Below are 57,671 nucleotides of genomic sequence, written 5' to 3'. Positions count from 1 at the left end.
AAGCATTGCAGGTAAAAGATGCAATAGGTGCACGCCATGCTATGTGGCAACATTTAGAAAATGTTAAACAAACATTAATGACCGTTTCTGATAGTGAAGATCCAAATTTTGATGGTTATTTATTTGATTCTATTCCAGTTAATATTGTTAACCAATAGACAATAAAAAATCAGCATTGTTTATAGATCTTTTCGTTTAGAAAATTAAGTAAATAAAAATCATTGAGGAGATTTATATGGAACAAACGATGCGTTGGTTTGGACCAAATGACCCAGTATCACTAGATGATATCAAACAGGCTGGAGCAACTGGAATTGTTACAGCTTTGCACCATATTCCAAATGGCGAAATATGGACAGTTGAAGAAATACAAAAACGAAAAGCAATTATTGAAGAAAAAGGATTAACATGGTCTGTTGTTGAAAGTATTCCTGTTCATGAAGAGATCAAAACGCATTCAGGAAAGGTTAAACAGCATATTGCAAATTACCAGCAATCAATTCGTAATCTAGCAGCTTGTGGCATTGATACTGTTTGTTACAATTTTATGCCTGTGTTAGATTGGACTCGCACCGATCTTGCTTATGAGCTACCAGATGGTTCAAAAGCTTTACGTTTCGATCAAACTGCATTTGCTGCATTTGACCTTTATATTTTAGAAAGAATTAATGCCGAAAAAGATTACTCAAAAGAAGATATCGATTTAGCAAAAGCTTATTTTGAGAAAATGACTCAAGCAGATAAAGACAAACTAATTGCTAATATCATTGCAGGTTTACCTGGGGCAGAAGAAGGCTATTCTTTGGAACAATTTAGAGCACATTTGGCGACGTATGATGGCATCGATAAGGCCAAATTACGCGAAAATTATGCCTACTTTTTAAAAGCTATCGTCCCCGTTGCTGAAGAAGTAGGTGTGGTATTAACGGTGCATCCAGATGATCCTCCTCGACCAATTTTAGGTTTACCGCGTATTGTGTCAACCATCGAAGATATGCAATGGATCAAAGATACGGTAGATAGTATTCACAATGGATTTTGCTTTTGCACCGGTTCTTACGGTGTGCGAGATGATAATGATTTAGCTATAATGGCTGAAAAATTTGCTGACCGCGTTCATTTTATTCACTTACGTGCAACGGTTCGCGAACAAAACCCACTTTCTTTCCACGAAGGTGACCACTTGGGTGGTGATGTGGATATGTATGCAGTAATCAAAGCACTCGTTACTGAAGAACAGCGCCGTAAACAAGCAGGAATTAAACGTTCTATTCCCGTTCGTCCAGATCATGGACACCAAATGTTAGATGATCTTAAAAAGAAAACCAATCCAGGTTATTCGTGTATAGGTCGCTTACGCGGTTTAGCAGAAATTCGTGGTATTGAATATGCCATTAAGCGTGCATTTTTTGAATAATATCTATTTCTCTATATAAAAAACACCCATTTTAAATGGGTGTTTTTTTTCATAATAATGAATAAAGTCTAGATATGTATTGCATCTAGATAAATATAATTAAGAATCCTCTATACTGCATACAAATGCTGTATTAATCCACGTAATGATCCTGCGACATTTAACACGTCGCAATAATAATTTACAGCAGTAATTTAATTTTTCAAATTTAATCAGTTAGTCAATAAACAATTTTAATCAGTCAAATAATCAAATCAATCTTATGATATTTTAAATTTGCCTATTTTTATAATATGGTTAAAAAACTAATATAACCAATTTAATAGAAATACTATTTAAAAAAGTTAAATTGAATGTATAAAAGCAAAATAATTATTAAAAACGCTAAGTAATATTTAAAATAATCTTATTATTAAAGATGATTAGAGAAAATCATGAACCTAACTTTTAAATTATAAAATGCTATCAAAATTTTACTGTTTTGACTTTTCCTCCCATTCCGCGTTATATTAATAACGATATTATCTACATCTATATCGTTAAGCAGTCTTTTCAAAAGCAGTTTAAACATAAGAGGTGTAATATGGGTATCTTAAATAGTATTTTTTCTAAAATATTTCCAAGTGCACAAGCAGCAGTAGGTAATGTTACTGATGCTGTAAAGAATCAAGTCAATAATATTACTGGTAATAACAAAGATACAGCATCAACTAGTCAAGATCAAAATCAACAGAACCAGCAGAATCAACAAAACCAAACCAATCAACAAAGTACAGGAAATCAAACATCTGTATCAAATGTTGATGTTATGGCAATTCTTGAAGACTTAGCTAAAAAATTCCCTGAAAAACTAAACTGGAAGACATCAATTGTTGATCTTTTAAAACTTTTAGGCTTAGATAACAGTTTAGATGCGCGTAAAAAATTAGCTAAAGAGCTTGATTATACAGGGAGTACCGATGATACAGCAGCTATGAATACATGGTTAATTAAAGCGGTAATGAAAAAAATTGCAGAAAAAGGCGGGAATGTAGCTCACCTTTTCTCTTAAAACTGAAGACAAAAGTACACTAAATCCACCTGCTATTATAGGTGGATTTTTTATTAAAAATGCTATGTTATCGGTCAGATAATCATCAAGTCTATTCACTAGGCTTTAAAAGCATGCAATCGATTCATCGCAGCTTCAATACCACCAGATAATAAAATTTCAGTACAACGTACTGACTCATCAATCGCTTTATCAATCAACTCTTGTTCAGATTTAGAAGGCTTGTTTAAAACATAGCTGACCACTTTATTTTTATCGCCAGGATGACCGATACCGATTCTTAAGCGATAAAAATTCAAATTATTACCTAATTTACTGGCAATATCTTTCAAACCATTATGCCCGCCATGGCTGCCACCAAATTTGAATTTGGCGATACCTGGATTAATATCAAGTTCATCATGTGCAACAAGAATTTCTTCTGGTTTAATCTGATAAAATGTAGCCATAGCCTGCACCGCTTTACCGCTTAAATTCATAAAGGTTGTTGGCACTAATAAACGTACATCATGACCAGAAAGAGTTATCCTTGAACTGTAACCAAAATATTTGGGGTCATTTTTTAATGATTGATGATATCGTTCTGCCAATTGATCAACAAACCACGCACCCGCGTTATGGCGAGTTGCAGCATATTCATTGCCTGGATTAGCAAGTCCTACAATAAGTTTAATAGTTGTCATGATAATTCGATAATATGTGTTGCTATAAGTAAAAAAGCCCCAAAAAGGGGCTAGTAACCATAATGCTAAAATCAATTAGTAATGAAACATTGCTGAAATTGATTCTTCATTGCTGATGCGACGAATTGCCTCAGCAAGCATACCTGATAAAGTTAATTGGCGCACATTTTTCAATGCTTTAACTTCAGCAGTTAATGGAATTGTGTCACAAACAACAATTTCATCAATAGCACTGTTTTTAATGTTACTGACGGCTTTGCCTGAAAAAATTGGATGCGTTGCATAAGCATACACTCTTTTAGCTCCGCGCGCTTTCAAAGCATCGGCCGCTTTACAAAGTGTACCTGCGGTATCAATCATATCATCAACTAAGATACAATCTCTATCAGCAACATCACCAATAATATTCATCACTTCTGCTTCATTAGCACGCTGACGACGTTTGTCAATGATGGCCATGTCTGTATCATTTAAAAGTTTTGCAATCGCACGCGCACGAACAACACCGCCAATATCAGGTGATACCACAATTGGGCGTTCAAAATCACGTTGCAACATGTCTTCTAAAATAACTGGACTACCAAATACGTTATCAACAGGCACATCAAAGAAGCCTTGAATCTGTTCAGCATGAAGATCGACTGTCAATACTCTATCAACACCAACGGTTGATAAAAAGTCAGCAACCACTTTAGCGGTAATAGGCACACGAGCTGAACGAACTCGACGATCTTGCCTCGCATAACCAAAATATGGAATAACAGCAGTAATACGACCCGCAGATGCACGACGCATTGCATCAATCATTACTAGTAATTCCATTAAATTGTCATTGGTTGGCGCGCAAGTTGATTGAATAATAAAAACGTCTTCACCACGGACATTTTCATTAATTTGGACATTTACTTCACCATCACTAAAACGGCCTACGACAATGTCACCAAGAGAAGTATAAAGACGATTAGCTATACGTTTTGCTAGTTCGGGTGTGGCATTACCAGCAAAAAGCTTCATATCAGGCACGAGAAATCCTCAAGCATGTTATTATGATTACTTTATTCGTAATCGGTTAAATCGGAGCCATAATTATATAATTATTTATCTATTATGCTCAACCATAATATAAAAATTTAACAAAAATATTTGATATATATATCAAAATTGCGAATTAAAAAAATTTGCCTTTAAGATACTTTGGCTGAGAACCTAAAATCGAGTAAACTAACACACAAATCCATTAATAAATTTTACCAAATTCCACAATCTAAGTAGATAACGTGATGAACGAAAAATTAAATAGCAATAACCCAGAAATCAAATCCAAAAGAACTATCCGAAGTTTTGTATTACGACAAGGTCGTTTAACTAAAGGTCAAGAACAAGCATTAAACAATTTATGGCCACTATTTGGCATTGAATATCATTCAAACTCACCTATATGCTTTGATGAAAATAAACCTGTCGTTTTAGAAATAGGATTCGGCATGGGGGCATCATTAGTTGAAATGGCTCGAAATGCGCCGGATAAAAACTTTCTGGGGATTGAAGTTCATAAGCCAGGTGTTGGCGCTTGTTTAATGGCTATTGAAGAAAACCAATTATCTAATTTAAAAGTCATGTGTCATGATGCGGTTGAGGTTTTAGAAAACATGATCCCTAATCATTCATTAGATAAAGTGCAAATCTTTTTTCCCGATCCATGGCATAAAGCAAGACACAACAAACGTCGCATTATTCAGCCACAATTTGTACAATTAATTCGGCAAAAATTAAAAGTAGGCGGTATTTTACATTTAGCGACCGACTGGCAAAATTATGCTGAACATATGTTAGAGGTTTTAACCGAAGCTGAAGGTTTTGAAAATTTATCAGCAACAGGCGACTACATTCCGAGACCCGAAGATCGCCCTATTACCAAATTTGAAAAACGTGGCCAAAATTTAGGTCATGGTGTTTGGGATTTACAATTCAGAAAAAAATAGCGTAATAAGGAGCCATTATGCAAAATAAAACAATTAATTTAATTTGTCATCGTCGTTCAATTCGGTCTTACCAATCAACGGCGTTAACCAACGATCAGATAGAATCACTTGTTCAAGCTGCACAATCGGCTCCAAGCTCCAATTTTTTACAATGCGCTACAATAATTAGAATCACTGATAGCGAGAATCGCTCAAAACTAGCACATTATTCAGGGGATCAAAGCTATATAAATCAAGCTCCTGAATTTTGGGTGTTCTGTGCCGATTTTAATCGGCATTTTCAAATTGATCCAACTATTCCTCTTGAAAAAGCAGAACAACTTTTAGTGGGTTGCATTGATACGGCTTTTATGGCACAAAATACCGTTATTGCAGCAGAATCATTAGGTTTAGGTACGGTTTATATTGGTGGATTACGCAACAATATTGAGAAAGTAACACAATTACTTGCTTTACCTAAATATGTTCTTCCGCTTTTTGGGCTTTGTATTGGTTATCCAGACCAAAATCCAGATATAAAACCAAGATTACCGAAAGAATTAGTTTTCTTTGAAAATCACTATCAACCAATCAATCATCAATTATTAGCACAATATGATACTCAGATGCGTCAATACTATGGTCATCGACTGACTAATCAAAAAACGAATGGTTGGAGTGATAAAATTGCAGAAACAATTATCAAAGGGCAACGAGATTTCATTTTAAATTATTTGCATAAACAAGGATGGATAACTAAATGAACAACAATCAATACCAATTAGACAAAGTCGTTATATTAAGTCGTCACGGTATCCGCACTCCGTTACAAAACACACTAGCATTTTTAGAAAAGTCCAGTCCATTAAAATGGCCTAGCTGGGATCATGCTTATGGTTATTTAACGACACGGGGGGGTGTATTAGAAGCTTTCTTTGGACACTATCTATCACAATGGCTTGAACAAAAAAATATTAATATTGAACCAGAAAATCCAGATATCTATGTTTATGCTAACAGCCTTCAAAGAACGGTAGCAACAGCCCAATTTTTGGTTAATGGCGCTTTTGCGGGTTATGATATTCCTATCCATCACAAATATACCATTGAAAAAATGGATCCGATTTTTGATCCAAGTGTGCAAGATGATTCTCCAGAAATAAAACAAGCTGTATTAAACGATATTGAAGAGGCTGATAAAGCTGGGGCAATTTTTAAAAATTTAGCGCCTGCTTATCAAATGGTTTCAGATATATTGGAGTATCCGCATTCACAACTATATGCTCAATATCAATGTGATTTTGCTGATATCCCTTATGAACTCTATTTTAAGAAAAATGAAGAACCTGAATTACATGGCCCATTAGCTATCGGAATTTGTGCTGTTGATGCTTTCTTATTACAATATTATTCTGCATTTCCAAAAGATCAGATTGCGTGGGGCAAAATCACCAGCCAAGAACAATGGCAACAAATAATACAAATTCGTAACCACTATATTGATTTAGTATTTCATACCAAAACCATTGCTCAACATATTAGTAAACTATTAATCAATAAAATCGATGATTTACTGCATAATAAACAGCATAAGGTAAATTTACTTGTTGGTCACGATAGTACCATTGCAGCATTACTTGGTGCTTTAGATTTTGCACCATACCAACTACCAAACCAATGTGAAAATACCCCAATCGGAGGAATGGTTATCTTCCAACGTTATCGCCATATATCATCTGGCAAATACTTTTTTAAAGCCGAATACGTATATCAAAGTTTTGAACAACTTTATACCGGACAGGCAATCGATATCAATAATCCACCACAACATTATCAATTACAGTTGGAAAATGCTTCTGTCAATAGTGATGGTTATTATGATTGGGCAGATTTTGCAAATCGTTTGGACAATAATGAGTAGTCTATTAGTTTTTCTATAAGAAATAGTTTCCACCGACACTCATCGGTGGAAAACTTGCTCTTTTTTCTGAGTGAATACCCGCAGATATAATCACCTACTCTTCTAACTTTTTTTTCAATAATTAAGTTAAAATACCCAACCAATTACCCCAATAAAAGATTTCTAACAATAAGCCAATCCCAAAAACATACTTGGACAGAATATGCACAGCATATTTACTGAAAACTGTTTATTTTTCAAATTGAGATAAAATAAACACAAATTTAAAATTAGCTTTTACTATGATTCAATACAATACTAAGAAAAAACTTATTGGTTATTAGGATGAAAAAGTCCATCTATTTAGTTGAATCAGATCATTAACTATCACAAGTACAACAGTAAATTGGGTATAGCCATATCACAACGATTTTAATTCGATTTTTAATCTTAACCTGAAAAAGTTTGCAATCAATCTAATAAATGATAATCCATTAAATACCTTTGCTGCCAAGCAGCTGTAATCGGTTTCATAAATTACTTTTCTATAGTGTGAATCCAAATGCGAAAGAATTAAAAAATTTATTCGATTCGCGCAATTATTGATCAAACCCCTACGGTCTTGATTATTATTATCATAAACAATAATAAAAATAAAATAAAAATATACTGAAACGTTAGCATAACCTGAAATTTTTTGACAAATAATAGAAAACATTAAATGTAATCGATTTCATAAAATGTTAACCAGATCACTTTTTTGGGATATCTAAAGTGATAATATTAATTTAAACCAATAAATTTTTAGATAAATAAAAGTGTAAACGATTTCTAAATGATGCTAAATCATTTAAAGCTCAACAAAGGAAGTTCATCATGAATCAAAACATTACGTCATCACTGCATAATAAGAATTATTGGGTGTTTAGCCTCTACTTTTTCCTTTACTTTTTTATTATGGGAGCCTATGTCCCATTTTTTCCAGTTTGGTTGAAAATGATTGGACTAGACCAAGCAAGTACAGGATACGTTTTTTCATTTATTTCATTATTTGCGTTAGTTTTCCAACCTATTTTTGGCTTGATTTCAGATAAATTGGGATTAAAAAAGCATCTTCTTTGGATTATTACCCTGCTATTAGTATTGTTTGGACCATTTTTTATTTTTGTATTTGGACCTCTACTCAAATTTAATGTCACATTAGGCGCAATTGTGGGTGGATTTTATCTAGGCATGGTATTTAGTGGAGGAGCACCATCTATAGAAGCTTTAGTTGAAAAAATCAGTCGTCGTAGCGGTTTTGAATTTGGTCGCAGTCGTATGTTTGGTTGTTTTGGATGGGCAATTTGTGCTTCATTTGTTGGGATTATGATATCAAAAAACGTCAATGCTGTTTATTGGTTATGCTCTGGATTTGCACTGATTCTTCTATTTTTAGTCAAGATCGCTGATCCCGCAAGAACTTCAACAACGGATGTTGTCGAGCAAATGGGATTAAATAAACCTGAACCTTTTAATATAAAACAGGCTTTAGATTTACTCTGCATGCGTAAAACGTGGTTCTTTATGCTTTATATCGTTGGTGTGGCATGTACTTATGATGTGTTTGACCAACAGTTTGCTAACTTTTTTACTTCATTCTTTTCTAGTGAACAAGTTGGTCGCGAAGCATTTGGTTATGTCACAACGCTTGGTGAATTTTTAAATGCTACAGTAATGTTTTTTGCACCAATAATTGTAATGAAAATCGGCAGTAAAAATACCTTATTGATTGCGGGTATAATCATGTCAATTCGCATAACTGGCTCAGCGTTTGCTAGCACCGCAGTTGAAGTAGTAATATTAAAAACATTACACATGTTTGAAGCACCATTATTACTTGTTGGCGCCTTTAAATATATCACTAAGCACTTCCCTATCCGTTTATCAGCAACCGTTTACTTGATTGCATTTTGTTTTGCAAAACAATTATCTATCATGTTTATGTCTACATTTGCTGGTTTGATGTATGTTAAAATTGGTTTTGAAGGAGCTTATTTAGTCCTTGGCTCCATCGCATTTAGTTTTACAATGATTTCATCTTTCACGTTATCAGGACGTGGACCATGGGATGTTTTTAAATATACAAAAAAAACAGTAATCAGGTAATTAATCTAGATTCATTAAACATAATTAGCTTAAATTAAGGTACTTAGATGAAAATATTAGTGACTGGTGGTTGTGGATATATAGGTAGCCATACTTGTGTCCAACTAATTCAATCAGGCTTTACACCAATTATTATTGACAATTTATTCAATAGTAAAGCCTCAGTATTAGAGAGAATACAAACTATCACAGGGAAACCTGTTGTCTTTTACCAAGGGGATGTATGTGATGCAAAATTATTAGCAACAATTTTTAAAGAACATGACATCAAAGCCGTTATTCATTTTGCTGGTTTAAAAGCTGTTGGTGAATCGGTATACAAACCACTTGAATATTATGAAAATAACGTGTATGGCAGCATTGTTTTAATGAAAGCGATGCGTGATGCTGGCGTTAAACAATTGGTATTCAGTTCTTCAGCTACCGTCTACGGTGAATTAGCACCTGTTCCTTATGTTGAAACGTTACCGCAAGGATTACCTACTAGTCCATATGGTAAAAGTAAACTTATGGTAGAACAATGTATGATGGATTTAGCCGTTGCCGAACCTGATTGGTCACTAACACTGCTACGCTATTTTAACCCTGTTGGTGCTCATCCTAGTGGTTTAATGGGTGAAGATCCTTTAGGCATTCCAAATAATCTGATGCCCTATATTACTCAAGTTGCAGTGGGTAAACGAGAGTCACTCGCTGTATTTGGTAATGATTATCCAACAGAAGATGGCACTTGTGTACGTGATTTTATTCACGTTGTGGATTTGGCTGACGGGCACATTGCCGCTCTAAAAGCTGATCAAAATAAAGCTGGAATTCATATTTATAATTTAGGTTCCGGTGTTGGCTACAGTGTTTTACAAGTTATTAAAGCTTTTGAAAAAGCTTCTGGTAAGCCACTTAATTGGCATTTTGCACCACGCCGAGCAGGTGATTTACCCGCTTTCTGGGCCGATGCTAACAAAGCCGAGCAAATATTAGGCTGGAAAACCAAACTTACGCTTGATGATATGGTAAAAGACTCATGGAATTGGCAATCTAATAATCCACAAGGTTATCCTGATTGAATTATAGTTTGAAACTAATAGCAGCAAAATCATAATTGAAGAGGCAAAAAATGGATATTTTTAACCCAGTTGATCATCCTCATCGTCGTTATAATCCATTGACCAATCAATGGGTACTTGTTTCACCACATAGAGCAAAACGCCCTTGGCAAGGACAACAAGAAGAGATAAACGAGGAGCAAAAACCAAGTCACGATCCAACTTGTTTTTTGTGTGCAGGTAACAAGCGAGTCACGGGGGATATCAATCCCGATTATAAAGGGACATTTGTATTTACCAATGATTTTGCTGCGCTAATGGAAGATACGCCAAATTCACCAGTTAACGATGATCCACTGTTTCAAATGCAAAGCGCTAAAGGCACCAGCCGTGTTATCTGCTTTTCACCAGATCACAGTAAAACTTTGCCAGAACTGGATTTATCTGCCATTGAAGGCGTAATCAAAATCTGGATCGCTCAACAACAAGAATTAAGTAAAAAATATCCTTGGGTACAAGTGTTCGAAAATAAAGGTTCAGTAATGGGGTGTTCTAACCCTCACCCGCATGGACAAATTTGGGCAAATAGTTTTTTACCCAACGAAATTGTGCGCGAAGATCTCAATATGCGCAATTATTATGAAAAATATCAACGTAATCTATTAATTGATTATGTTGAAAAAGAACTCATAAATCTTGAGCGAATTGTCGTTGAAACTCAATATTGGTTGGCGGTGGTTCCTTTTTGGGCAATCTGGCCATTTGAAACACTTCTGTTACCCAAAACACATATTCCACAATTAACCCTGTTAACAAGCGATCAACAAAGTGATTTAGCGATTGCACTCAAAAAATTAACCAGTCGTTACGATAATTTATTTCGCTGCTCTTTTCCTTATTCAATGGGTTGGCATGGCGCACCATTTATGGAAAATAAAAATGACTATTGGCAAGTACATGCTCACTTTTATCCCCCTTTGTTACGTTCAGCGACAGTCAAAAAATTTATGGTCGGTTACGAAATGCTAGCCGAAGTACAACGAGATTTAACGCCAGAACAGGCAGCCGAAAGACTGCGTAATGAAAGTGATGTTCATTATAAAGATATAAAGGATAAATAGATGAAAGAATTAATTAATAAAACTTCGCAAGCATTTGAAACTAAATTTGGCTATAAACCAGATACGTTGATACAAGCGCCTGGCCGCGTAAATTTAATCGGGGAACATACAGATTATAATGACGGATTTGTGCTACCTTGCGCTATTAATTATCAAACAATAATCAGCTGTCATAAACGTTCAGATAATCTGATTCGGGTCATTGCGGTTGACTATAATAATGAGCAAGATGAATTTTCATTGGATTTTCCCATTGAAAAACATCCAAAATACCAATGGGCCAACTATGTACGCGGCGTAGTCAAACATCTAAAAAAACATACTGATAATATTCATGGCGTTGATCTCGCCATTAGTGGTGATGTACCACAAGGTGCGGGATTAAGCTCATCAGCATCTCTTGAAGTTGCCGTAGCCAAAATGTTCCAAGTTTTATATGATTTGCCATTAGATGGCACCCAATTAGCTTTGATTGGTCAAGAAGCCGAAAATCAATTTGTTGGTTGTAATTGCGGTATTATGGATCAACTTATCTCTGCACTTGGACAAACACAACATGCCTTATTGATTGACTGCCGATCGTTAGAAGCATTCCCTGTTTCAATACCCGAAGAGTTTGCAGTAGTAATTATTAACTCAAATATCAAACGTGGTTTAGTCGATAGCGAATACAATAGTCGTCGCCAACAATGCGAAGCAGCAGCTAAAGCTCTTGGGGTAAAAGCGTTACGCGATGTAACGTTAGATGAATTGAAACAAATTGAAAGTAAGCTTGATCCTATTGTTTTTAAACGCGCTCGTCACATAATCACTGAAAATGAACGTACCTTAAAAGCCGCTTCAGCGTTGGCAAACAGCGACTATACATCTTTATCAAATCTTATGGCGCAAAGCCATAACTCTATGCGTGATGATTTTGAAATCACTGTGCCTGCCATTGATTATCTGGTTGAGATAATTCACAATAAACTTGGCGATCAAGGTGGCGTACGCATGACAGGTGGTGGTTTTGGCGGTTGTGTTGTCGCACTCGTACCCAAAAATAAAGTTGATGATATCAAAGCAGTGGTTAATGATAATTATTTTAAAAAATTTGGTATCAAAGAAGATTTTTATATCTGCAAACCAAGCAAAGGAGTGCACGCTTTATGCCTATAAAACAGATTATTACACTTTCAAATAAACAGGGTATGAGCATTAAACTCTCAAACTGGGGAGCAACTTGGCTTTCATGTGAACTACCCGTTGCAGGACAAAATCGAGAAGTCTTACTTGGTTGTAAAACTTTTGAACAATATGCACAGCAAGATGCCTATCTAGGCGCGACCATTGGGCGATATGCTAACCGAATTGCAAACGCGACCATCAAGGTCAACGAAAAAAGCTACTCACTGACTGCAAATCAAGGAGTAAACCAACTGCATGGTGGTAAATTAGGGTTTGATAAACAACTGTGGCATATCCAATCTCAATCTGACAAGCAGGTCACATTTACATTGATTTCGCCTGATAGAGACCAAGGGTTCCCTGGTGAGCTCAAGGTCGAAGTAACCTATAAACTCACTGATGACAATCAAGTTATTATCTCTTTTAATGCTATCACGACCAAAACAACCCCAGTCAATCTAACCAATCATGCTTATTTTAATTTGGACGGAGAAACTATCAAAGATATCCTTAATCATACCTTGCAAGTGAATGCTGATTTTTATTTACCCGTCGATCGCGACGGTATCCCATACAGTGATTTAGTTAGCGTTAGCCATAACGATATGGATTTACGCATACCAAGGCTAATCTCTGATAAATTACTCCAAAGCCCAGATAGGCAAATCACCGGTGGTTATGATCATGCTTATTTATTAGATAAATCACAACCCATTGCCGCTCATCTACTATCCGCCGATAAAAAAGTGAAGATGAATGTGACCACGACCCTACCTGCACTACAAATCTATACGGGTAATTTTTTACAACATACGCCGAATAGACATAATGGTGAATATCATAATTTTGCGGGTATCGCATTAGAAGCGCAGTTTCTACCAGATAGTCCAAATCATCCCGATTGGCCACAACCTAGCTGTTTTTTAGAACCGAATCAAACTTATCATCATCAAATTTGTTATCAATTTATGATAGATAAGTTATGATAGATAAGTTATGAGATAACTAATTATGGATGAACAATTATTGTGTTCATCCATCATAAAAGATAGAGTAAAGGCTTTTTATCCTTATAAACAATATATATTGGTGGATTGTTATTGAATTTTTTTAATTAAAACAAAATAACAAACTCTTTAAATTGATTTATCTGAATTAAGAAAATCAATTACAGAAGAAACAAATAGACTTCGCCCTTTTTCAGCACGATCTAAATGTACAAAATGTGTGCCATCGGGTATTTCTACCAAATGTGCTTGCTTAGCTTCATTAACAATAGCTAAAGCATCCGCTTTACGGCTCCAAAAGTCATTTTGCGAGAAAATAACTAATATCGGCATCAATAAATGTTTGGCTTGCCACTGCTTTTGGCCAATAGCTAATTCAAAACTATCTGCCATTGCCCCTGTTGGTGAGCGAAATTGAGGAGGTGTATGAGAAAAAGATTCAGGATCAGAATTCATCGCCTCTTGAGCATAAGCATTAGCAACTAAAGGATCCCGCCATAAATCTTTTTCAACCATAGGGATACTTAAATCCCAAGCCTGAAACAAACTTTCTTTAGTATTTAATTGATAACCACCAATACTGTGATTGAATTGTTTTGGATTTAATTTGTCTTCAAATACTGAGCCTTTACCTAATAATTTATGATCGTCAACAGCACCATATAATGAATTATAAATAATTAACTTATTAACACTATCACTATGTTGCTCAGCATAGGCGGCAGCCCAATGACCACCTGTAGCCCAACCCAAAATATTTATTTTTTTGGAATCTGTCCATTTTAATATTTGATTCACAGCGCACTTTAAATCATCAATTGCGGCGGGCGTACGGACTAATGGTTTAGATTCACTTGCAGGTCGAGACATCTCTTTAGGACGACTAGATTTACCATATCCTCGTAAATCAATAATATAGACATCAAACCCAGCTTGAGCTAAATCTTCTGCTAACGATCCCCCTTGAACAGGTAAATCAAACGAACCAATACCTGCAACTCGAGCACCATGAACTAATAACAATGGTTCTTGTTTATGTTTATTATTCTTTAATTTAACTTCTCTGATAAAAATATTTTCATCTAAATAGCAAGAACCGATCAAATGGTCTCTTTTTTCGATCATACTAGCACTACCTGTATAGGGTAAAATTAACAAAAGAATTATCATACTCCTTTTAATTAGTCTAATCACTTCAATATCCTTTATTTCAATCAATAACTTCTAAAGTTAACAATATTCAATTACTTTATTTTAGATTACCGCTAAATTTAAACAAGATTTTTGGCTAGTTTACTAACAATCCAAGCTAAAATTAGGTATGATATTCATATCTTTGCTAATGGATAAACTAATAAATGAAAAGCAAAACTTTAACCGCTATCTTTCCTGGAACTTTTGATCCAATTACTAATGGGCATATTGATCTCATTACTCGAGCATCATTACTTTTTCCTCGTTTAATTGTTGCAGTTGCAGAAAACCCTAATAAAAATACCCTTTTCACCTTAGAAGAACGGGTTAATTTAGCTTCAACTGCGGTTGAACATCTATTAAATGTTGAAGTGATTGGTTTCGATAATTTAATGGCTAATTTTGCTCAAACACATAATGCGACCGTAATTGTTCGCGGTGTACGTACAACGCATGATTTTGAATATGAAAGGCAATTAGCTGAAATGAATCGCGCATTAAAGCCAGATTTAGATACTATATTTTTGATGCCATCAATTGCAATGGGCTTTATTTCATCAACTATTGTTAAAGATGTGGCTTACCATGGTGGCAATATTACCAATTTAGTGCCTGTCCATGTTAAAAAAGAATTGTTACAAAGACTTACTTAGATTTTAAACTTACGATTATGGTTAAATTTTACACCCCACCTAAAAAAAAGCTCACCTCACAAAAATTGACCGTTACCGTTTCTTCGCTTGATGCCTTTGGACAAGGCGTTGCTAGCCATAACGGAAAAACAATTTTTATCAAGTCAGCCTTGCCTGATGAAACCGTTGATATTAAGTTGACCGAAGATAAAAAAAATTACGCAAAAGCGACCGTCATAAAATATTACAATCAAAGTAACGAACGGGTTAAACCTCAATGTGAATATTATCAAAAATGTGGAGGTTGTGAACTACAACATATCTCATCACATTTACAACAGCAAGCCAAATACTCGGCGCTTATTAACTTATTACAAAAAGAAAGTGGACAAAATTTAGCTAGTGTTATTAAAGATTCACCCCAAATTATTGCAGATCAACCTTACCATTATCGCAGGCGAGCAAGATTAGCAATCAATCTAGTTAAAGGTGAATTATTTATTGGATTTCGTCAAGCAGAATCAAGTCAAATAATCAATATTGAGCATTGTCCGATATTAGTTGAACAATTAGATTTATTACTTGCCCCGTTACAAAATTGCTTACGCCAAATTACCCAAAAAAAAGCACTCGGCCACATTGAATTAATCGCCGTTGATAGTGGTGTGATTATTGTATTAAGGCATACCTTGCCAATGACATCTCAAGATACCGAGTTATTGAAACAGTTTGCCCAAGAACAGAACATTTCACTCTATTTTTATGGTGAAGAGTTAGTCCATATTACTGGAAACAAAGAACACTATTATTTAATTAATCATTTAAAGTTAACCTTTAGCCCACTTGATTTTATTCAAGTAAACAGCAAAATTAATCAAAAAATGATTAATCAAGCTTTGGAATGGTTAACATTAAAACCAACAGATAATGTATTAGATCTATTTTGTGGAATGGGTAATTTTTCATTGCCAATGGCAACATTAAGTAAATCGGTTACTGGGATTGAAGGCATCGGTGCACTGGTTGAAAAAGCCAAATTCAATGCTCAATTAAATAACAAAGAAATTTGTGCCAAAACACATTTTTTAATCAATAATTTAGATGATAAACAGCAATTTAACACATGGAATCATGCTACATTTGAAAAAGTATTATTAGATCCTGCAAGAGCAGGCGCTTATAATGCTGCAGCAGAAATTGTGAAGATAGCACCCGAAAAGATTGTTTACATCTCGTGCAACCCTGCTACTCTAGCAAGAGACTGTAAGCAATTTATCGATAAAGGATATAAAATTGCTCAAGTTGCTATTTTGGATATGTTTCCACAAACTAAGCACATTGAATCAATGTTGCTGCTAACGAAGTAGGATAGTAATTATGGTATCAGTTAGAGGAGCCCATCAACACAGTGAAGAGCATTATTCTCTTGCACAATTTGATATTGAAAGATGGACCAGTCAAGAATTATTATTAACCAATCCGACCTCTTATAAAAAGTTCAAAGAAGTTTGGGATTTTTGTTTTGAAAACAGTGCTGGAGCGCCAGAACAGATCCACTGCTTCCAAAATGCGATTGAAATGGTCGAAATTTTATCAACGCTCAATATGGATATTAATAGTCTATGTGCTGCGTTATTACTTCCTTTTGTTGATACCAAAATTATTCGTCGAGAAGATATTCCTGAAGATTTCGATCGCGAAATTTCAAATATTATTTCCAGCATCGTAAGAATGAAAGAAATTCGCCATTTACGAGCAATTCGTAATGGCAGTGCGACGACTGAACAAATTGATAGTATTCGTCGCATGTTATTAGCTATGGTCAATGATTTTCGTAGTGTCGTCATTAAATTAGCTGAACGCATTACTTATTTACGAGATTTAATCTCAGCCCCACAAGAAGAGCAGGTTTTAGCGGCTAAAGAGTGCTTTAATATCTATGCACCACTTGCAAATCGTCTAGGTATTGGTCAACTCAAATGGGAACTTGAAGATTTTTGTTTCCGTTACTTATATCCTGATGAATATCGCCTTATCGCTAAAAAGCTACATGAAAAACGCTTAGATCGTGAGCTGTATATTGATCAATTTGTTGAACATCTACAAGATTTAATGAATAAAGATCATATTCGTGCAGAAGTCTATGGTCGCCCTAAACACATTTATAGTATCTGGCGCAAAATGGAGCGTAAGCATCTGCAATTTGAAGATCTTTATGATATTCGCGCAGTAAGGATTATTTGCGATCGTATTGAAGATTGTTATAACGCTTTAGGTATTGTTCATAGCCATTATAAACATATCGCCAAAGAGTTTGACGACTATGTTGCCAATCCTAAACCTAATGGTTATCAATCCATTCATACGGTTGTTTATGGACCACAACATAAAACGATTGAAATTCAAATCCGAACAGAACAAATGCACAATGACGCAGAGCTAGGTGTTGCTGCGCATTGGAAATATAAAGAAGGCAGTACTGATAAAATGACTGCTTATGATCAACGAATTTCTTGGTTACGTAAACTTCTAACTTGGCAACAAGAGATGTCTGAAAGTGGTGAAATTCAAGAAGCCGTACGCAGCCAAATTTTTGATGATCGAGTCTATGTTTTTACACCGAAAGGCGATGTCGTGGATTTACCCGCTGGTTCAACTCCGCTTGATTTTGCTTATCATATCCACAGTGATGTCGGGCACCGTTGTATTGGTGCAAAAGTAGGTGGTCGCATTGTACCTTTTACCTACAATTTAAAAATGGGCGACCAAGTTGAAGTTATTACCCAAAAGCAACCTAATCCAAGTCGCGATTGGCTGAATCCAAATACAGGATTTGTTAACAGCAGTCGTGCCAGAGCTAAAATTCAGGCATGGTTTAAAAAACAAGATCGCGATAAAAATATTGCCACCGGCGAGCAAATTTTACAAAGTGAACTTGAGCCGTTAAATATTACTTTAAAAAGTGTCGAAAAAATACTCATCAATAAATACAATGCCCACTCATTTGACGAAGTACTTGCAGGTATTGGCAGTGGTGATATTAGAATTAACCAGTTAGTTAATTTTATTAATGCTCAATTTAATAAACCGACGGCGGAACAAGAAGATGAGGCTGTCTTAAAACAAATTGCCCAAAAATCAACTACACAAGCTAAGAATAACAACAAAGCGGGTAATAAAAAAGGCAGTGAAATCATTATTGAAGGTGTCGGCAACTTAATGTACACCATTGCTAATTGCTGTCGCCCTATCCCTGGTGATCCTATTGCTGGTTTTGTAACGCAAGGACGCGGTATTTCAATTCATCGAGCAGATTGCGAACAGTTACAAGAATTAAAAAATCATGCTCCTGAACGCATCACTAACGCCGTTTGGAATGATAATACTCACTCAAGTTATACCATGGTTACCCAAATCGTTGCCAATGATCGTAGCGGTTTATTAAGAGACATCACCACCATATTAGCTAACGAAAAAGTTAATGTGCTTGGCCTAATAAGCCGTTCTGATATGAAGCAACAATTAGCGACCATTGAAGTAGATATGGAAATCTTTGACCAGGATTCTTTAAATCGTATACTCAATAAAATTAAGCAACTACCCGATGTTATTGAAGCCAAACGTTTTCAAAGCTAACAACTAATCAATCGCCACGCTTAAGTGGCGATAATTCATTACACGTTATTTTCGTTGTAAAATTTTAAATTGATATGGATAACTATTTTTTTCATCGGCTTGGTGATCTTCTTGATAAATTACCTGCCATTGCTCGGGTAAATAATCGGGGAAATAGGTATCCCCTTGCAATTCAGCATCAATGTGCGTTAAATAGAGCCGATCAATTAATGGCAAGACTTGCTGATAAATATTACCTCCGCCAATAATAAAAACTTCATCAGGTTGTTGCGCTTGGGCAAGGGATATTGCCTCATCAATCGATTTTACCCTGCTTACATTAGAAATTTTATTATCACTTGGCTCTATTTGTCTTGAAATAACAATGTTGTGACGATTAGGAAGTGGTCTACCAATTGATTCAAACGTTTTTCGCCCCATAATAACAGGCTTATTGAGCGTGTTTTTTTTAAACCATGCTAAATCAGCAGGTAAATGCCAAGGCATTTGATTATTTAGGCCAATAACACGATTATGTGCCATAGCAACAATAACACTTAAAATCATAGTAATTACACGTATCCCAAAGATTTAATTCGTTGATTTACATTTTCTGGAAAAATAGTTTGACTCCAAAGCCTACGGCTTAGAGAAAGTAAAGGTTCTGTCTGTCCGGAAACTATCCAATTCGCTAATTCAGTTGCTACATCAGGATATATTGTTGGTTTAGGAGAAGGTAAGCTCAACCAATACTTAAGTTTAATACTATTCAAATTCTCCATAACAGTAGCCATATCTAAAGTGTGTAAACACTGTGCATTATAGATTTGCTCAAATTGCCCTGATACAGGCTTAGTCAAAATCTTTTTACCTAATACTAACGCTTCAGAAATTAGGGCAAAACCTGTGTTGGTAATAATACCAGAACAACTTACTAAAGCATGGGTAAAGTTATCACGACCAAGAGGTTGAAAAGTGATATTTTTTTGTTGAGACTGTTGCTTTATATCTGGATGAAAACAGATAAATTGATGATCTGGGAATTGTTGTAACAATTGTGTAATTTCATCTAATGCCTCAAATGGCAAATAAACAATGATATTTCCATCTTCGGTAGGTGTAACGTCAAAGGTGTCAATCATTGGAGGAATCAATTTATGCCCAAAATGAAACCAATGTAAGCCAATAGGATTAGTGACAGGTGCATAATACTTCATAATCACATTCGCTATCAACCCATATTCTTTAGGCTTGAGATATTGGCATACGGCTTGATTACTGATGCCTAAGCAGTTTCGATGCTGATAGTGAGCAGCCCATGCACTAACTGGCTCAAAATCACTAATAATACAATCATATTTTGATAAATCGAGTTCACGCACATCTTTTACGAGTCGAAAAGCTCGAATTCGTTGTACCGTTTTACGAAAGTTGATTTTACCATTCAGTGTTGCAAAAGAGACACCACGATAAGTAGTATAGTTGCCAAAGGCTTGCATATCAAAATAGTCTTTAGGATCACGGCCGCTGAAAATATAGTCAACATCAGCACCAGCTACTTTTAAAGCTTTTGCTAACGTTCTACAACGACTGACATGGCCATTTCCTGTTCCTTGAACGCCAAAGAGAATTTTCATATCAATATTTTTTGATGATTGTAATTGGCGAATATAATAACAGAACACTTAATTATTAGCTCCATTATTTTAAGCAGATAATAAAAATAATTATAATCAATCACGATTAATAGCAATTTTGATTAAAGACATCAAAAAACATTTGATAATTTTCTTATTAATCAATTAACTAAAAAATATTTAGTGATAATAAGGCACTTCTTTTTGTTATAAATAACAACTTTTAAAATTCATTTCTGCTAATGAAAAATCCATTAATTCATTTCGATAACAATCAACAAACCAATTGAAATATTTAAAAAAATTAGTCAGTTTTTACCTAACAAATACGATTATTTATTTCAGTTATTTATAACAATTATCTTATTAAAAAAGATTGCAGTTTAATGAAAGTTTATTGGTTAGCATAATTTTTAGATTAAATTATTTAACAACCCAAACTCATCAAATCTATGAAACGAATTTCAATGCGATACAAGCGATTGTAAAAATAGTTGATCATTGATAAGTGATTCGGCACTTCATAATGGTTTTCTGTATGAATAATGTTAATGATGGCTCACCCTAAACTGCAATTAATATTTAAATATATTGGATTTTTATTTTTTTAGGAGTAATTACCATTTTCAATATATGTAAAGATGGTATAAATCAGATGTTTTTTTAAGTAAAATAAGTTTATATATTATTCATTTGATGAATAGTGAGATTTTACATGTCATTAAGATTCATCCATAAACAAACATATCTTATTGCAAAAGTAGCAATAATTTTATTTCTATTTGTTTATTCTATAAGACATTTATCTATCATCATAAATTCATCTTTGCCTGTTGCTGTGGTTTCACAACATAGATCATCAATGTTAGAAGTCAGTAATAACCATGATAGTTATTATCTTTTAACAAAAAAATCAGAATGTTTATCAAATTGTACTGTCTTTAACCATTGTTCACTCTGTAATACGCTAATATCTAATATTGTATTGAATGTTGAGTTTTCACCACACCGTGAACAATATCTTTCATATAACTTTGCTCTACAATTTAAAGAATTTATTCCTGAATTAAAACCACCAAAAGTTGCTTAATTAAATGATTCAGTTGCATTAGCAACAAAAATTAGTTTAAGCAATTATCACAAAAGTGACTGTTTTTTGTTATTAATTGTATCGTTAATAACAAAATAGTCCTTGTTTTTCTTAAAAATGATGAAAGGAATATTATGAAGCGTCGAATTTTTTTATTAAATCTTACTGCAGCTATAAGTGGTTTAGCCGTTACCAAAGCCTTTGCCAAAATGGATCACTCTGCGATGAGTGATACCATGTGTGAAACAAATTCTGATGAATGCCAAAAGGGGGATAGAATGCACCACGAACATATGAATATGAGTCATAACAAGAAGCCACAAAAACTTTTACCTACTTCAGCATTACCACAAGGTCAAGATTTACCAGAGTTAGTTCGTTTAAAAAATACAAGTGACCAGCCAGGAACATTCGAAGCAAATCTGGAAGCAAAACCTGTTAAAATAAAATTAACACCACAATTAACAACAGAATTTTGGGCATATAATGGCACTATTCCGGGCCCTGCAATTGAAGCTTTCGAAGGCGATAAAGTTAAAATAACCGTCAAAAACAGTATACCGCAAGCCACAACGGTACATTGGCATGGTTTACTCATTCCATCCAATCAAGATGGTAATCCACAAGACGAAATCCCTGCTGGCAGTAGCCGAACTTATGAATTTACTATTCCAGAAGGCAATGCAGGTACATATTGGTACCATCCACATGGGCATGAAACCGTTTCCGAACAGATTGCACGAGGATTAGCCGGAATGTTTATTGTACGCAGTAAAAAAGATCCACTTGCCTCTTTTCCTGAACAAAACTGGTTCTTTTCTGATTTAAAATTAACCGATAAAGGTGAAATTGCCGATAATTCAATGGTTGATTGGATGAATGGACGTGAAGGTCAATTTGTATTAATTAATGGTGCTTATCGTCCTAAAATTACCGTAAAAAGTGCAACTAGAGTGCGTATTTGGAATGCGTGTTCTGGGCGTTATCTTAATTTATCAATTCCTGGCTGTGATATTTACTTAGTTGGCACAGATGGAGGATTGATGCCTAAACCGGTTCAACTAAATTCACCGCTATTATTATCACCAGCTGAACGTGCTGAATTGGTTATTGTACCTAAACAATCGGGTACAGTATATTTACAATCAATTGGATACCATCGTGGAAAAATGGGCAATGTACCCCCAGAGCAAGATATCATACTTGGTGAATTAGCTTTGACAGAATCCTCCCCTATAACCTTACCGTCAACGTTACGAGAATTGCCAAAATTAGGGCAAGCAACTGCCCATAAGACACTTGAATATACCGAAGTTATGGATGTAAAAGAGCCTCGAGGAGGTATGCTATTTTTAATTAACGGCAAACGCCATGATATGCAACGAATTGATTTAGAGAGTAAAATTCATGAAGTTGAAGAATGGACAATTTTTAATAACTCTCACATGGATCATAACTTTCATATACATGGAGCACAGTTTACCGTCGTTTCACATGAATTAAATGGTAAAAAGAATCCACCTAAATATGCAGCATTAAAAGATACCATTAATCTGCGCCCACATGAAAAAATCACCATAAAAATTCAACAAAATATGCCAGGATTACGCATGTATCATTGCCACATAGTTGAACATGAAACACTGGGTATGATGGGTCAATTAATGGTGAAATAATTTAATCAACTTTCCCCCCTCTTTTTTTAACCATTATTTATTAAAATTAGAGGTGGGATATTTTGTTGATAAAGAAAAACAATAAACAAAGTTTAAGGTTTAGAATATTGAGTAATCTCTTTTTAATCTATTTTAATTAATAGCTATTAAGGTCTAGTTTATCTCCATTTGAGTTTCGATCAATTTAAATCCACTTATCATAAGTTTTTTGATGGGTGGATTTTATACTATTCCTCATTAAATATTACTTTATTTATATAAATTATCTCTTATTTATAATCGGGCTTATTAACTTTATTTGCTGATCATTTCATTGCCTACAATAATCGCTTAACTTGTTGTAATAATTGTTTTTGATTTTGACAAAAAATGCTAATATACTGCCGAAATGATCATAATTAATTATTGGCAAAAAATCAGCAAACGCTTGATTATTAACACGGCTTTATCGCACTTATTATTAGGTGTGATTGCTGCTGGGTTTGGATTGTATCAAGAAAACGCTTTACCTGCGCAATCATCAGCGTCCCAAGTTGGTATTATTACCATTACCCGAATTGTACAAGATCATCAAGCTCCGATAACAACAACATCACAAACATTAGTCTTAGCGCAAAAAAGGCAATATTATAGGTTAATTACACCATTAAATTACCGTGATGTTAGTCCAAATCCAATTATTCGATTATCACCTAATAATGGCATAAGGGCTGGACCTAACACTACTGCTTAATGAGCTTACCACTTAATTAAATTAAATTTTTATAAAGGCATAAGCCTTACTATTTCTATTAAAAAGAACAAGAGAAAAATCATGTTATTAAAACTATTAACCAAAGTATTTGGTAGTCGAAATGAACGCGTATTAAAAATGATGCGTAAACGCGTTGAAAGAATTAATGCACTTGAACCGCAAATTGAAGCCTTAAGCGATGAACAGTTAAAAGCTAAAACTACAGAATTTAAACAAAAAATCGCTGAAGGCGCTAAGTTAGATGATATTTTAGAAGAAGCCTTTGCTGTTGTACGTGAGGCAAGTAAACGTGTGTTTGGTATGCGCCATTTTGACGTACAACTTATTGGTGGTATGGTATTAAATGAACGTTGCATTGCTGAAATGCGTACAGGTGAAGGTAAAACTTTAACCGCAACCTTACCTGCTTATTTAAATGCGTTAACAGGTAAAGGCGTACATGTTGTGACAGTAAATGATTACTTAGCACAGCGCGATGCTGAAAATAATCGTCCATTATTCGAATTTTTAGGATTATCTGTTGGTATCAATCTACCTAATATGCCACCGCATATGAAACGTGAAGCTTACAATGCCGATATTACATATGGAACCAATAATGAATATGGCTTTGACTACTTACGCGATAATATGGTATTTACTAAAGATTCTCGTGTACAACGCCCTCTGCATTATGCTTTAGTCGATGAAGTTGACTCAATTCTAATTGATGAGGCAAGAACACCTCTTATCATTTCGGGACAAGCTGAAGATAGTTCTGACCGATATGTTAGTGTTAATAAAATCATTCCATATCTAATTCAACAAGAAAAAGAAGACTCCGATCAATTTCAGGGTGATGGTGACTTTTCTATCGATGAAAAAACACGTCAAGCCAATTTGACTGAACGTGGATTAGTGAAAGTTGAAGAATTACTTATTAAAAATGGAATTATGAAAGGTGATGAATCACTTTATGCGCCAAGTAATATTGTGTTAATGCATCATGTCAATGCAGCATTACGTGCTCATCACCTATTCCATAAAGATGTGGATTACATTGTCAGAGATAACGAAATTGTTATTGTTGATGAGCATACTGGCCGTACAATGGATGGACGACGTTGGTCTGATGGTTTGCATCAAGCCGTTGAAGCTAAAGAGCATGTTAAAATCCAAAATGAAAACCAAACATTAGCATCAATTACTTTCCAAAACTATTTCCGTTTGTACGAAAAATTAGCAGGCATGACAGGGACTGCTGACACTGAAGCATTTGAATTCAATCAGATTTATTGTTTAGATACTATTGTTATCCCAACCAATCGTCCAATGATACGTAAAGATCAACCTGATCTTGTTTATATGACAGAAAAAGAGAAGATCAATGCGATTGTGACTGATGTACAAGCTTGTGTTGAACGTGGACAACCCGTTTTAGTTGGTACAGCCTCAATTGAAAAATCTGAATTAGTGTCATCCGCATTTAAGAAAGCCGGTATCAAGCATAACGTACTTAATGCGAAATTCCATGCTCAAGAAGCGGAAATAATCGCTCAAGCAGGTAGTAAAGGTGCAGTAACCATTGCTACAAACATGGCTGGTCGTGGTACCGATATTATGCTTGGTGGTAACTGGCAAAGCGATATAGCAAAACTTGAAGCTCCTACTGCTGAAGATATCGAAAAAGCCAAACAAGCATGGCAAGCAAAACACGAAGAAGTGATTGCACTTGGAGGACTTTATATTTTAGGTACCGAACGTCATGAATCACGTCGAATAGATAACCAACTTCGTGGACGTGCCGGTCGTCAAGGTGATCCAGGGGCATCACGCTTTTACCTATCACTGGAAGATCCATTAATGCGAATTTTTGCTTCCGATCGTGTGGGTAACATGATGCGTAAATTAGGTATGAAAGAAGGTGAAGCCATTGAGCATCCTTGGGTAACTAAAGCCATTGCTAATGCTCAAAAGAAAGTTGAAAGTCGAAACTTTGATATTCGTAAGCAGTTACTTGAATACGATGATGTTGCAAACGATCAACGTAAAGCAATTTATCGTCAACGTAATGAATTACTTGATAACTCCGATATTAAAGAAACGATTGATTCAATCCGTAGTGATGTCTTTAATGCATTAATTGATCAATATATTCCACCACAATCTATTGAAGAAATGTGGGATGTTGCAGGCCTTGAAACAGCACTTAAAAGCGATTTTGATTTAGATTTACCTATTGCTAAATGGTTAGATGAAGAACAAAATCTTCATGAAGAAACATTACGTGAACGTATTTTACAAATAGCTCAAGATACCTATATCGCAAAAGAAAATACTGCTGGTTCTGAAGCATTTAGACAGTTTGAAAAAAGCGTTATGTTACAAACACTTGATGCTTTATGGAAAGAGCATCTAGCAGCGATGGATTATTTGCGTCAAGGTATTCATTTACGTGGCTATGCACAAAAAGATCCAAAACAGGAATATAAACGTGAATCATTTAATATGTTTGCTAGCATGCTAGAAGCATTAAAATATGATGTAATAGGGATATTAAGTCGCGTTCAGATTCGTTCTCAAGAAGAAGTTGATGAAGCCGAACGTCAACGTCTAGCCGAAATGGAAAAATTAATGGCAAAACAACAAGCCAACCATGAAGAGGTAACAAATATGGGCAGTGAAAGTAAAGAACAATCAGCAGGAACTTCATCACAACCAATAGTAAGAAACCAAGCAAAAGTGGGACGTAATGACCCATGTCCTTGTGGTTCAGGTAAAAAATATAAACATTGCCATGGTGCTGTTCACTAAGGCAAAAATTTAGTATCATCAAGCAATATTGATATTAAATAACCGACTAAACTCGGTACTAAACTTACTAGGGAAAGTACCAACTTTCCCTGATTTTAATAACAAATAGACAGGATTATGAAAAAACATACTGAAATTGCTGTAGGTATTATTCGTTCACAAGATTGTCAAATCTTTATAACTCAACGCGGTGAAGACTCACATCTTGCTGGTTTTTGGGAATTTCCAGGTGGAAAGATTGAAGTAGGTGAAACCCCATTTCAAACCTTGCAACGTGAAATAGCGGAAGAAGTTGATATCCAAATTCATCAAGCCCAATTTTTAAATATTTTTAAACATAGTTATGATGATCGTGACATCACCATTCATGCTTATCTTGTTGAAGAATGGGACGGTGTGCCATTTGCTAAAGAAGGCCAACCTAGCCGTTGGGTTGCGCAAGAAGATCTTAATGCTGACGAATTTCCTGATGCCAATAGACCGATTATCGAAATGCTTAAAAATTTAGATAAACAGATTTAATTCATTTGTCTGGTCGCTTTAGATAGCTTTAAAATATTTTAAAGCTAGAGTACTTTTGTTTTTTTGTCACATTAAAGTGAAACGCTAAATTATTAATTCCCTCTAATTTACTTATCAACTCTTGCCAAATGGTGTCATAAACGTTACCTATTTCTTAATATTCATTTAAATTATAATTTTTATACTGAAACGTATGCATTACCTGAAACTTTTTGACAAAACTTACGCTAAATTAGTTAGTTTTAATTATCATAAGTTTAATTGTTTGTTTGACTGGTTAAAAAAGGTATAATTTCTGCCTATTTTTTAACATTGCATTCAAAAAAAATGAATATTTTTTGTAAAAGGAATTAAGGTTTAACTATATGAAAGAATATAAAGTAATAATTTATCAAGAAAGTGCATTATCCTCATTACTTTTAGGTACCGCTAACGCTGATCCTTTAAAGTTTTCTACTTTTTTAAATAGATATGCGGCTCAAGGTTGGCGAGTGGTTACGATGGAAAAAGATATACGTCGTTTATATCTATTTTGGCGCAGAGAAGCTTACTTAGTTATACTGGAGCGAGAACACGACAATATTAAACCAAACTTTTTCTAACCCAATAATTAAAAAAGGAATCAATATTTCTATTAACTTTATTGATTCCTAATAATAAATAGATCGAGTCAAAATTAACCTAAAAAACTAAATAAGAAAAATTTTTGTCAAAAAGTTTCAGGTAATGCATACGTTTCAGTATAAAACCTATTTTTTGCATTGTAATTTTTGCTCAGCCAAAGCTAAAAATACAATACCAATAATAATACATAATCCACCCAACAAACGAGTTAATGTTATTTGTTCATTAAACACGATCACTGAAACTAGCATAACGGTCACTACTTGTAGATGTGAAGCAGCAAACGCTGGTCCTACAGGCGCTTTTTTTAATAAAACCATCCAAGTCATAAATGCGCCTGTATAGCCTAAAATGACCAAATAAGCCCAACCATGACTAAAAATACGGATTAACCAATCGAAACTAATTTCGAATGGTAAAGCTGATAATGCGGTTAATTTGAAAGTAGTTTGACCAAATGTATCAAAAAATAACAATAAGATAAAACCGATGATATAAAATTTTTTCATTAGGTAAGTCCTACTAATATCACGCCGAAAGTAATAAAAAATATACCAATAAGACGAAATGCTGTTAGATGTTCTTTGAATAAAATTCGTCCAGCAACCATAACTGTGATGATATTAAACGATCCCAATAGAATACCTTGCGATAATGGAACTTCACTTAAAAAAGCCAGCCAAAAAATAAAGCCAACAAAATAGGTACTAAACCCCAACCAAAGCCAAAAATTACCAAACAATTTTTGCCAATAGTGTAAACCTTGTTGATGTTTTGAAGTTATTGCAGCATATTTAAATGCAATTTGTCCGACAGTATCACAAAATAGATTTACTAACCAAAGAGTAATAATTAAGGCTGACATGGCTGACAAATTCCATGTATTTCAAGCACACTGTGTTTTATTAAGAAGTCACTTTGTCGCGCTAATTGCTTAAGTTGTGTTTCGATATCTTGAGAATGTTTTTCAATGATCTGTTGACACTTGTCACAAATAAACAGTATTGAAATATGCTCTGGATCATGAAAATGTGGGCAAATAATAAAACTATTCGACGATTCAACTTTATGGATAAAACCTTGTTCAAGCAAAAATTCTAACGCACGATAAATTGTTGGCGGCTTTGCTTGTGGTTCACTGATTTTAAGCAAATCTAAAAGATCATATGCACTCATTGCTTTATTTGCTTTCAGCATAATATCTAACACTGTTCGACGCTGTGTTGTCAATTTAATACCACGCTTCTTGCATAAAGTTTCAATTTTTTCAATTAGCAGATTATGCATTCTGTTTCCTTTGCCTCAATAAATTATTTTTTGCTGCTCTTCTTCGTCTTATTTCTTTAGGATCATTAATTAATGGACGATAGATTTCAATACGATCGCCATTTTTCACTAAATCATTAAGATCACAACGTTTACCATAAATACCAATCAAGTGTTCATCTAATTTTATCTGACAGATCGATAAGATATTGGATTTTGTGATTGCTTGCAAGACATCCGTTTGCTCATCAACATCACAATTAATTATTGTTGGATTATTAGGTAGCGCATAAACAATTTGAATACTGTTCATCTTAATAAATCTGCCTTGCTCTTTGTGAAAATGCATTAACCATATTCGCCATCACCTCTTTAAATACTGGAGTGAAAGCAATATCAAGTAACTTATTTTTGAATTCAAAATTCAACTCAAAACTAATTTTACTTTTATTTTCTCCTAATGGAGTAAACTGCCATTTTCCCGATAGGTATTTAAACGGACCGTCTAACAAACTCATTTCTATTGAATGAGGCTGATTAATTTTGTTTAGTGTTGTAAAAGATTTCTTAAAACCTAATTTTTCAACTTCAATAAATGCCGCCATTAAATTATCTTGTTTTCTAATAATGCCAGTTGCGATACAATCAGGTACAAATTCTGGATAGAGAGTAATATCATTGACCAAAGCAAACATTTGCTCAATTGAATAAGGCTCGATAACCTCGTGAAAAACATGTGCCATAATAATAAAATAAAAGTTAAAATTAGTGGCATATAGTATCACGTAACTTTATAATATCGCACATTATGACTAAGAAAAAATTACACAAGCCGGGTTCGGCAACTATAGCATTAAATAAACGCGCACGCCATGAGTACTTTATTGAACAGGAAATTGAGGCCGGATTATCCCTGCAAGGCTGGGAAGTAAAATCATTACGTGCAGGTAAAGCCAATATAAGTGATAGTTATGTATTACTCAAAGATGGTGAAGCATGGTTATTTGGTGCAACAATTACACCGTTGAATGTTGCGTCAACACATGTGGTGTGTGAACCTATGCGCAATCGAAAATTATTATTAAATGAACGTGAGCTTAACTCATTATTTGGTCAAATCAATCGTCAAGGTTATACCGTTGTTGCCCTTTCTTTATATTGGAAAAATGCTTGGGCAAAAGTAAAAATTGGTGTTGCTAAAGGTAAAAAAGAGTACGATAAACGCACCGATATCAAAGAGCGTCAATGGCAAGTTGATAAAGCCCGTATTATGAAAAACGCTAATCGTTAATCATTGTGTAATTCATCACTCAATGATCAATTTAATGATGGCGTATTATTTGTGGTTTGATAAAAATTTCATGGTTTTTTAACTCTTTAAAGTTAAGTAAATCATCGATCACATCAACACAAACATGCGCCATACTTTGAAAATCCTGCGCAATGGCATCAATTGGATAATAAGAGTAATCTAGATAGATGTTGTAGTCATAAGAACATATGCAAATTTCTTTCGGATCTAACTTTATTTCCACTAAATAACTAAGCACTTCTTGTAACAGATTCCCTGACGGTGTAAAAATCGCTTTTGGTAAACGCCCTAGTTCGTTATGCAGATTTTTAAGCAAATCGTATCCTTTATTTGGACAGTAGTCATCACTCACTAACCATTCTGGATTAACGGCTAAACCAGCATTCTTAAGTCCTTGTTTAAATCCTTTAAGCCTTGCATCAATCGATGTCAGTTGCGTGTCACAACCAATAAAATAAAATTCATCTAATTGTTTGGCATAAGGTTGTATTAATTCAGCAACCGAATCCAATGATTCACTTGTGATAAAAGGTAAGGAGGTATCTTTAAGATAGCGGTCAAAAAATAGTACCGGGGTATGTTGGTTAATACTTACATAAAAATCATCACAGTCTAAAGATGTCACCACAATCATCGCATCTACTTTACGCTCAACTAAATTTTGAGCGACGTTAACTTCGACGTCTTTATTATAATGACTACAAGTAATTAATAATTGAATGTTTTTTTGCCTAAATGATGCCTCTAAATGATGCAAAAACATTGAAAAAAAAGAATTCGACATATCAGGAACAATAACACCTACCGTATTGGTACTATTGGCTTTTATCAAATATTGGCGAATATGCGATTGATCACTGTATTGTTGAGCAATGGCTAATACCCGTTGCCGTGTCTGTGGTGAAATACGATATTTTTTATCTCGTTTATTAAAGATATGACTGACGGTCGTTGCCGACACGCCAGCCAAACGAGCAATATCATTGATTTTTAATTTATTACTCGCCATTTACTGCTCTCTTAATTATCGTGGTGTACGTTGTTGTTTATTCGGGAATACCGGATTATGGTTTTCCGATGGGCTCTGATACCAATAAGCAACACTGGCAATATCATCGCAACGTTCATATAATCTTATATCATCATTACCAATTTGTTGAAAAGCAAGTTTGATATTTTTATGGAACGCAATTGGATCTGGTAAATGCCAACGATATAAGCCATGCATTGGTAAGCTATCATCACCAAAACCGTGTACTGGGTTAGAATCTCCAGTTTGGAAAAAGTCACGCGTTGCATCACGATTGGTTTGATATGGATATCCCATAAACAATGTTTGGAAACATTTCGCTTTTGGCCGACCTTGACTATCGCGGTTATGAAATGCCCATGCGCCACCAAAATAGTCTTCTGAGCCAGTTGAATGCTGAGTTGGATAATCGCTATCGCCATCTAGATAGAATTTAAACTCACCTTCACCCCACCAATAACGCTCAAGGGCGGTCAATGCTAAGTAAGTACCAACATAATAGCCATGACCTTCAACATTGTCTAATATCACATAGTCTTGTGCATAATTAGTGACGCGCTGTCTACGCCATTGTGCATGGAAATAAAGCGGTGCTTCAAACGGTTTTGGCATGATTGCATAATTAATAGTAAAGAAGAAATGCTGTAAATCAGCTTCATGCTCATTTTGAATTTCAATGCGCGCTTTTTTATTAAATGGCATTCTAAAATAGCTATTAAAGCCACCTGTTGGATTAACAACAATTGGCACTGAATTAATATCACACCTTGCTCCAAAACCATTACAGAAAAAATCACCAATTGGGCTTTCAACAGAAGGAACTTTTTCATCATCCCAATAAATACGAATCACTACATCACGAAGTACAAAACTACCGCGATGCGTTCTGTCGGTTAAGGTAAACCACATATGACGAATTTCAGCTGGACCTGTGATCTCAGCAATTGTTACCGTTTCACCTGCTGGAATCGAAATACAACCTTGTCCTTTACGGCTTGGACCTAATGCACTGCCTTTCATACAAGATTTACCTTTTTCACCAGTCATATTTTCTGGCGAAATGGTTCGAGTTTGTTCAAAGTGAAATTGTGTTACAGAATTATATATGTTCATTGTGAATCCTTACTAACGTTATTAAATTCTATTAATGAAAAATTGAAAACAGTTTTAATTTATTTAACTTCTGGCTTATCTTCGATATTGACACTTTTTCTATCACGACTTAAGAAGAAGATGGCAAAAATCATAAAGCCTAATACAACTAAACCAAGATTATTAAATGTTGTTGCTGCACCTGCTTTATCATAAAAATCACCAACTAAAGTTGAAAATAAAATGACCCCTACTGAACCTGCAACCTGATAGCCAATTAAAAAAACAGTCGCAGATAATCGAGCATTAAAGTTATTATCAATATATTTGAACACTGAAACCAAAATGGTTGAAATTTCTAAGCAGTGCATAAGTTTAATCACTGAGATAATTGCAATGCTGCTTACATGACCCGTTAAGAAGATACGAGAAGCCGAAACAAATGCGGCAAAAATCAATGCATTTTTTGCACCGACACGATTCACCACAAATGGTACACAAAACATAACTGCGGCTTCTAAAAAGACTTGAAATGAATTTAAAACACCATACAAACGATATCCATCATTGACATCTTCAAACTGTTGTGTGAAATAAACAGGGAATAACTGTTGATCATAAATATTATAAAGGCTGTAAGTTCCGAGTACATAGATAACAAATATCCAGAATTTTTTAAGGGTAAAAACAGAGAGGATCTCATTAAAACTGAGTTTATCCTTTTTCTGGAACACTGCTTCGGTTGATTTACTTAAATCAGGCTTGAAGTTGAGGTTAAGAATCATGAAACAAACACCAACACCCGATGCTGCCCAAAAATTTAGGTGAGGATTAATACTAATCAAAATACCCGCAATAAAGGTACCGACAGCATAAGCAATACATCCCCATGTTCGACACTGACCAAACTCAAAACCAAACGCCCGGCTGATTTTTTCGCAGTAGGAATCAATTAGCCCCATGCCAGCAATCCAACCAAATCCTAAAAAGAAACTACCGAAAATCACACCAAGATAAAAATTATGGCGCAATAATGGTTCATACACATAAATTAATGCTGGAGCAGCGCAAGTAATAATAATACTTTGAAACCAAACAAGGTGTTTTTTTAGCACTAATTTATCTTGATAAATACCATACAGAATCATAATGATTAACGAAATAAAGTAGTTAAACGAATAAATAATGCCGGTCTGTTTTGCGCTTAAGCCTATCTCCTTACTTAGCCATATAGCATAAAAGGAAAAAACGAAACTTCCCGCTGCGTAATACATAATGCTATAAAACGAGGCAAACCAATAAGTTGGTTTTTTATAAAATGCACTAGTCATAATTTATCCTATAAAGAGTTAAGTACGCATTTGAGTATGAATAGCTAAAAATTTAGCTTTAACGGCTTTATTAGATAAATGTGATCAACTTCAAAGTTATTTTACTAAAGTAATGTAAATAAGAATTATAAGTGGCCTTGTTATTGAAGCTCTGCTGAGTTTATTGTTGACCAATTAGGCAATATGAAAACACTTACAGACTCTGTAGTTTGGTGATCATTAGCAGCAAAATTAGCCATACTGTTATCTATTGGTTCCCATTTGCCATTTCAATAAAGAAGATTTGTTGCATACCTATGCGCAACAGGATTTATCAACACTTAAGTCAATTTCAATCATTCAAATGACAATGCGGTATAAATTTGTAATGAATATTGGATGGATTTTAATGTGCTTATCATTGGATGGAATAAAACAGCTAAATTGCCATAATGGATTATGGATGTAATTATTACCACTGATAAATGGTAAATAATTATTTTATTGCATTATGCGCTATCTATTTTACAAGGAGTATTATTGATTAACGTTTTTTAATTATAAAAAATAACCGCTACAAAAGCGGTTATTTACCAAGAATCAACTTTCTTTCAAATAGAATTTGGAAGATCATCTATAATGTGCTCAAACTTTCAATTTAATTAATTTGCCATCCTGCTTCACAAATGACTGATTGACGTAAACATCACTACTATTTTTAACACAAAGCGGCTCACTTACAACATTATCGATAATAACGTTATTAAATAAAATACTCTGTGCATTTTCGATAAAAAATCCTTTACCAGCCTCAGGTTTAACATCCTTAAACATATCAACTTCACCTGCTTCAGCATTGATTTGCATTGATACTCGAATATTATCAAACGAAATATTGGCAATTGGCGATTCAGGAATGCCATATAAAAAACCAGCATAGGCACGCACATTTTTGGCGATAATGTTTGAAAAACTAATATTATGGCAAGCTGGGGTTGCTTCATTTATTGGCAGAGGATCTTTATTCCAAACAATTGGATCGTTACCTTTTGGTCCGCAGTAATAGTAATAATTCATTACAAAGGCTGATAGTACTTCATCCATAACAATATTACTAAAAGTAATATCTGAAATGGTACCACCACGACCTCGACGTGTTTTGAATCTCACACCACGATCCGTTTTTTGAAATACACAGTTAGTAATAGTGACATTACGAATACTACCACTCATCTCACTACCCAATACTACCGCACCATGACCATGAATCATGTTACAGTTAGTAATTAAAATATTTTCGCAAGGGCTTTTATCTGCTGTCTCCTCAGTACCCGCTTTAATTGCGATACAATCATCACCCACATCAATATAGCAATTTGAAATTCTGACATTACGGCAAGATTCAGGATTAATACCATCGGTATTAGGTGAATCCGCAGGATTTAAAATCGATATATTATCAATTACTACATTATTTGACTCCATTGGATGGACCGTCCAACTTGGAGACTGGGTTAAAAAGACTTTTTCAATAGTTATACGTTGGCAAAAATCAAAACCAATCAAGTAAGGTCTTGGATACTTTAGGGTATCACGATTATGACGGAAAGTATGCCACCATTTAGCACCATTGCCATCAATTTTACCGCCACCGGTGATAATGACATTTTCAAGATCTTGACCGTAAATACAAGGCATATAGACATCTTGTTTTACCCCCTCCCAACGTGAATGCACGATTGGGTAATCTTGTTCATTATCTGAAAATAATAAAGTCGCATTCTGTTCAATAACTAAAGTTAAATTACTGCAAAGCTTGATTGCGCCTGTTAAATAAGTTCCCACTGGAACGATAAGCGTTCCACCACCTTGTTGTTCAATATGTTGTATTGCATTGGCAAAAGCAACTGTATTAAGTGTTTTGCCATTACCTATTGCACCAAAATCTTCAACAGATACCATTGTCATTGTTGCTTCCTTTTGCATTTTAACGCGAACTGTCGCCCATTATAGATTACAGTTCTCATTGTTATTTGGATAAGTAGGCTGGTTAATTTTAGCCTTGAGTGGATAGTTTTAAAGAGTTACACCACTTTTTAATATCGCTAGATTTCTGAAATTATTTATCTCATTGCGTGTTTGCTGACCATTAGCAACCAGTACGATATAGTCAATAAATTCAATTAATAACTGTTGCATAGAGGTTCCTTCGATGAGTTTGCCCGCATTAAAGTCAATCCAATTCCCTTTTTTGTCTGCTAATTGTGTATTAGTAGCAATTTTTACCGTTGGTACGATTCCACCATAAGGAGTTCCGCGACCTGTAGTAAATAGCACCATATGACATCCCGCTGCTGATAAAGCTCCTGTAGCCACGGCATCATTACCAGGCGCACTGAGTAAATTGAGTCCATGCTTTGTTAGTCTTTCACCATATTTCAAGACATCAATCACTTCACTTCCGCCTGCTTTTTGCGTACAACCAAGGGATTTTTCTTCTAAGGTTGTTATTCCACCCGCTTTGTTACCTGGAGACGGATTTTCATAAATAGGCTGATTGTTTGAGATGAAATACTGTTTAAAATCGTTGATCATAAGCACGGTTTTATCGAAAGTAGGCTCGTCAACGCAGTGAGACATCAAAATATTTTCTGCACCGAACATTTCAGGTACTTCGGTAAGAACACTGGTTCCTCCATGGGCAATGACATAATCCGAAAACAACCCTAGCATCGGATTAGCAGTGATTCCGGAAAAACCATCTGATCCACCACACTCTAAACCAAATTTTAATTCGCTTAACCGCCCTACTTCGCGTTTGTCTTGCTTCATAATGGCATAAAGTTCTCTTAGCAGCGTCAATGCACAAGCAACTTCATCGGCTTCTTGTTGAGCAATCAGGAATCTAACACGCGACTCATCATAATCACCAAGATCGGCTTTAAATTCTGAGATTTGATTATTTTCACATCCAAGTCCAATAACTAATACAGCCCCCGCATTAGGGTGTTTAACAAGATCTTGTAATATTATTTTGGTGTTTTTATGATCTTGTCCAAGTTGTGAACAACCATAAGGATGTTCAAGTACGGTAATACCATCAATTTCTAATTGATTATTGAGTTCATCACAAAACTGTTTAACAATTTGCTGCGCAATACCATTAATACACGTTACCGTTGGTATAATCCAAAGTTCATTACGGATACCAACTTCACCGTTTTTTCGGCGATAAATGTTGACTGGTTTATCAGCTATTTCATGCAGCGACTGATTTTTGGATAAATTAGGTTGATATTTATAATCATTGATATCATTTAGATTGGTTTTTAAATTGTGTGAATGAATATGCTCACCTGTTTTAATTAAACAAGTGGCATGTCCTATTGGTAAGCCATATTTAATAATATTTTCATTAGGCTCAATATCTTTAAGGGCAAATTTATGCCCTTGTTTGATCGCTTGTGGTAAATCGATGGCGTTTCCATCGATTATAATATTATCTTCATGTGCTTCTATATCAGATAATGCCACAGCAACATTATCTTCATTGTTAATTTTTATAAATTTTACCATTGCACCACTCATTTTATTTGCTACCAGTAACACATTTTTCAATTGCACTACGCATACCTTCTTGAGTAATGACAGTTAAATATTGTGTTAATGTTTGTGCTAATTGCGGAGTATTTAGCAAATCGCAATCCCAATGAGCACTATCACTAAGTACTGTTTCCACTAATTGGGCAAGTGTTTCATTACCACTACTGACATTGGCCCAGCCAGTACTAAAGCGTTCTAACCAAATTGCATCATCTTGTAATGGATAATTTTGGTTATTTCTTACACCTCGATAAAAAGCAATTAAAGCAGCGAAAGAGAAGACTAAATGCTTAGGTAACACACTTTTTGCTTTTTGATAAGCAAGCAGTTGCGGAAGTATACGTGTTTTAAATTTAGTCATACTATTTAGAGCAATTGACATTAATTGGTGCTCAATAAATGGATTTTTAAAACGATTGATAACTGACTGCGCAAAATCAACTAATTCTTGATGTGGCAAATCTAAAACTGGAATAATTTCATCAAAAATTGTCTCTTTAATATATTCTAAAATTTGCGAATCATTCATTGATTCACCAACCGTATCAATTCCTGCTAGATAAGCCACTGGAACCAATGCTGTATGCGCACCATTTAAAATTGCAACTTTACGCTCTTTATAGGGTTTAATATCATCAACAATTTTGATATTAATGTTGCATTTATCCAAACGCAATTTTTGCGCTAGCCATTGTGGGCCTTGGATAACAAAAAGATAGAAATATTCTGCTGAATCAATAAAGTTATCTTTATAACCTAATTCGGATTCTAATTCAGAAATTTGAGCTTTAGGATAACCTGGGACAATCCTATCAACCAATGTTGAGCAAAATACATTATCGTTTTCTAACCAAGCAATAAATTTGTCTGACAAATTCCACTGGTTAGCATATTTTAAGACCAATTTTTTCAGTGCATCGCCATTATAATCAATTAACTCACATGGAATAATGATTAAACCACTCTCTTTGCTACCAGAAAAATGGTTAAATCTTTCATATAAGAAAGCCGTTAATTTAGCTGGATAGCTTGTAGCAGGTTGGTCTGTAAGTTTATCGCTTTCAACATAGCTGATACCAGCTTCAGTGGTGTTAGAAAAAATAAATTGAATATTAGGATCTTTGGCTAATGCAAGGTACTGGTCATACTGTGTATAGACATTTATCTCACTATTAACGGAACGAATCATCCTAAATTCTTTTACTGTTTCATTGCGTTCATTTAATCCACGAATTAATGTGGTATATAAACCATCTTGAGTATTTAATGATGGTGGAAAGTCTGTATTAAGTGGACGAATAATTGCTACACCCGCATCAAGATCGGTTTTTTCATTTAAGATATCCAATTGCCAATCTAAAAATGCACGTAAAAAATTACCTTCGCCAAATTGTACAACACGCGTGGTATATTTAGCGCCGGGAAAATCAATTCTGTTCAATGTTTTCATTACTATTACTCTAATATATTAATTTAATTCGATACCAAAATAGTTTTTCGCATTATCAAAACTAATATTTTTGATCATTTGACCTAGTAACTCGATATCACGAGGTGCTTCACCATCTTCTACCCAGCGACCAATCATACGACATAAAATGCGTCTAAAATATTCATGACGAGTATAAGAAAGGAAACTGCGGCTATCGGTTAACATTCCAACAAAACGACTTAATAAACCAAGCTGAGCCAGTTGGGTCATTTGACGAATCATGCCGTCTTTTTGATCGTTAAACCACCAGCCTGAACCAAATTGCATTTTGCCTTGTATTCCTTCTCCCTGGAAATTACCTATCATCGTACCCAAAATCTCATTATCAGATGGATTTAAGCAATAGAGAATTGTTTTAGGTAGAGCATTTTGTTTAGCTTGTGCGTCTAATAGTCGAGATAATGGTTGAGCAATAGGTGAGTCATTAATAGAATCAAAACCAACATCAGGCCCCATTAGATTAAACATTCTTGAATTGTTATTACGTAAAGCGCCAATATGATATTGCTGAACCCATCCACGTTTGTTGTATTCGCTGCCTAAATAAATGATAACCGCAGTCTTGAATTGAGCGACTTCTTTCGAAGTTAGATTTGCTCCAGTTAGTCGTTTAGTTAAAATTGCATCTAATTCTTTTTCTGTCGCTTCTTCATAAACGACCGTATCTAAGGCATGATCAGAAACTTTACAACCATGTGCAGCAAAATGATCCATACGTTTTGCTAACGCCTGACAAAGTTGGTGGAAACTTGAGATATTAATATCCGAAACAGTTGATAATTTTTCGATATAGGCTACAAAAAATTCAGAATCTATATTAAACGCTTTATCTGGTCGCCAACTTGGTAAAACTTTAATATCAAATGAACTATCTTGAGCAATGGTTTTATGGTGAACTAAATCATCAATTGGATCATCAGTTGTGCCAACCATTTTTACATTCATTTTTTTCATAATGCTACGAGCAGTAAATTCTTTAGTTTCAAGCATTGCATTACATTTGTTCCAAATGGTTTCAGCGGTGGCTGGTGATAGTAAAATATCATCGATGCCAAATGGTCTACGTAATTCTAAATGCGTCCAATGATAAAGTGGATTACCGATTGTATGAGGCACCGTTTCGGCCCAAGCTTTGAATTTTTCAAAATCATTTACCTCGCTGCCAGTACAAAACTTCTCCGGCACACCATTAGTACGCATGGCTCGCCATTTGTAGTGATCGCCTTTTAACCAGATGTCGTACAAATTTTTAAATTGATAATCTTGTGCAATTTGTTCTGGTGGTAAGTGGCAGTGATAATCAAAAATCGGCTGTTGTGCCGCATAATTATGATAAAGTTGACGAGAAAATTCAGTATCAAGTAAAAAGTCTTCAGTTAAAAAACGCATATTATTCTCCATAAACCGTGTTTATCTATTCAATTGCACATGCCAATAACATGCGCAACTCGATTAATTTATTGTTGCTCAGTTGTTGATGGTGCTTTTAAAATTGTCCATACCGCTAACGCAGCTAAAAGGTCAAGACAACTTAAAATGACAAATAATGGGCTAAAACCAACTGATTCCGCAAGCGCTCCCACAATTAAAGCAAAGATAGTACTAGCAAGCCATGCTGCCATACCTGTAAAACCATTAGCAGTTGCAACTTCATTTCGACCAAATACATCGGATGATAATGTAATTAATGCACCAGATAATGCTTGGTGAGCAAATCCACCAATACAAAATAAGAAGATAGCAACATAAGGATTTGCAAACAGTCCAATTAACCCAGGTGCAATCATTAATACGCCACCAACAGTAACAACTAATTTGCGCGAGTTAATCAAACTGACGTTAAAATATTTTTGGAAAAATGGCGCCATATAGCCACCGAGTATACAACCAAAATCAGCAAACAACATTGGCATCCAAGCAAAAATCGCAATCTGTTTTAAGTCAAAACCATAAACCGTAGACATAAATAATGGGATCCATGCGTTAAAGGTTCCCCATGCAGGTTCAGCTAAAAACCTTGGGATGGCAATACCCCAAAAGCGACGAGTACTTACGATTTTATACGCAGGTAATTTAGTAGTGTTTGATGTTTGGTGACTAACTTCTTGCCCTGATAAAATGTATTTTCTTTCTTCTTCTGATAATCGTTTTTGGTTAGTTGGATGACGATAAAGAGCAAACCAAAATAACCCCCAAATAAAGCTAAGTAAACCACAAATAACAAACGCTAATTGCCAACTGTGTAACCATATTGCTCCGGCAACTAATGGCGGTGCGATCATTGCTCCAACGGATGATCCTAAATTAAACCAACCAACAGCGATTGATCTTTCTTTTGCCGGAAACCATTCACTTGTTGCTTTTAAACCAGCAGGTATCATAGCCGCTTCGGCAGCTCCAACAGCGCCACGCGTAAACGCAAGACCCACCCAACTGCCAGAAAATGCGGTACTGATACAGAAAACTGACCATAATAAAGCAAATACCGCATAACCTACGCGTGTGCCAAGTAAGTCAAGAACATACCCCGCTACAGGTTGCATTACGGTATAACAGGCTGAATAAGCTGCAACAACATATGAATATTGTTGAGTTGTCATACCCATGACTTCATTAAGCACTGGGGCAGCAACTGCAATTGAATTTCGAGTTAAATAACCAAGAATTGTGCCAATAGTCACTAACGCTATCATATACCAGCGAAGATTTTTTATTGTTTTGTACATTTTATGCTCCATACACATTATGAATTTTGGCGCATATTAACATGTCAGTCAACTTAAAAAGTTGACATACATCACAGAACATAGCAAATAACCACAATAAAAATCCGGTTGTTCATTTGTCCGTCTTATTGAAAAATTATCTGACAAGATTATAAAATTTTAATTCAAGCTTGTTTAACTCTAAGCAATTAGATGTTATTTTAAGTACCAAACTTGAATTATGGAACTACTCAAAAATTATTATGACCCAAGAACAGAATGAACATCAGCGTCTTTATCAAGTTATCGCTACAGAATTAAAAAACCGAATTATCAATGGCGTTTATCCTGTAGGCAGCAAATTACCGTCAGAAAGACTTATTTGTGAAGAATTAAAAGTCAGTCGTTCGGTGGTAAGAGAAGCGATTATAATGTTAGAAGTTGAAGGTTTTGTTGATGCTAGAAAAGGGTCTGGTATACATGTTATTGCCAATAAACAGCAAACTATAAATATGATTGCTGACTCACACGGACTCAATTTTGCTACAACAGGACCATTTGAGTTATTACAAGCTCGTCAATTAATCGAAAGTAATATTGCTGAGTTTGCTGCAACTCAGATCACAAAAGATGATATTGTTAACCTATTAGAAATTCAGCACAATGCAAAAAAAGAAGATCACTATCGGGACTCTGATTGGGATCTAAAATTTCACACACAAATTGCCATGATTACGCGTAATACGGCTTTAATAACCATTGTTGAAGAAACATGGCGACAGCGAACCCTAAATCCTTTATGGAAAAAACTCCATGAACATGTACAGCAACAAAATATCGAAAGCTGGTGGGAAGAACATGATAAAATTCTTGAAGCATTAATCAATCGCGATCCTAAAGCAGCCAAATTAGCGATGTGGCAACATTTAGAAAATACGAAAAAAATGTTATTTGATGCAGCGAGTGAAGATTTTGAAACTAAACGCGATCACTATCTGTTTTCAGATAATCCAGTTGTTAGTATTAATGAAAATGAATTTGAATAATTATTGTACTTATTTATACCTTGTTAAATTATAGGTTTTATCAACTGACCTTATATTTTATATGACAGGCGAATAATAGGATCAGGTACTCTGATTAATTTAAACATTACAAATAAATACCAAAAAAACCTTTTTTATATTTGATAATCGAAATTGGTCAAACCAATACGACATTAAGATACTTCAAAAATGTTCCGATAAAATAATGAAGAAAGTTATTTTATCGGTCGTTTTGGCGACTGCAAATCAATACTATTTTTTAACCCTAAATTATTCAATATTGATGCTAAATAAGCTGATAGTGTTTTGAAAATTAATAATATTTTTCAGAAAGATATATAAAGATTCTATTGAAAAATTGAATAGGCATAACTGAGTTCAGATAAAAGACATTCACTAACATTTTACATAGTAATAATCTTTTATCTGATATCATTATTAAAGATCTATAACATTTATGATATTTATGACTAACTTTATTAATAACGGTTAAACATAATAAAATTAACTAGAAGTATGGATGATAAATATCCATACACTCTAATTATCTCTATATAGAACTAACGTTGATCATCAATCGCTATACCTGCTGGTGGCGTAAATTTAAATTTGCCTAAGTCAACTTTGCCAAGTTTTTGGTTAGATAATTCATAGTAGCTACGTTGTCCATCTTCTTCAATAATGGAAAAGTTAGAAATCATGCCAGTTGGTAATACCGAAATAACAAAATCCTGATTGGATCCATCTGTTGGTTTTAATGTAAATGAATCTTGTTTACGAGTCACATTATAAACATTCCAAATGGCATTGTGACTATCAGTTATCAGTAGCATTAATCGATTATCAACTGCTTTTTTTAAATCCATGACACTTACTTGATCAACCGCCGGCGTATATACCCACATATCTGTTCCATCAGATATAATTGAAGTTTCATCAGGTTCATTCATTGTCCAATTAAAATAATAAGGTCTTGTAACCCAAAGTTCTCCTCTCCCCTCTTGTACCAATTGGTTATCAGCTGTTTTCACTTCTTGAGAAAAATGTGCATAAAATCCATCAATTTTATTAAGGCGTTGTTGTAACAACTCTTTATCGCCGGCCCATACTGATACGCTAATCAACAATCCCATTAATAATAAAAACTTTTTCATAACTCATCCTTATGTACTTTATTTGGCAATATTCAAATCAACTTTGATAATTGAATTTGCTTAAAATATTACTGTTTTTTGGTTAGGGGGAAAAGATATTTTCTTTTCTTTTTCACTAATTTCATCTAACAAGTATATAATACCCATAACTTTCTAAAACTGGACTCAATGTGTTATGCCTAGTATGTCTTTTGAATTTACGACAGAAGAATTTAAGCCCTTAGCGGCAAGAATGCGTCCTCGTACGTTATCAGAATATATTGGTCAAACACAGCTTTTAGGTGCAAACAAACCACTATCCAAAGCAATTGCAGCGGGTAATTTACATTCGATGATTTTATGGGGACCGCCTGGTACAGGTAAAACGACTCTCGCTGAAATCATTGCCCATCATGCTAACGCAAAAGTCGAAAGAGTTTCAGCAGTAACGTCAGGGATCAAAGATATTCGCGAAGCTATTGAAAGAGCAAAAATCAATCAGCAAGCGGGGATTCGTACTATTTTATTTGTTGATGAAGTTCACCGTTTTAATAAAAGTCAACAAGATGCATTTTTACCCTATGTTGAAAATGGTACTGTAACATTTATAGGTGCTACCACTGAAAATCCTTCATTTGAATTAAATTCTGCATTATTATCGCGTGCTCGTGTGTATCTGCTCAAATCATTAACCACAAATGACATTGAGTTAATTTTACAACAAGCAATGGACGATCCACAGCGCGGATATGGTAAGTATAACATTGAGCTACCCGATGAAACCAAAAAACAGATTGCTGAATTTGTGGGTGGAGATGCTCGACGCGCCCTAAATACCCTTGAACTTTTAGTAGATATGTCTGACGGACAACCCCTTACACCTACATTACTTAAAGAAGTGATAGGCGAACGTAGTGCTCGATTTGATAATCAAGGTGATCGTTATTATGATTTAATTTCTGCTGTTCACAAATCTATTCGAGGTTCAGCTCCTGATGCGGCACTTTACTGGTATGCGAGAATCATTTCAGCAGGTGGTGATCCACTTTATGTTGCCCGTCGATTATTAGCCATAGCGTCCGAAGACGTGGGTAATGCCGATCCAAGGGCAATGCAAGTTGCACTCGCTGCATGGGATTGCTTTACACGGGTTGGTCCGGCTGAAGGTGAACGTGCTATCGCCCAAGCAATTGTCTATCTTGCTTGTGCACCAAAAAGTAATGCCGTGTATTTAGCTTTTAAACAAGCTATGCTTGATGCACAATCGAAGCCTGATTATGATGTTCCAGAACATTTACGTAATGCACCAACAAATTTAATGAAAAAGTTAGGGTACGGGGCTCAGTATCGTTATGCTCATGATGAACCTAACGCCTTTGCAGCAGGAGAAAATTATTTTCCACCTGAACTAGCCGATAGCAAATATTATTATCCAACTACGCGGGGAGCAGAAAAAAATTATAGTGACAAACTTGCTTGGTTAGAATCGCAAAATCAATCCAGCCCAATTCAACGTTACAAATCCTCAAAAGATTAAAATATTTGAAAAATGGTCATCTCATGACAAAGTGATTACTTTCTATTTAACGAAATTAAACATGTATTTCTTTTAGTGGATGGACAATTCTCAAAAGTTACACAAAGCTTAGTGACGCTTAACTTAATATATTGATAATTTCTTCGTAAATATTAATTGCCAAAAACTATTGTTATGTTCCGATATTATCACAATCAATTTAGAAAAAGGTTACAAAGATCATTAATTCATGGCCTAAGATACGTTAATTTTACTAGTCCATATTTAAAATTGTATGCGACTCAATATATTTAATAATGCGTATCATTTACATTAAGAGATATTATTATTGTATATACAATAAATTATAATATTTTAAATAAACAAAAATTGACAAAAATATTGTTTATTTAAAAATTTTTATGAGATACGATCCCCATAATTGTACATATGATGCTCATTTCTATATGTTAGAATCAGCTATATCGTTAATTTTTACATTTTAAACAAACAAATTTTGATAAAAATTAAAAAAAACGGTAGTTTTAAATATAATTGATCGACTAGCTATATTATTTTTATTATAATCAGCTTATTAATCATTCGATATATCAAATGATTAATTAAAACAAACCAATTATAATATATATAAAACAAATAATTACATAATAAAAGTAACAATTAACAATTTTAAACATGAAAGTGAATACAATGATCAGATCCTTTAAAAAAACTCGGTATGCTTTGCTGCTAATACCTTTTTTTCAGTTAAGTTATGCTAACCTAACTATTGAAACAGCTCAAACAATTCAAGGAACAAAACCAAGATTATCAGATGCATTAGAAACTAGTTTAATAAATACTGGTGAATTAAAACCATTATTTGGTTTGCATATTGATAATAAAAGTTATTATAGTGATGAAGAAATAGCTCAAATGCCAGTTCCAACTAGTTACCCATTCATGAATCGATTTACCCCAGCATTGATTAAGCAACCAAATGAAAATGAGTATTTTGATAGAGATGGTGATAAATTATCTTTTTTATCAGCTATAGATGGTATTAACATGGAATGGTACTATACAGATGCTCAAGGGAAAGAATTATCATTTACACCAAGAGACAGTGATACATTTTGTTCATTGGCCAGTGATGGAAAATTTGCACCCTTTAAAGTGAAATTATCGGCTGATTTAGTCTTGGTTTCTGAATATGGTGATCCTGATTTTACTACTTATCCTAATGATGTCATCAAGAATCAACCGTCGGCGACCTTTACTATTATAGAGGATGTTGGAATTTGTTATGCAAGACCAGAATTATCACCGAATAATGTTCCTTCTAGTAATAAAAGTCAGTGGAATCAAAGAAATGGTTTCTTAGCTCAATCCAATGTTGACCCAACAAAAAACTTTCCAACTACTGGTTTTGTTGGTGCTAAATTTGATCTAATCTTATCTCAAAATAATCTTTATGCCGACTATGACTGGTATGTAAAACAAGGCAGTGATCTTGTAACGGTTACCAAATCGGCTAGGACCAATATACCAACGGTAACGTTCAATGGACCAGATGCAAACGATACAGGAAAAGCTTGGGAACATGTTATGGGTGGCTCTGGCAACGGATACTTAGTTGTTATTGAGGGAAAAAATACTAAAACAGATAGAACAATCCAATATGCTTTTACCATTACTAAATGGTTTGACGTTTGGAAACAAGAGCTTGTCAATAATAGATTAAGGGCTGTAAGAGGTAGCGTTGCGGAAGTGGTTGAAGGATGCGAAAGTAAAAGTGGTCATTATCGTGTAAGTCAAATTAACGATATAAGCGATGCTATTGAGACTGCTACAAGTCAGAATGTTTATATTACACGTGAAATAGGTTCATTAATTAGCGAATGGGGTGACGTTGACCAAGATAATTATCCTGGTTCTTTTGGTCCTCAGAGAGGCAATGCCAACAAACGTTTTTATGTATATAACCCAGGATTTAATGATGATGATGGTGATGCCGATGGTGCGTATTGTGATATACATCTTAACGACGGTAGATTTCATTGCCGTGAAAAAGAAAGGGAACATAAAAATGCTGTCTGTGCTTCATTTAAACCCTAATATCTAAATGCTAGCCAATTTTCTTAAATATATGACCATCTATAAACAGATGGTCATTGTCATTTAAATGATTGTTCTTTTCTTCAATACCTTTCATATTATTTATTTCTCTCAAAAATTACTAAAATAACCTTTAATAACAGTTTATTTAGTATTAAGAATAAAAAATGTTTATTTCAATGCATTATTTAAGAGTTCTACTGATTTTAATCATCTATTTTTCATTTTAATATTTTTGTTTTTCTAATAAACTTAACAATATATCTAATGATAAACATTTCTGGAATGCTAATTATTATTGCTAATATGAAGTTAGTAAAGATAAAAATAGTGTTTATGAATCGATACATAAACATAAAAATTAGTAATTTTCAGTGCATAACAATGACTATCCATTCATAGATGATCATTATCATTTAAATCGTTGGTTTTTTAGTTTTTTCTTTTACTCATTTCTAACTAATAATTATCAATATAACAATTAATAATAATTAACTTCATTATCAGTTTTAAAAAGCTTTTAATCCTATTGCTAAAACCTTACATCTGTTAATCACATGAATTAACTATTATTTAACTGTTTTTTCTTTCCGACTGAAACTTAATAATTAAGTTATATTCTTTTATAAATATAGAAAAGTCTACGTAAATAAACTTTTTATCCAATAAACATTTAATGAAAGATATAAAATAGTGAAATTAATAACCGTTAGCCGTCATATAAAAATAATTACTTATACTTTACTTTTGTTGCAATTTTCGAACAGCAGTTATGGATATTTTACATCCCAAACAGCACAAGCAATTCAAGGATCACGTCCATCTTTATCACAAGAATTGGAGATAGATATTGAGAATTTGGAGTTATTTGGCTTAAATGTTGATGATCAAGATTATTATGGTAGTGAAATAACTAATATGCCTGTTCCAACCAGCTATCCATTTCAAAATAAAATAAAAGTAGCAAAAATCAAACAACCAGATGATAAACAATTTTTTGATAGGGATGGTGATAAATTAGATTATCTGGGTGTTGACGGTGATATTAGTATGATATGGTACTATACAGATGCTAACAATAATGATATTGAATTTACACCGAAAGATAGTGATACATTTTGTTCATTGGCTGCTGAAGAAAAATATGCACCTTTTAAAGTGAAACTATCTGCTGATTTAGTCCTATTTTCTCAATATGGTGAGCCAGATAATAATACCTATCCCAACAGTGTTATCAATACTCAGCCATCAGTAACATATACAGTTGTTGATGATGTTGGCGTTTGCTTTGCCAGACCTGAATTAAACCCTAGTACTGTTGCTGGTAGTGATAAAGATCAGTGGGATCCAAAATATGGTTTTTTAACTCAATCCAATATTGATCCAACAAAAAACTTTCCAACTACCGGTTTTTACGGGGCTAAATTTGATCTACTTTTATCTAGAGATGGTATTGTCAATAATTATAATTGGCATGTAAAGCAAGGTAGCGAACTTGTTAATATTGATGACAGTGATGCGAATGTAGTTACGGTATTGTTTAATGGACCTGATGCTCAAGATACAGGAAAAGCTTGGGAGTATATTATCGGTTCAGGCAAAGGATATAAAGTTATTATTGAAGGAGTAAATACAACAAACAATAAAAAAATTCAATATACATTCACTTTAACTATGTGGTTCGATGCTTGGAAACAAAAAATTGATGGAGACGTATATAAAGCATTAACAGGTGAAGTCGCAGATGTTGTTGCTGAATGTGAGGCTAAAAAAGGTCATTATGAATTGAGTAATGCTGAGGAAATAAGTAATGCTGTTTTAGGATCAAAAGGTTCAGGACAATTTACACGTGAAATCGGCAGATTAATCAGTGAATGGGGTGATGCAAATCAACAATCTTATCCAGGTTCTTTTGCACCTCATAAAAATGGCAGTTACAAACGCTTTTATGTATGGGAACCAACAGCAGGAGATAACGGTGAAGGGCAAGTTTGTGACTTACATATAGATTCAGGTGTATACCACTGTCGTCCTAACGAAAAAGAAAATAAAAATGCTGTATGCGCCTCAATACCTAAATAAAGCATTAGTAACTTTTTAAGCTCTATTTGTAAATAGAGCTTATTTTTATTGAATGTTAACTCTTAAATAATAACTTCAAAAAACGATTCATTAGTAAATTCTTAACCACACATTTTTTTGTGTTTATTTTAAACGTCATCTCATATTATCATCATTATATAATCTAAAATTATCAATTATTTAAAACTTTGTTAACCAGTTTTAGTTCTTAAAATAAATAATATAAATTAATAAATATACTATATATAGTAATTAATTTATTAATAGGCACTATATATTGTATATTTTGACAAATATCAATTATTATATCTTTCACAAGACAACAGGACATTGGATGAAAAATGAATAAATTAATGCTCGTCACTAAACGAGATGGTAAAAAAGAACCGATTAATCTTGATAAGATCCATAAAGTAATTACTTGGGCAGCAGAGGGATTAGAGAATGTTTCAGTTTCCCAAGTTGAGTTGCGCTCACATATCCAATTTTATGATGGCATTCGTACATCTGATATTCATGAAACAATTATTCGAGCCGCAGCCGATCTAATTTCACAAGAAACACCTGATTATCAATATTTAGCTGCTCGTTTAGCCATTTTTCATTTACGTAAAAAAGCTTTTAATCAATTTACCCCACCGCCTCTTTTTGAACACGTTAAAAAATTAGTAGAGAGTAAACATTATGACAAACATTTACTTGAAGATTATACTCAAGAAGAGTTTGAAAAAATGGATAAGATGATTGATCACTGGCGAGATATGTCTTTTTCCTACGCAGCAGTAAAACAGCTAGAAGGTAAATATTTAGTACAAAACCGTGTATCAGGTGAAATTTATGAAAGTGCACAATTTTTATATATTTTAGTTGCAGCTTGTCTTTTTGCTAATTACCCAAAAGAGACTCGACTTGATTATATCAAACGTTTTTACGATGCTGTGTCAACATTTAAAATTTCATTGCCAACACCGATTATGGCAGGCGTTAGAACCCCAACACGTCAATTTAGCTCATGTGTCCTTATTGAATGTGATGATAGCCTAGATTCAATTAATGCAACGTCGAGTGCAATTGTCAAATATGTATCACAACGCGCAGGTATTGGTGTCAATGCGGGACGTATTCGTGCTTTAGGGAGTTCAATTCGAGGCGGAGAAGCTTTTCATACTGGATGTATTCCATTTTATAAATATTTTCAAACTGCGGTTAAATCATGTTCACAAGGTGGTGTACGTGGTGGTGCAGCTACCGTATTTTACCCAATCTGGCATTTAGAAGTTGAAAGTTTACTTGTTTTACGAAATAACCGTGGTGTAGAAGAAAACCGAGTTCGTCATTTGGACTATGGTGTACAAATTAATAAGTTGATGTATCAACGGCTGATTAAAAACGAAAATATAACACTATTTAGTCCATCAGATGTGCCCGGACTTTATGATGCATTTTTTGCTGATCAAAATAAATTTGAAACACTTTATCATCAATATGAACAAGACGTAACTATCCGCAAACGTGTAGTAAAAGCAATTGAACTCTTTTCATTGTTAATGCAAGAACGTGCATCAACGGGTCGAATCTATATACAAAATGTTGATCATTGTAATACTCATAGTCCATTCGATGCACAATTAGCGCCTGTCCATCAATCCAATTTATGTATGGAAATTGCGTTACCAACTAAACCGCTTAATAATGTTAATGATGAAAAAGGGGAAATTGCACTTTGTACCCTGTCTGCTTTCAACTTAGGAAAAATTGATTCTCTTGATGATTTTGAAGAATTAGCGGATTTAACCGTACGTGCCCTTGACTCACTGCTTGACTATCAAGATTACCCCGTACCGGCTGCCCGTAATTCATCGATCAATCGTCGAACACTAGGCGTTGGCGTGATCAATTATGCCTACTATTTAGCTAAACATGGCGTTAAATATTCTGACGGCAGTGCCAATAATTTAACACACCGCACTTTTGAAGCTATGCAATACTATTTGTTAAAAGCTTCTAACAATTTATCGAAAGAAAAAGGTGCTTGCTCACTATTTAATGAGACAACTTATTCACAAGGTATTTTACCGATTGATACGTATAAAAAAGATTTAGACACCATTAGTAATGAACCATTACATTATGATTGGGAATCATTACGTGAATCAATAAAAACTTATGGTTTACGTAACTCGACTTTATCAGCATTAATGCCGTCAGAAACTTCATCACAAATTTCTAATGCAACTAATGGTATTGAACCTCCTCGCGGTTATGTTAGTGTTAAAGCATCAAAAGATGGTATTTTAAGACAAGTCGTGCCGGATTATGAAAATCTAAAAAATGCTTATGAATTGTTATGGCAAATTCCAAATAATACTGGTTATTTGCATTTAGTTGGAATTATGCAGAAATTTATAGATCAATCCATTTCAGCCAATACTAATTATGATCCAACTAAATTCCCAAATGATAAAGTACCAATGAAACAACTATTAGCTGATTTATTGACAGCTTATAAATTTGGTGTAAAAACACTTTATTATCATAATACTCGTGATGGCGCTGAAGATATTCAAGGTGATATCGCATTAACTGGAAGTGACGATGGCTGTGAAGGTGGAGCTTGTAAAATTTAATTAATTTAGATTATAGAAACATTGATACATAGTATCGTATTTAGGGGAATTGATAACCCCCTAATGATTCCCCCCTCTTTTCTAATGACGAAAGGTGGCGGTAAAAGCAACCAAACTCAATTAGGAGTTATTTTATGAGTATGAATTACAGTACCTTTTCGCATGTACATAATGATCAACTTAAAGAGCCAATGTTTCTTGGCCAACCGGTAAATGTTGCTCGTTATGATCAACAAAAATATGAAATGTTCGAAAAATTAATCGAAAAACAACTTTCCTTTTTCTGGCGACCAGAAGAAGTGGATATCTCACAAGACCGCATTGATTATGCGGCTTTGCCGGAACATGAAAAACACATATTTATCAGTAATTTAAAATACCAAACCTTGCTTGATTCAATTCAAGGTCGTAGTCCAAATGTAGCGCTGCTCCCACTCATTTCTATTCCTGAACTAGAAACATGGGTAGAAACTTGGTCATTTTCAGAAACCATTCACTCTCGTTCATATACACATATCATTCGTAACATTGTTAATGATCCTTCCGTTGTTTTTGACGATATTGTCACAAATAAAGAAATTCAAAAACGCGCAGGCGACATTGCAGGTTATTACGATGATCTTATTAGTTATGCAAGTTACTACAATTTATTAGGTGAAGGTAAACACACGGTTAACAACCGCACCATAACCATAGATCTGCGTGAGCTTAAAAGAAAGCTTTATCTTTGCCTAATGAGTGTTAATGCACTTGAAGCTATTCGTTTTTATGTCAGTTTTGCTTGTTCTTTTGCTTTCGCTGAACGTGAACTAATGGAAGGTAATGCTAAAATTATCAAACTTATTGCTCGTGACGAAGCTCTGCACTTAACTGGTACACAATTTATGATCAACACTTTGCGCAGTGGTGAAGATGATCCTGAAATGGCTGAAATTGCCAAAGAATGTGAACAAGATTGCTATGAGCTGTTTTTGCAAGCGGCCAATCAAGAAAAAGAGTGGGCTGGATACTTATTTGAAAGCGGCTCAATGATTGGTCTAAACAAAGATATCTTATGCCAATACGTCGAATATATCACAAATATCCGCATGCAAGCTGTTGGTCTAAAATTACCATTCCAAGTCAAATCCAACCCAATCCCATGGATTAACAATTGGCTTGTTTCAGACAATGTTCAAGTAGCTCCACAAGAAGCTGAAATGAGTTCTTATTTAGTTGGGCAAATTGACGCTGAGATTAACGAAGATGATTTGAGTGATTTTAAATTGTAGTTTTTACTTAAACGTATAGTTAACCTCAAACTTTTTTTCAAGAGAAACCTTTAAAGTTTCTTTTTATTCAAAAAGTTGTATAAAAATATTAATAATCGTTTGTATAATTTATAAAATGATTATTAATATTTATTATTTAAAATTAATTGATTATCACATACAAATCTAGTATCCATTAACTGACCAATTTACTTAATATTGTTTTATCAATTAAATAGGAAGAATTATTTTTAAAACTTATAAACAATTCAAATAACTGTAACTTGACAGTACTTTAAAATCAGGTAACGATATGACAAATGAATCATCCTAATTTGATATGATGACTATGACTCAAATGCATACGTTTTACCCTAATTCGCCGCTTAATTTTAGCGATGAGCAGATAAATATTGACTACCTCAAACAACAACTTAATGACTTTCAACAATGGTCTGTCACACAATTTAAACAAAATGTCGATATTGATATTTTAGTGCATTTACGCAGCCATTTTATTGATGAGTTGTTGCAACGTTTATGGCTTTATTTTCAAATTCCTGAACAAGTCTCCTCTGTTTTTAAACAAAACCGTACAGCTTTGATTGCCGTTGGCGGATATGGACGGACTGAACTTCATCCATTATCGGATATTGATATATTAATATTAAGTGATTATCCATGTGCTAAAGAGATTGAACAAAAAATCAGTGATTTAATTCGTTTGCTTTGGGATCTTCATTTAGATATAGGTCATAGTGTTAGAACGTTAAAGACTTGTCTACAAGAAGCAAAAAATGATATTACCATCATGACAAACTTGATTGAATCAAGAATAGTCGCTGGTAATCAATCATTATTAAATGAACTGCGTAAACATATCTTTAGTGATAAGATCTGGCCCTCAGCTACTTTTTTCCGGGCTAAAGTTAAAGAACAACAAGATCGTCATAAGCAATATCATAGTACCAGTTATAATCTCGAACCTGATTTAAAAAATAGCCCCGGCGGGCTTCGCGATATGCAAATCGTACAGTGGATTGCGATTCGTCATTTTGGTGAAGAGTTCTTACAAAAAATAGCTCACTTTGATTATTTGACTCCTGAAGATATTGAAGACTTTAGGACATGTCGAAAATTCTTATGGCGTATGCGCTTTGCACTACATAGTGTCATAACGCGTTATGATAATCGCTTACTGTTTGATCGCCAGTTAAGCATTGCTAATATGCTTGGTTATCAAGGTCAAGGCAATACTCCAGTCGAAAAAATGATGCACGATTATTATTGTGTTGCCCGCAATATTACTGAGCTCAATCAGATGTTATTACAGCTTTTTGATGAGACGATACTGGAGCTTAATCCAAAAAATAAAATATATGATATAGATGAACATTTTCAGATTAGGGAAAAGCTCATTGATGTAAAAGATGACAATCTATTTAAAAAAGATCCGGTTATGATTATGCAACTTTTTTATACGATATTGCTTAATCCACAAATTATTGGACTTTATTCAAACACGATTAGACAACTACGTTCAGCGCGAAGACAATTAACCACTCTGCTCAGTGAAGATGCAAAAGCAAGATCACTGTTTATGAAAATTATTAAACACCCAGATGCGATAAAAAAAGCAATCTTACCAATGCATCAATATGGCATCCTTACTGCCTATATACCAGGTTGGAAACATATTGCGGGGATGATGCAGTTTGATCTATTCCATGTTTATACCGTTGATGAACACACTATTCGCTTACTGCTTGAGCTTGATAGCCTTAAAACAGAATCGGGCAAACAAAGACACCCTAATAGTTCTAAAGTTTTTGCTAAATTATCTAAACCTGAACTACTGGTTATTACTGGTTTATTTCATGATATTGGTAAAGGCCATCATGGAGACCACTCTGAAATAGGTGCTAAATTAGTAGAAAAATTCTGCAAATTACATGAATTAGAGTCTAGAGATACAGATTTAATCATTTGGTTAGTACGTTATCACTTACTTATGTCAGTAACAGCTCAAAGTCGCGATCTGCAAGATCCGGCAGTTATCCGCGAATTTATTCAAATTGTAAAAAGTGAGCAACGTTTACAATATTTACTGTGTTTGACTGTTGCCGATGTCTGCGCAACAAATGAAACCCTCTGGAATAGTTGGAAGCAAAGCTTAATGCGCCAACTGTATGAAACAGCAAAACGATCGTTTGATTCTGGTATCCATCAAATACCAGAGCAACGAAGCATTGCTCGTCAACATAAACAGGAAGCATTGACTATCTTACTTAAGCAAAATTATGATGAACAGAAAATAAAAAATCTTTGGTTAGATTATCGCATTGACTACTTTCTGCGGTACACCACAGAACAAATTGTCTGGCATGTACAAAATTTATTAACGCATGATTTAAACCAAATACTGGTATTGATTAATCCAAATCCTTATCATGGTGGTACTGAAATAATTATTTATTCGCCTGATAGACCTTATCTGTTTGCTACAGTATGTAATACTCTTAACAATCATAACTTAAGCATCCATGATGCCCTAATTATTACAAATAAAAAAGGATTTGCACTTGATACTTTTATTGTATTAGAGCCGAATGGTCAAACATTACAAAAGGATAGGCATCCAAGCATTATACAAGCGCTAACTAAAGCCCTTCAACAACCAGTTTACAAAGGTGTGACAGTTAAACCACCCAAACAAAGATTACGATCGTTTTTGGTTCCAACACAAGTTAATTTTTTATCTGCTTTCAATGAAAAGCAAACGTACATGGAACTCATTGCATTAGATAGACCAGGATTACTTGCATGTGTCGGTGAAGTATTTGCCAATTTAGATTTATCATTGAGTAGTGCTAAAATTGCAACTATCGGCGAACACATTGAGGATTTATTTATCTTAACAGATAAAAATAATAATGCACTTGATGATAATACCTGTTATCAATTACGAGAATCAATTGTTAATGCTATTGAATTATTAAATTAATTATTCAAATCCAGGATATGGTTTATGCAATTTTTTATTATTTTGTTTCCTATTTTTTGTATTTTTATCGTCGGGTTTATTTCCCAGAAAATATTAAAATTTGATGTAGCTAATTTATCAAAAATGTCACTGTATGTGCTTTCGCCTTTTTTAGCATTTAAAACTTTTTATATCCATACACTAACCATTGATTACCTATATTACATTTTTTATATTTTAGGACTTTGCTTATCATTAGTATGCATCATCTCAATTTGGTCAATAATCATGAAATATTCGACTAAAGAACGTTGTGCCATGATTTTAAGCTCTTGTTTTATGAATAACGGTAATTACGGAACCCCTGTACTATTAGTATTTTTTGGTAGCATAGGGTTTGATCTTGGTGTAATTATGATGGTATTACAACAATTTGTGATGAGTACGGTTGGTATTTATTATGCGGTAAAAGGGAGTTCTCATAGTGATATTGTCAGTCAAAAAGATGTTATTAAGAAAGTAATCCGTATGCCTGTTGCTTATGGTGCATTTTTAGGTATTATTTTTCAGTTATGCCACGTCCCTTTATCTAAATCAATTATGACATCCATTGGCATGATTGGGGATTCATCTATTGTAGTTATTATGATTATTTTAGGAATGCAACTGGCTAAAATAAAGATCACACAGCTTGATTACCCTAAACTTTCATTTTCATTATTAACCCGCATGATAATTTCACCATTGGTGGCTACTTGTTTGGTCTACTTTATGCCAATTTTACCTGTTTATAAACAAGTATTAATTGTATTAGCTGCAATGCCAAGCGCTGCTAATACTACTCTAATGTCAGTCCAATTTGATACCAATCCTGAACTGGTTTCAAGTGCAACGTTAATGAGTACCTTGTTAAGTTTGATAACATTACCAACTGTGCTATGGTTAGTTGACGCCCCTATTCCTTTTTGATACAAAGTAGCGTTCTCCTTATCGGAGATCGCTAAATCAAACGATAAAAAACCTTATTTTTATTAATAAACAAGGTCATCATCACTCCCAGACATACCATTT

General features: G+C 34.3%; 48 protein-coding genes (1 of these 48 only partly in view). 29 read left to right on the top strand and 19 right to left on the bottom strand.

From position 1 onward, the window contains the following. The 3 genes from H3S73_RS00725 to H3S73_RS00715 all read left to right on the top strand — a co-directional run. Positions 1-158, top strand: the end of a protein-coding gene (locus H3S73_RS00725) for a GntR family transcriptional regulator (RefSeq protein WP_198226814.1). Its footprint begins 604 nt before the window's first position; 158 of the gene's 762 nt are visible here — the last part of the coding sequence; the start codon falls outside the window, past its left edge; its stop codon occupies positions 156-158. Between the two features lie 77 nt (positions 159-235). Then, complete coding sequence (uxuA, locus tag H3S73_RS00720) at positions 236-1,417, top strand: mannonate dehydratase (protein ID WP_144091319.1); 1,182 nt, start codon at positions 236-238, stop codon at positions 1,415-1,417. A 583-nt stretch (positions 1,418-2,000) separates the two neighbouring features. Beyond that, positions 2,001-2,468: a DUF3597 domain-containing protein gene (locus H3S73_RS00715; protein ID WP_198226811.1), complete on the top strand. Its 468-nt coding sequence runs from the start codon at positions 2,001-2,003 to the stop codon at positions 2,466-2,468. A gap of 98 nt (positions 2,469-2,566) precedes the next feature. Here H3S73_RS00715 and pth read toward each other — a convergent pair whose 3' ends face one another. Together pth and H3S73_RS00705 are read right to left on the bottom strand one after the other, a co-directional pair. Beyond that, positions 2,567-3,151 carry an aminoacyl-tRNA hydrolase gene (pth, locus tag H3S73_RS00710; protein ID WP_198235867.1) on the bottom strand — a complete coding sequence of 195 codons (585 nt, stop codon included), beginning with the start codon at positions 3,149-3,151 and terminating at the stop codon, positions 2,567-2,569. 75 nt (positions 3,152-3,226) lie between these two features. Next, positions 3,227-4,174: a ribose-phosphate pyrophosphokinase gene (locus tag H3S73_RS00705; protein WP_065738556.1), complete on the bottom strand. Its 948-nt coding sequence runs from the start codon at positions 4,172-4,174 to the stop codon at positions 3,227-3,229. 257 nt (positions 4,175-4,431) lie between these two features. Between H3S73_RS00705 and trmB the strand changes: the two genes are divergently transcribed. From trmB to galM, 8 genes are all read left to right on the top strand, one after another. Then, entirely contained in the window at positions 4,432-5,133 is a 702-nt protein-coding gene (gene trmB, locus H3S73_RS00700; protein WP_086327097.1) for a tRNA (guanosine(46)-N7)-methyltransferase TrmB, read from the top strand. 17 nt (positions 5,134-5,150) lie between these two features. Continuing rightward, entirely contained in the window at positions 5,151-5,876 is a 726-nt protein-coding gene (gene nfsA / locus H3S73_RS00695; RefSeq protein WP_198226807.1) for an oxygen-insensitive NADPH nitroreductase, read from the top strand. Further along, positions 5,873-7,033 (top strand): histidine-type phosphatase, encoded by a 1,161-nt coding sequence (locus H3S73_RS00690; protein WP_198226805.1) that lies wholly within the window; start codon positions 5,873-5,875, stop codon positions 7,031-7,033. Before nfsA ends, H3S73_RS00690 begins: the two co-directional genes overlap by 4 nt. Before the next feature lie 855 nt (positions 7,034-7,888). After that, positions 7,889-9,160 carry an MFS transporter gene (locus H3S73_RS00685; protein ID WP_198226803.1) on the top strand — a complete coding sequence of 424 codons (1,272 nt, stop codon included), beginning with the start codon at positions 7,889-7,891 and terminating at the stop codon, positions 9,158-9,160. Between the two features lie 47 nt (positions 9,161-9,207). Beyond that, positions 9,208-10,224 carry a UDP-glucose 4-epimerase GalE gene (galE, locus tag H3S73_RS00680; protein WP_198226801.1) on the top strand — a complete coding sequence of 339 codons (1,017 nt, stop codon included), beginning with the start codon at positions 9,208-9,210 and terminating at the stop codon, positions 10,222-10,224. Positions 10,225-10,274: 50 nt separating this feature from the next. Further along, a complete protein-coding gene (gene galT / locus H3S73_RS00675; RefSeq protein ID WP_198226799.1) occupies positions 10,275-11,324 on the top strand; it encodes a galactose-1-phosphate uridylyltransferase in 1,050 nt (349 codons plus the stop codon). Beyond that, entirely contained in the window at positions 11,325-12,482 is a 1,158-nt protein-coding gene (gene galK, locus H3S73_RS00670; RefSeq protein WP_198235868.1) for a galactokinase, read from the top strand. It abuts the gene before it with no gap. Further along, positions 12,473-13,477 (top strand): galactose-1-epimerase, encoded by a 1,005-nt coding sequence (galM, locus tag H3S73_RS00665; protein ID WP_198235869.1) that lies wholly within the window; start codon positions 12,473-12,475, stop codon positions 13,475-13,477. Before galK ends, galM begins: the two co-directional genes overlap by 10 nt. A 150-nt stretch (positions 13,478-13,627) precedes the next feature. Here galM and H3S73_RS00660 read toward each other — a convergent pair whose 3' ends face one another. Further along, positions 13,628-14,668: an alpha/beta fold hydrolase gene (locus tag H3S73_RS00660; protein ID WP_144091310.1), complete on the bottom strand. Its 1,041-nt coding sequence runs from the start codon at positions 14,666-14,668 to the stop codon at positions 13,628-13,630. A gap of 188 nt (positions 14,669-14,856) precedes the next feature. Between H3S73_RS00660 and coaD the strand changes: the two genes are divergently transcribed. The 3 genes from coaD to relA are packed head-to-tail and all read left to right on the top strand — an operon-like array spanning position 14,857 to position 18,960. After that, positions 14,857-15,345 carry a pantetheine-phosphate adenylyltransferase gene (gene coaD, locus H3S73_RS00655; protein WP_144091309.1) on the top strand — a complete coding sequence of 163 codons (489 nt, stop codon included), beginning with the start codon at positions 14,857-14,859 and terminating at the stop codon, positions 15,343-15,345. A gap of 17 nt (positions 15,346-15,362) precedes the next feature. Continuing rightward, positions 15,363-16,691 (top strand): 23S rRNA (uracil(1939)-C(5))-methyltransferase RlmD, encoded by a 1,329-nt coding sequence (gene rlmD, locus H3S73_RS00650; RefSeq protein ID WP_198235870.1) that lies wholly within the window; start codon positions 15,363-15,365, stop codon positions 16,689-16,691. A 10-nt stretch (positions 16,692-16,701) separates the two neighbouring features. After that, a complete protein-coding gene (gene relA, locus H3S73_RS00645) occupies positions 16,702-18,960 on the top strand; it encodes a GTP diphosphokinase (RefSeq protein ID WP_198235871.1) in 2,259 nt (752 codons plus the stop codon). 45 nt (positions 18,961-19,005) lie between these two features. Here the strand turns inward: relA and folA are convergent, their stop codons facing one another. Then, positions 19,006-19,506, bottom strand: a complete 501-nt coding sequence (gene folA, locus H3S73_RS00640; RefSeq protein ID WP_232352898.1) for a type 3 dihydrofolate reductase — start codon at positions 19,504-19,506, stop codon at positions 19,006-19,008. Positions 19,507-19,511: 5 nt separating this feature from the next. Then, a complete protein-coding gene (locus tag H3S73_RS00635) occupies positions 19,512-20,624 on the bottom strand; it encodes an MJ1255/VC2487 family glycosyltransferase (RefSeq protein WP_198235872.1) in 1,113 nt (370 codons plus the stop codon). A 667-nt stretch (positions 20,625-21,291) separates the two neighbouring features. Here H3S73_RS00635 and H3S73_RS00630 point away from each other — a divergent pair. The 6 genes from H3S73_RS00630 to H3S73_RS00605 all read left to right on the top strand — a co-directional run bounded on the left by H3S73_RS00630 (position 21,292) and on the right by H3S73_RS00605 (position 28,013). Beyond that, the gene (locus tag H3S73_RS00630; RefSeq protein ID WP_198235873.1) at positions 21,292-21,666 is read left to right on the top strand and encodes a hypothetical protein; all 375 of its coding nucleotides are present in this window, start codon (positions 21,292-21,294) and stop codon (positions 21,664-21,666) included. 134 nt (positions 21,667-21,800) lie between these two features. After that, positions 21,801-23,342: a multicopper oxidase family protein gene (locus H3S73_RS00625; RefSeq protein ID WP_198235874.1), complete on the top strand. Its 1,542-nt coding sequence runs from the start codon at positions 21,801-21,803 to the stop codon at positions 23,340-23,342. Positions 23,343-23,730: 388 nt separating this feature from the next. After that, positions 23,731-24,075 carry a hypothetical protein gene (locus H3S73_RS00620; RefSeq protein WP_065738541.1) on the top strand — a complete coding sequence of 115 codons (345 nt, stop codon included), beginning with the start codon at positions 23,731-23,733 and terminating at the stop codon, positions 24,073-24,075. Between the two features lie 81 nt (positions 24,076-24,156). Then, the gene (gene secA / locus H3S73_RS00615) at positions 24,157-26,889 is read left to right on the top strand and encodes a preprotein translocase subunit SecA (RefSeq protein WP_198235875.1); all 2,733 of its coding nucleotides are present in this window, start codon (positions 24,157-24,159) and stop codon (positions 26,887-26,889) included. A 117-nt stretch (positions 26,890-27,006) separates the two neighbouring features. Continuing rightward, a complete protein-coding gene (mutT, locus tag H3S73_RS00610) occupies positions 27,007-27,411 on the top strand; it encodes an 8-oxo-dGTP diphosphatase MutT (RefSeq protein WP_065738539.1) in 405 nt (134 codons plus the stop codon). A gap of 365 nt (positions 27,412-27,776) precedes the next feature. Next, positions 27,777-28,013: a DUF4177 domain-containing protein gene (locus H3S73_RS00605; RefSeq protein ID WP_065738538.1), complete on the top strand. Its 237-nt coding sequence runs from the start codon at positions 27,777-27,779 to the stop codon at positions 28,011-28,013. Positions 28,014-28,160: 147 nt separating this feature from the next. Here the strand turns inward: H3S73_RS00605 and H3S73_RS00600 are convergent, their stop codons facing one another. From H3S73_RS00600 to H3S73_RS00580, 5 genes are read right to left on the bottom strand one after another with little or no spacing between them, the layout of a single operon-like run. Beyond that, the gene (locus H3S73_RS00600) at positions 28,161-28,544 is read right to left on the bottom strand and encodes a multidrug efflux SMR transporter (RefSeq protein WP_039128142.1); all 384 of its coding nucleotides are present in this window, start codon (positions 28,542-28,544) and stop codon (positions 28,161-28,163) included. Next, complete coding sequence (locus H3S73_RS00595) at positions 28,544-28,900, bottom strand: EamA family transporter (protein ID WP_039128145.1); 357 nt, start codon at positions 28,898-28,900, stop codon at positions 28,544-28,546. Before H3S73_RS00595 ends, H3S73_RS00600 begins: the two co-directional genes overlap by 1 nt. After that, on the bottom strand, positions 28,888-29,322 hold the full coding sequence (gene zur, locus H3S73_RS00590; RefSeq protein WP_065738535.1) for a zinc uptake transcriptional repressor Zur: 435 nt from the start codon (positions 29,320-29,322) through the stop codon (positions 28,888-28,890). The genes H3S73_RS00595 and zur overlap by 13 nt, the downstream gene beginning before the upstream one ends. Next, positions 29,315-29,614 carry an RnfH family protein gene (locus H3S73_RS00585; RefSeq protein WP_198235876.1) on the bottom strand — a complete coding sequence of 100 codons (300 nt, stop codon included), beginning with the start codon at positions 29,612-29,614 and terminating at the stop codon, positions 29,315-29,317. Before H3S73_RS00585 ends, zur begins: the two co-directional genes overlap by 8 nt. A gap of 1 nt (position 29,615) precedes the next feature. Beyond that, positions 29,616-30,044 carry a type II toxin-antitoxin system RatA family toxin gene (locus H3S73_RS00580; protein ID WP_198226769.1) on the bottom strand — a complete coding sequence of 143 codons (429 nt, stop codon included), beginning with the start codon at positions 30,042-30,044 and terminating at the stop codon, positions 29,616-29,618. Between the two features lie 65 nt (positions 30,045-30,109). On the opposite strand from H3S73_RS00580, the gene smpB reads away from it, so the two are divergent. Next, entirely contained in the window at positions 30,110-30,592 is a 483-nt protein-coding gene (smpB, locus tag H3S73_RS00575) for an SsrA-binding protein SmpB (protein WP_065738534.1), read from the top strand. Positions 30,593-30,623: 31 nt separating this feature from the next. On the opposite strand, the gene H3S73_RS00570 is transcribed toward smpB, so the two are convergent. The 8 genes from H3S73_RS00570 to H3S73_RS00535 form a co-directional block, all read right to left on the bottom strand. Continuing rightward, positions 30,624-31,622 (bottom strand): substrate-binding domain-containing protein, encoded by a 999-nt coding sequence (locus H3S73_RS00570; protein ID WP_198235877.1) that lies wholly within the window; start codon positions 31,620-31,622, stop codon positions 30,624-30,626. A gap of 15 nt (positions 31,623-31,637) precedes the next feature. Then, positions 31,638-32,756, bottom strand: a complete 1,119-nt coding sequence (locus H3S73_RS00565) for a glycoside hydrolase family 172 protein (protein ID WP_025316327.1) — start codon at positions 32,754-32,756, stop codon at positions 31,638-31,640. 59 nt (positions 32,757-32,815) lie between these two features. After that, positions 32,816-34,066, bottom strand: a complete 1,251-nt coding sequence (locus tag H3S73_RS00560) for an oligosaccharide MFS transporter (RefSeq protein ID WP_065738532.1) — start codon at positions 34,064-34,066, stop codon at positions 32,816-32,818. A gap of 624 nt (positions 34,067-34,690) precedes the next feature. Beyond that, the gene (locus H3S73_RS00555) at positions 34,691-36,007 is read right to left on the bottom strand and encodes a glycoside hydrolase family 28 protein (protein WP_370528781.1); all 1,317 of its coding nucleotides are present in this window, start codon (positions 36,005-36,007) and stop codon (positions 34,691-34,693) included. A 114-nt stretch (positions 36,008-36,121) separates the two neighbouring features. Further along, positions 36,122-37,621: an altronate dehydratase family protein gene (locus H3S73_RS00550; protein WP_198235932.1), complete on the bottom strand. Its 1,500-nt coding sequence runs from the start codon at positions 37,619-37,621 to the stop codon at positions 36,122-36,124. A gap of 13 nt (positions 37,622-37,634) precedes the next feature. Then, entirely contained in the window at positions 37,635-39,098 is a 1,464-nt protein-coding gene (locus H3S73_RS00545; protein WP_198235878.1) for a tagaturonate reductase, read from the bottom strand. Between the two features lie 18 nt (positions 39,099-39,116). After that, positions 39,117-40,529 carry a glucuronate isomerase gene (gene uxaC, locus H3S73_RS00540; protein WP_198235879.1) on the bottom strand — a complete coding sequence of 471 codons (1,413 nt, stop codon included), beginning with the start codon at positions 40,527-40,529 and terminating at the stop codon, positions 39,117-39,119. A gap of 68 nt (positions 40,530-40,597) precedes the next feature. Beyond that, the gene (locus tag H3S73_RS00535; RefSeq protein ID WP_065738528.1) at positions 40,598-41,866 is read right to left on the bottom strand and encodes an MFS transporter; all 1,269 of its coding nucleotides are present in this window, start codon (positions 41,864-41,866) and stop codon (positions 40,598-40,600) included. Positions 41,867-42,108: 242 nt separating this feature from the next. On the opposite strand from H3S73_RS00535, the gene exuR reads away from it, so the two are divergent. Continuing rightward, positions 42,109-42,891, top strand: coding sequence for a transcriptional regulator ExuR (exuR, locus tag H3S73_RS00530; protein ID WP_198235880.1), 783 nt, complete (start codon positions 42,109-42,111; stop codon positions 42,889-42,891). A 560-nt stretch (positions 42,892-43,451) separates the two neighbouring features. Here the strand turns inward: exuR and lolA are convergent. Next, positions 43,452-44,045 (bottom strand): outer membrane lipoprotein chaperone LolA, encoded by a 594-nt coding sequence (gene lolA, locus H3S73_RS00525; protein ID WP_198235881.1) that lies wholly within the window; start codon positions 44,043-44,045, stop codon positions 43,452-43,454. Between the two features lie 175 nt (positions 44,046-44,220). Between lolA and H3S73_RS00520 the strand changes: the two genes are divergently transcribed. The 7 genes from H3S73_RS00520 (at position 44,221) to H3S73_RS00490 (ending at position 57,569) form a co-directional block, all read left to right on the top strand. Then, on the top strand, positions 44,221-45,561 hold the full coding sequence (locus H3S73_RS00520; protein ID WP_198235882.1) for a replication-associated recombination protein A: 1,341 nt from the start codon (positions 44,221-44,223) through the stop codon (positions 45,559-45,561). Between the two features lie 690 nt (positions 45,562-46,251). Then, positions 46,252-47,658, top strand: a complete 1,407-nt coding sequence (locus H3S73_RS00515; RefSeq protein WP_198235883.1) for a hypothetical protein — start codon at positions 46,252-46,254, stop codon at positions 47,656-47,658. Positions 47,659-48,351: 693 nt separating this feature from the next. After that, on the top strand, positions 48,352-49,740 hold the full coding sequence (locus H3S73_RS00510; protein ID WP_198235884.1) for a hypothetical protein: 1,389 nt from the start codon (positions 48,352-48,354) through the stop codon (positions 49,738-49,740). A gap of 341 nt (positions 49,741-50,081) precedes the next feature. Continuing rightward, complete coding sequence (gene nrdA, locus H3S73_RS00505; RefSeq protein ID WP_198235885.1) at positions 50,082-52,367, top strand: class 1a ribonucleoside-diphosphate reductase subunit alpha; 2,286 nt, start codon at positions 50,082-50,084, stop codon at positions 52,365-52,367. A 140-nt stretch (positions 52,368-52,507) separates the two neighbouring features. After that, positions 52,508-53,638 (top strand): class Ia ribonucleoside-diphosphate reductase subunit beta, encoded by a 1,131-nt coding sequence (nrdB, locus tag H3S73_RS00500; RefSeq protein ID WP_039128970.1) that lies wholly within the window; start codon positions 52,508-52,510, stop codon positions 53,636-53,638. Positions 53,639-53,975: 337 nt separating this feature from the next. Beyond that, a complete protein-coding gene (glnD, locus tag H3S73_RS00495; RefSeq protein WP_198235886.1) occupies positions 53,976-56,621 on the top strand; it encodes a bifunctional uridylyltransferase/uridylyl-removing protein GlnD in 2,646 nt (881 codons plus the stop codon). 24 nt (positions 56,622-56,645) lie between these two features. Beyond that, a complete protein-coding gene (locus H3S73_RS00490; protein WP_144091292.1) occupies positions 56,646-57,569 on the top strand; it encodes an AEC family transporter in 924 nt (307 codons plus the stop codon). The last annotated feature ends 102 nt before the right edge of the window (positions 57,570-57,671 follow it).

It is taken from the genome of Gilliamella sp. B14384G12 (genome assembly GCF_016101825.1).
In the GTDB taxonomy this organism is placed as follows: domain Bacteria; phylum Pseudomonadota; class Gammaproteobacteria; order Enterobacterales; family Orbaceae; genus Gilliamella; species Gilliamella apicola_N.
The sequence above is the reverse complement of the archived record's forward strand: the minus strand, read 5'-3'. Positions and strand labels throughout refer to the sequence as shown.

What these genes read in the sequence shown, in the direction of transcription:
- uxuA (WP_144091319.1), top strand. Translation starts at nt 236, where the DNA reads ATGGAACAAACGATGCGTTGGTTTGGACCAAATGACCCAGTATCACTA.
- H3S73_RS00715 (WP_198226811.1), top strand. Translation starts at nt 2,001, where the DNA reads ATGGGTATCTTAAATAGTATTTTTTCTAAAATATTTCCAAGTGCACAA.
- pth (WP_198235867.1), bottom strand. Translation starts at nt 3,151, where the DNA reads ATGACAACTATTAAACTTATTGTAGGACTTGCTAATCCAGGCAATGAA.
- trmB (WP_086327097.1), top strand. Translation starts at nt 4,432, where the DNA reads ATGAACGAAAAATTAAATAGCAATAACCCAGAAATCAAATCCAAAAGA.
- nfsA (WP_198226807.1), top strand. Translation starts at nt 5,151, where the DNA reads ATGCAAAATAAAACAATTAATTTAATTTGTCATCGTCGTTCAATTCGG.
- H3S73_RS00690 (WP_198226805.1), top strand. Translation starts at nt 5,873, where the DNA reads ATGAACAACAATCAATACCAATTAGACAAAGTCGTTATATTAAGTCGT.
- H3S73_RS00685 (WP_198226803.1), top strand. Translation starts at nt 7,889, where the DNA reads ATGAATCAAAACATTACGTCATCACTGCATAATAAGAATTATTGGGTG.
- galE (WP_198226801.1), top strand. Translation starts at nt 9,208, where the DNA reads ATGAAAATATTAGTGACTGGTGGTTGTGGATATATAGGTAGCCATACT.
- galT (WP_198226799.1), top strand. Translation starts at nt 10,275, where the DNA reads ATGGATATTTTTAACCCAGTTGATCATCCTCATCGTCGTTATAATCCA.
- galK (WP_198235868.1), top strand. Translation starts at nt 11,325, where the DNA reads ATGAAAGAATTAATTAATAAAACTTCGCAAGCATTTGAAACTAAATTT.
- galM (WP_198235869.1), top strand. Translation starts at nt 12,473, where the DNA reads ATGCCTATAAAACAGATTATTACACTTTCAAATAAACAGGGTATGAGC.
- H3S73_RS00660 (WP_144091310.1), bottom strand. Translation starts at nt 14,668, where the DNA reads ATGATAATTCTTTTGTTAATTTTACCCTATACAGGTAGTGCTAGTATG.
- coaD (WP_144091309.1), top strand. Translation starts at nt 14,857, where the DNA reads ATGAAAAGCAAAACTTTAACCGCTATCTTTCCTGGAACTTTTGATCCA.
- rlmD (WP_198235870.1), top strand. Translation starts at nt 15,363, where the DNA reads ATGGTTAAATTTTACACCCCACCTAAAAAAAAGCTCACCTCACAAAAA.
- relA (WP_198235871.1), top strand. Translation starts at nt 16,702, where the DNA reads ATGGTATCAGTTAGAGGAGCCCATCAACACAGTGAAGAGCATTATTCT.
- folA (WP_232352898.1), bottom strand. Translation starts at nt 19,506, where the DNA reads ATGATTTTAAGTGTTATTGTTGCTATGGCACATAATCGTGTTATTGGC.
- H3S73_RS00630 (WP_198235873.1), top strand. Translation starts at nt 21,292, where the DNA reads ATGTCATTAAGATTCATCCATAAACAAACATATCTTATTGCAAAAGTA.
- H3S73_RS00625 (WP_198235874.1), top strand. Translation starts at nt 21,801, where the DNA reads ATGAAGCGTCGAATTTTTTTATTAAATCTTACTGCAGCTATAAGTGGT.
- H3S73_RS00620 (WP_065738541.1), top strand. Translation starts at nt 23,731, where the DNA reads ATGATCATAATTAATTATTGGCAAAAAATCAGCAAACGCTTGATTATT.
- secA (WP_198235875.1), top strand. Translation starts at nt 24,157, where the DNA reads ATGTTATTAAAACTATTAACCAAAGTATTTGGTAGTCGAAATGAACGC.
- mutT (WP_065738539.1), top strand. Translation starts at nt 27,007, where the DNA reads ATGAAAAAACATACTGAAATTGCTGTAGGTATTATTCGTTCACAAGAT.
- H3S73_RS00605 (WP_065738538.1), top strand. Translation starts at nt 27,777, where the DNA reads ATGAAAGAATATAAAGTAATAATTTATCAAGAAAGTGCATTATCCTCA.
- H3S73_RS00600 (WP_039128142.1), bottom strand. Translation starts at nt 28,544, where the DNA reads ATGAAAAAATTTTATATCATCGGTTTTATCTTATTGTTATTTTTTGAT.
- H3S73_RS00595 (WP_039128145.1), bottom strand. Translation starts at nt 28,900, where the DNA reads ATGTCAGCCTTAATTATTACTCTTTGGTTAGTAAATCTATTTTGTGAT.
- zur (WP_065738535.1), bottom strand. Translation starts at nt 29,322, where the DNA reads ATGCATAATCTGCTAATTGAAAAAATTGAAACTTTATGCAAGAAGCGT.
- H3S73_RS00585 (WP_198235876.1), bottom strand. Translation starts at nt 29,614, where the DNA reads ATGAACAGTATTCAAATTGTTTATGCGCTACCTAATAATCCAACAATA.
- H3S73_RS00580 (WP_198226769.1), bottom strand. Translation starts at nt 30,044, where the DNA reads ATGGCACATGTTTTTCACGAGGTTATCGAGCCTTATTCAATTGAGCAA.
- smpB (WP_065738534.1), top strand. Translation starts at nt 30,110, where the DNA reads ATGACTAAGAAAAAATTACACAAGCCGGGTTCGGCAACTATAGCATTA.
- H3S73_RS00570 (WP_198235877.1), bottom strand. Translation starts at nt 31,622, where the DNA reads ATGGCGAGTAATAAATTAAAAATCAATGATATTGCTCGTTTGGCTGGC.
- H3S73_RS00565 (WP_025316327.1), bottom strand. Translation starts at nt 32,756, where the DNA reads ATGAACATATATAATTCTGTAACACAATTTCACTTTGAACAAACTCGA.
- H3S73_RS00560 (WP_065738532.1), bottom strand. Translation starts at nt 34,066, where the DNA reads ATGACTAGTGCATTTTATAAAAAACCAACTTATTGGTTTGCCTCGTTT.
- H3S73_RS00555 (WP_370528781.1), bottom strand. Translation starts at nt 36,007, where the DNA reads ATGGTATCTGTTGAAGATTTTGGTGCAATAGGTAATGGCAAAACACTT.
- H3S73_RS00550 (WP_198235932.1), bottom strand. Translation starts at nt 37,621, where the DNA reads ATGGTAAAATTTATAAAAATTAACAATGAAGATAATGTTGCTGTGGCA.
- H3S73_RS00545 (WP_198235878.1), bottom strand. Translation starts at nt 39,098, where the DNA reads ATGAAAACATTGAACAGAATTGATTTTCCCGGCGCTAAATATACCACG.
- uxaC (WP_198235879.1), bottom strand. Translation starts at nt 40,529, where the DNA reads ATGCGTTTTTTAACTGAAGACTTTTTACTTGATACTGAATTTTCTCGT.
- H3S73_RS00535 (WP_065738528.1), bottom strand. Translation starts at nt 41,866, where the DNA reads ATGTACAAAACAATAAAAAATCTTCGCTGGTATATGATAGCGTTAGTG.
- exuR (WP_198235880.1), top strand. Translation starts at nt 42,109, where the DNA reads ATGACCCAAGAACAGAATGAACATCAGCGTCTTTATCAAGTTATCGCT.
- lolA (WP_198235881.1), bottom strand. Translation starts at nt 44,045, where the DNA reads ATGAAAAAGTTTTTATTATTAATGGGATTGTTGATTAGCGTATCAGTA.
- H3S73_RS00520 (WP_198235882.1), top strand. Translation starts at nt 44,221, where the DNA reads ATGCCTAGTATGTCTTTTGAATTTACGACAGAAGAATTTAAGCCCTTA.
- H3S73_RS00515 (WP_198235883.1), top strand. Translation starts at nt 46,252, where the DNA reads ATGATCAGATCCTTTAAAAAAACTCGGTATGCTTTGCTGCTAATACCT.
- nrdA (WP_198235885.1), top strand. Translation starts at nt 50,082, where the DNA reads ATGAATAAATTAATGCTCGTCACTAAACGAGATGGTAAAAAAGAACCG.
- nrdB (WP_039128970.1), top strand. Translation starts at nt 52,508, where the DNA reads ATGAATTACAGTACCTTTTCGCATGTACATAATGATCAACTTAAAGAG.
- glnD (WP_198235886.1), top strand. Translation starts at nt 53,976, where the DNA reads ATGCATACGTTTTACCCTAATTCGCCGCTTAATTTTAGCGATGAGCAG.
- H3S73_RS00490 (WP_144091292.1), top strand. Translation starts at nt 56,646, where the DNA reads ATGCAATTTTTTATTATTTTGTTTCCTATTTTTTGTATTTTTATCGTC.